Annotated in this window: 45 protein-coding genes and 1 other annotated feature (1 of these 46 cut by a window edge); of the genes, 12 read left to right on the top strand and 33 right to left on the bottom strand. The window is 44.3% G+C overall.

Annotated features, from left to right (window positions below; translation table 11 throughout):
* Positions 1-2,115 carry the 5' portion of a polyprenyl synthetase family protein gene (locus AC3WTP_RS13455; protein WP_492395129.1) on the bottom strand. The gene continues 270 nt to the left of window position 1, outside the view, so 2,115 of the gene's 2,385 nt are visible here — the first part of the coding sequence; its start codon is at positions 2,113-2,115; its stop codon lies beyond the left edge, outside the window.
* A gap of 162 nt (positions 2,116-2,277) precedes the next feature.
* On the opposite strand from AC3WTP_RS13455, the gene AC3WTP_RS13450 reads away from it, so the two are divergent.
* The 3 genes from AC3WTP_RS13450 to AC3WTP_RS13440 all read left to right on the top strand — a co-directional run bounded on the left by AC3WTP_RS13450 (position 2,278) and on the right by AC3WTP_RS13440 (position 5,958).
* Positions 2,278-3,897 (top strand): GMC family oxidoreductase, encoded by a 1,620-nt coding sequence (locus AC3WTP_RS13450; RefSeq protein WP_492395128.1) that lies wholly within the window; start codon positions 2,278-2,280, stop codon positions 3,895-3,897.
* A 231-nt stretch (positions 3,898-4,128) separates the two neighbouring features.
* Positions 4,129-4,980 (top strand): alpha/beta fold hydrolase, encoded by an 852-nt coding sequence (locus AC3WTP_RS13445; protein WP_492395127.1) that lies wholly within the window; start codon positions 4,129-4,131, stop codon positions 4,978-4,980.
* Between the two features lie 234 nt (positions 4,981-5,214).
* Entirely contained in the window at positions 5,215-5,958 is a 744-nt protein-coding gene (locus AC3WTP_RS13440; protein WP_492395126.1) for a YheC/YheD family protein, read from the top strand.
* A 95-nt stretch (positions 5,959-6,053) separates the two neighbouring features.
* On the opposite strand, the gene brnQ is transcribed toward AC3WTP_RS13440, so the two are convergent.
* Positions 6,054-7,388 (bottom strand): branched-chain amino acid transport system II carrier protein, encoded by a 1,335-nt coding sequence (gene brnQ / locus AC3WTP_RS13435; protein ID WP_492395125.1) that lies wholly within the window; start codon positions 7,386-7,388, stop codon positions 6,054-6,056.
* Positions 7,389-7,457: 69 nt separating this feature from the next.
* Positions 7,458-7,713 (bottom strand) — a binding site (T-box leader).
* Positions 7,714-7,890: 177 nt separating this feature from the next.
* On the opposite strand from brnQ, the gene AC3WTP_RS13430 reads away from it, so the two are divergent.
* Positions 7,891-8,466, top strand: a complete 576-nt coding sequence (locus tag AC3WTP_RS13430; protein ID WP_492395124.1) for an LOG family protein — start codon at positions 7,891-7,893, stop codon at positions 8,464-8,466.
* A gap of 112 nt (positions 8,467-8,578) precedes the next feature.
* Here AC3WTP_RS13430 and AC3WTP_RS13425 read toward each other — a convergent pair whose 3' ends face one another.
* The 11 genes from AC3WTP_RS13425 to ric all read right to left on the bottom strand — a co-directional run bounded on the left by AC3WTP_RS13425 (position 8,579) and on the right by ric (position 23,951).
* Positions 8,579-9,694, bottom strand: a complete 1,116-nt coding sequence (locus tag AC3WTP_RS13425) for a Ger(x)C family spore germination protein (RefSeq protein WP_492395123.1) — start codon at positions 9,692-9,694, stop codon at positions 8,579-8,581.
* Positions 9,691-10,794: a GerAB/ArcD/ProY family transporter gene (locus AC3WTP_RS13420; protein WP_492395122.1), complete on the bottom strand. Its 1,104-nt coding sequence runs from the start codon at positions 10,792-10,794 to the stop codon at positions 9,691-9,693. The genes AC3WTP_RS13425 and AC3WTP_RS13420 overlap by 4 nt, the downstream gene beginning before the upstream one ends.
* Positions 10,787-12,319, bottom strand: coding sequence for a spore germination protein (locus AC3WTP_RS13415; protein ID WP_492395121.1), 1,533 nt, complete (start codon positions 12,317-12,319; stop codon positions 10,787-10,789). Before AC3WTP_RS13415 ends, AC3WTP_RS13420 begins: the two co-directional genes overlap by 8 nt.
* A gap of 127 nt (positions 12,320-12,446) precedes the next feature.
* Positions 12,447-12,608 (bottom strand): Spo0E family sporulation regulatory protein-aspartic acid phosphatase, encoded by a 162-nt coding sequence (locus AC3WTP_RS13410; RefSeq protein WP_492395120.1) that lies wholly within the window; start codon positions 12,606-12,608, stop codon positions 12,447-12,449.
* Positions 12,609-12,647: 39 nt separating this feature from the next.
* A complete protein-coding gene (locus AC3WTP_RS13405) occupies positions 12,648-14,348 on the bottom strand; it encodes a methyl-accepting chemotaxis protein (protein WP_492395119.1) in 1,701 nt (566 codons plus the stop codon).
* Between the two features lie 182 nt (positions 14,349-14,530).
* Positions 14,531-15,232, bottom strand: a complete 702-nt coding sequence (locus tag AC3WTP_RS13400; protein ID WP_492395118.1) for a response regulator transcription factor — start codon at positions 15,230-15,232, stop codon at positions 14,531-14,533.
* Positions 15,233-15,234: 2 nt separating this feature from the next.
* On the bottom strand, positions 15,235-18,423 hold the full coding sequence (locus AC3WTP_RS13395; protein WP_492395117.1) for a hybrid sensor histidine kinase/response regulator: 3,189 nt from the start codon (positions 18,421-18,423) through the stop codon (positions 15,235-15,237).
* 364 nt (positions 18,424-18,787) lie between these two features.
* Complete coding sequence (locus tag AC3WTP_RS13390) at positions 18,788-20,455, bottom strand: ribonuclease J (protein ID WP_492395116.1); 1,668 nt, start codon at positions 20,453-20,455, stop codon at positions 18,788-18,790.
* A gap of 194 nt (positions 20,456-20,649) precedes the next feature.
* On the bottom strand, positions 20,650-22,041 hold the full coding sequence (locus tag AC3WTP_RS13385) for a protoporphyrinogen oxidase (protein WP_492395115.1): 1,392 nt from the start codon (positions 22,039-22,041) through the stop codon (positions 20,650-20,652).
* Positions 22,042-22,162: 121 nt separating this feature from the next.
* On the bottom strand, positions 22,163-23,179 hold the full coding sequence (gene moaA, locus AC3WTP_RS13380; protein ID WP_492395114.1) for a GTP 3',8-cyclase MoaA: 1,017 nt from the start codon (positions 23,177-23,179) through the stop codon (positions 22,163-22,165).
* Positions 23,180-23,234: 55 nt separating this feature from the next.
* A complete protein-coding gene (ric, locus tag AC3WTP_RS13375) occupies positions 23,235-23,951 on the bottom strand; it encodes an iron-sulfur cluster repair di-iron protein (protein WP_492395113.1) in 717 nt (238 codons plus the stop codon).
* Positions 23,952-24,155: 204 nt separating this feature from the next.
* Here ric and modA point away from each other — a divergent pair, with 204 nt between their 5' ends.
* Positions 24,156-24,998, top strand: a complete 843-nt coding sequence (modA, locus tag AC3WTP_RS13370) for a molybdate ABC transporter substrate-binding protein (RefSeq protein ID WP_492395112.1) — start codon at positions 24,156-24,158, stop codon at positions 24,996-24,998.
* The gene (gene modB / locus AC3WTP_RS13365; protein ID WP_492395111.1) at positions 24,995-25,669 is read left to right on the top strand and encodes a molybdate ABC transporter permease subunit; all 675 of its coding nucleotides are present in this window, start codon (positions 24,995-24,997) and stop codon (positions 25,667-25,669) included. The genes modA and modB overlap by 4 nt, the downstream gene beginning before the upstream one ends.
* A 121-nt stretch (positions 25,670-25,790) precedes the next feature.
* Here the strand turns inward: modB and AC3WTP_RS13360 are convergent, their stop codons facing one another.
* From AC3WTP_RS13360 to AC3WTP_RS13320, 9 genes are all read right to left on the bottom strand, one after another.
* A complete protein-coding gene (locus AC3WTP_RS13360) occupies positions 25,791-26,972 on the bottom strand; it encodes an alanyl-tRNA editing protein (RefSeq protein WP_492395110.1) in 1,182 nt (393 codons plus the stop codon).
* A gap of 379 nt (positions 26,973-27,351) precedes the next feature.
* Entirely contained in the window at positions 27,352-27,909 is a 558-nt protein-coding gene (locus tag AC3WTP_RS13355) for a DUF1697 domain-containing protein (RefSeq protein WP_492395109.1), read from the bottom strand.
* 158 nt (positions 27,910-28,067) lie between these two features.
* Positions 28,068-29,624: an ABC-F family ATP-binding cassette domain-containing protein gene (locus AC3WTP_RS13350; RefSeq protein ID WP_492395108.1), complete on the bottom strand. Its 1,557-nt coding sequence runs from the start codon at positions 29,622-29,624 to the stop codon at positions 28,068-28,070.
* Between the two features lie 410 nt (positions 29,625-30,034).
* The gene (locus AC3WTP_RS13345) at positions 30,035-30,910 is read right to left on the bottom strand and encodes a hypothetical protein (RefSeq protein ID WP_492395107.1); all 876 of its coding nucleotides are present in this window, start codon (positions 30,908-30,910) and stop codon (positions 30,035-30,037) included.
* Positions 30,911-31,109: 199 nt separating this feature from the next.
* Complete coding sequence (locus tag AC3WTP_RS13340; RefSeq protein ID WP_492395106.1) at positions 31,110-31,310, bottom strand: hypothetical protein; 201 nt, start codon at positions 31,308-31,310, stop codon at positions 31,110-31,112.
* 215 nt (positions 31,311-31,525) lie between these two features.
* Positions 31,526-31,819: a substrate-binding domain-containing protein gene (locus tag AC3WTP_RS13335; RefSeq protein WP_492395105.1), complete on the bottom strand. Its 294-nt coding sequence runs from the start codon at positions 31,817-31,819 to the stop codon at positions 31,526-31,528.
* A 78-nt stretch (positions 31,820-31,897) separates the two neighbouring features.
* On the bottom strand, positions 31,898-32,410 hold the full coding sequence (locus AC3WTP_RS13330) for a cell division protein ZapB (RefSeq protein WP_492395104.1): 513 nt from the start codon (positions 32,408-32,410) through the stop codon (positions 31,898-31,900).
* Positions 32,411-32,643: 233 nt separating this feature from the next.
* Positions 32,644-33,579, bottom strand: coding sequence for a hypothetical protein (locus AC3WTP_RS13325; protein WP_492395103.1), 936 nt, complete (start codon positions 33,577-33,579; stop codon positions 32,644-32,646).
* A 723-nt stretch (positions 33,580-34,302) separates the two neighbouring features.
* A complete protein-coding gene (locus tag AC3WTP_RS13320) occupies positions 34,303-34,941 on the bottom strand; it encodes a stalk domain-containing protein (RefSeq protein ID WP_492395102.1) in 639 nt (212 codons plus the stop codon).
* Between the two features lie 261 nt (positions 34,942-35,202).
* Between AC3WTP_RS13320 and AC3WTP_RS13315 the strand changes: the two genes are divergently transcribed.
* Positions 35,203-35,865 carry an MOSC domain-containing protein gene (locus tag AC3WTP_RS13315; protein WP_492395101.1) on the top strand — a complete coding sequence of 221 codons (663 nt, stop codon included), beginning with the start codon at positions 35,203-35,205 and terminating at the stop codon, positions 35,863-35,865.
* A 123-nt stretch (positions 35,866-35,988) separates the two neighbouring features.
* Here the strand turns inward: AC3WTP_RS13315 and AC3WTP_RS13310 are convergent, their stop codons facing one another.
* The 7 genes from AC3WTP_RS13310 to AC3WTP_RS13280 all read right to left on the bottom strand — a co-directional run bounded on the left by AC3WTP_RS13310 (position 35,989) and on the right by AC3WTP_RS13280 (position 46,280).
* A complete protein-coding gene (locus AC3WTP_RS13310) occupies positions 35,989-37,536 on the bottom strand; it encodes a cellulase family glycosylhydrolase (protein WP_492395100.1) in 1,548 nt (515 codons plus the stop codon).
* A gap of 24 nt (positions 37,537-37,560) precedes the next feature.
* On the bottom strand, positions 37,561-38,781 hold the full coding sequence (locus AC3WTP_RS13305) for a VWA domain-containing protein (protein ID WP_492395099.1): 1,221 nt from the start codon (positions 38,779-38,781) through the stop codon (positions 37,561-37,563).
* Positions 38,778-41,108, bottom strand: a complete 2,331-nt coding sequence (locus AC3WTP_RS13300; protein WP_492395098.1) for a DUF5682 family protein — start codon at positions 41,106-41,108, stop codon at positions 38,778-38,780. Before AC3WTP_RS13300 ends, AC3WTP_RS13305 begins: the two co-directional genes overlap by 4 nt.
* Complete coding sequence (locus tag AC3WTP_RS13295) at positions 41,108-42,205, bottom strand: AAA family ATPase (RefSeq protein WP_492395097.1); 1,098 nt, start codon at positions 42,203-42,205, stop codon at positions 41,108-41,110. Before AC3WTP_RS13295 ends, AC3WTP_RS13300 begins: the two co-directional genes overlap by 1 nt.
* A gap of 30 nt (positions 42,206-42,235) precedes the next feature.
* Positions 42,236-44,089, bottom strand: a complete 1,854-nt coding sequence (locus AC3WTP_RS13290) for a HEAT repeat domain-containing protein (RefSeq protein ID WP_492395096.1) — start codon at positions 44,087-44,089, stop codon at positions 42,236-42,238.
* 42 nt (positions 44,090-44,131) lie between these two features.
* Positions 44,132-45,571 carry an SWIM zinc finger family protein gene (locus AC3WTP_RS13285; protein ID WP_492395095.1) on the bottom strand — a complete coding sequence of 480 codons (1,440 nt, stop codon included), beginning with the start codon at positions 45,569-45,571 and terminating at the stop codon, positions 44,132-44,134.
* A gap of 421 nt (positions 45,572-45,992) precedes the next feature.
* Positions 45,993-46,280, bottom strand: coding sequence for a hypothetical protein (locus AC3WTP_RS13280; RefSeq protein WP_492395094.1), 288 nt, complete (start codon positions 46,278-46,280; stop codon positions 45,993-45,995).
* Between the two features lie 178 nt (positions 46,281-46,458).
* Here AC3WTP_RS13280 and AC3WTP_RS13275 point away from each other — a divergent pair, with 178 nt between their 5' ends.
* Positions 46,459-46,617 (top strand): hypothetical protein, encoded by a 159-nt coding sequence (locus tag AC3WTP_RS13275; protein WP_492395093.1) that lies wholly within the window; start codon positions 46,459-46,461, stop codon positions 46,615-46,617.
* 448 nt (positions 46,618-47,065) lie between these two features.
* On the opposite strand, the gene AC3WTP_RS13270 is transcribed toward AC3WTP_RS13275, so the two are convergent.
* Positions 47,066-48,211 (bottom strand): metallophosphoesterase, encoded by a 1,146-nt coding sequence (locus AC3WTP_RS13270; RefSeq protein WP_492395092.1) that lies wholly within the window; start codon positions 48,209-48,211, stop codon positions 47,066-47,068.
* 371 nt (positions 48,212-48,582) lie between these two features.
* Between AC3WTP_RS13270 and AC3WTP_RS13265 the strand changes: the two genes are divergently transcribed.
* Positions 48,583-49,191, top strand: coding sequence for a DUF2238 domain-containing protein (locus tag AC3WTP_RS13265; protein WP_492395091.1), 609 nt, complete (start codon positions 48,583-48,585; stop codon positions 49,189-49,191).
* 222 nt (positions 49,192-49,413) lie between these two features.
* Positions 49,414-50,169: an acetylglutamate kinase gene (locus tag AC3WTP_RS13260; RefSeq protein ID WP_492395090.1), complete on the top strand. Its 756-nt coding sequence runs from the start codon at positions 49,414-49,416 to the stop codon at positions 50,167-50,169.
* Between the two features lie 89 nt (positions 50,170-50,258).
* Here the strand turns inward: AC3WTP_RS13260 and AC3WTP_RS13255 are convergent, their stop codons facing one another.
* From AC3WTP_RS13255 to AC3WTP_RS13245, 3 genes are all read right to left on the bottom strand, one after another.
* Positions 50,259-51,947 carry a type 2 periplasmic-binding domain-containing protein gene (locus AC3WTP_RS13255; RefSeq protein WP_492395089.1) on the bottom strand — a complete coding sequence of 563 codons (1,689 nt, stop codon included), beginning with the start codon at positions 51,945-51,947 and terminating at the stop codon, positions 50,259-50,261.
* A gap of 85 nt (positions 51,948-52,032) precedes the next feature.
* A complete protein-coding gene (locus tag AC3WTP_RS13250) occupies positions 52,033-53,661 on the bottom strand; it encodes a response regulator transcription factor (protein WP_492395088.1) in 1,629 nt (542 codons plus the stop codon).
* Positions 53,642-55,477, bottom strand: coding sequence for a sensor histidine kinase (locus tag AC3WTP_RS13245; protein WP_492395087.1), 1,836 nt, complete (start codon positions 55,475-55,477; stop codon positions 53,642-53,644). The genes AC3WTP_RS13250 and AC3WTP_RS13245 overlap by 20 nt, the downstream gene beginning before the upstream one ends.
* 143 nt (positions 55,478-55,620) lie before the next feature.
* Here AC3WTP_RS13245 and AC3WTP_RS13240 point away from each other — a divergent pair, with 143 nt between their 5' ends.
* Both AC3WTP_RS13240 and AC3WTP_RS13235 read left to right on the top strand, forming a co-directional pair.
* Positions 55,621-56,571, top strand: a complete 951-nt coding sequence (locus AC3WTP_RS13240; protein WP_492395086.1) for an ABC transporter permease — start codon at positions 55,621-55,623, stop codon at positions 56,569-56,571.
* A gap of 15 nt (positions 56,572-56,586) precedes the next feature.
* Positions 56,587-57,459 carry a carbohydrate ABC transporter permease gene (locus AC3WTP_RS13235; protein ID WP_492395085.1) on the top strand — a complete coding sequence of 291 codons (873 nt, stop codon included), beginning with the start codon at positions 56,587-56,589 and terminating at the stop codon, positions 57,457-57,459.
* Positions 57,460-57,671: the final 212 nt, after the last annotated feature.

Below are 57,671 nucleotides of genomic sequence, written 5' to 3'. Positions count from 1 at the left end.
AGTCGCAATTTCCGTTTCTTTAGCTTGAGCAAGTATGGCGGGCATAACCAGAGCAGCCTCGAATGCAATTCCAGTTTTGTAGAAGCATATCCGATTCAACTGCTCCAGTGTCAACGCTTTGCCTTTGGAATGCAAATCCATTTCCTGTCCCATACACATTTCTCCAGCCTTTTGGGACGAATATTGTATCATGGCTAGCACACTTTTAGGATCGAACTCATGAAGGGATGACTGTTCTTCAGTCGCTTTCTGGATCAGATATAGACCCGTTAATTCCGCAGTCGCACTATTATGAACCTGATGCAGTGTTTGACGCCCTCTGCGGGTAGACGCATTATCCTGTGTTGGCAGATCATCGAAGATCAAGGATGCGGTATGCATATATTCCAATGATTTCAGGAGCGGCACGACTGTCGAAGCTTGGAGACCATAATGCTGTACACCCATGAACCAAGCTAATATAGGTCGTAATCGCTTGCCGTCTCCTTCGAGACTGTAATTAGCAGCATCGATAAGCGACTCCTTCATCGGTGGGATCCCTTTTAGATCAGGAATCTGCAAATGCTCATTGATCTGACAGCGGACTGATCTAATCGTTTCGTGAAATTGTTCCTTTTCACTTTGGTTGTTTCGGAGTGCGGTTATCACCTGATCCCGAAGCAGTTTATCGAAGAAATCCACATCATCGGCTTTCCGAACCATCTGTTGAATGATGTGATTGAATTCTGGATTACCGGATGCGAATATATCCATGATCTCGTTATATTTCTCAATACCGACGCGTGCCTTGCAGCGCTTGAGTCCGTTAATCGCACGATCCAGTATCACCTCTCGCGTCTTGGCATCGGAATGATACACGGTATGAATCAGATTGGAGATGACCGCCCAATAAAGTTCATAGGGATTGATCAGATCCGGACGCTGGTCGCGATATTTTAAATAATACGTATAAGGTGTTACCGCCCCGTCCCTCATATCATCAAACATATCCGCAAAGTCATCAGCCAGCTGATTATAGATGCCATAATAGAAGGTTCGATGATCAAAGCCTTCATCCTCTGGAGCACTAATGACGGAACGTACGATCAATCGAGAAGAAGATGATTTTAAGATGACCGGTAGATAAAGCTCTTCATTGGTGTATTTCGCATTCGCAAGATCTTTCACACGGTCCATATCCTGAGATTGAAAGAACACATAGGACTGCTCGAAAAATGTACTTAAAGCTTCCGGCCGCTGATATGTCTTAATATACTCAAAAGCTTCCCGCAGTTCCGAGTGAACATAATGAATCATCTCCAACTTATCATCAGTCCACTCCCCTATTTCCGGCACAGTTCCTGTGAGAAGAGCTTCACGTATCATACGAGAATATTGTTCTTTCTCTTGCGCATTAAAGACTTGGGAATCAAGAAGATCGTCAATGAAAGGATAGGTCAGACCGTAAGAATAACCCAACCTGATCGCTTCATCGAGTCTTCGAGCGCGTTCATCAGGCAGTATGTCATCGGACATTTCATCCTTCACATGAAGAATAACCCCGATTATGATCTTGATCAGCTTGCGAATCGCGTGCTCCGCATTCATTTCCTTAGGAATATTGGCGGATACACCCTTAATCTTATCTATCACCCAGATCGTGGCGTTCTCGACACCTTCCTTCTGAGCCCAACGGTAAAATCCAGCCAAACTCATACTATCTAGTTGGTTTTCCCCGTTTGTTGTGATGGAATCAAGCAGCTTTTTTTTCATATTGACAACTACATTTTGAATCCTGGTCAGTGTGTGAGGAGAATTCAGATCTTTGCCTAAATCTCTCATATACATATAGGAAACGCTTCGATCCAAGTAGTCATCTAACTTACCTGTATAATTCAACCATCGGATATATCCACGATAATCCTGATAATCAGGTTTTCTCTTCCCTCGTGAAAATAAGGACAGCCATGAATGATGATGAATATGGTTCCTTTTCCATAATTGAAAATCTTCTATCAGAGTAGGCACATAAGTCTTATCCATTACCTGCTCATAAAGTGATGCAAAATACTGAGACGCCTTCTGCTCAGCATGTCGATACCAAATGTCTGCATGCTCTTTTATGTCCACATTCATACGATGGATTACCTCAATTTCTATTTATGATAAACCTAATTCCCCTCCCCATTTTAATACGTGAAAGAGTCTATTGGGTTACGAAATCGTTGTGTGGCAATGGAACATCGGACATAAGTAAGCAATATTCTAATATAGGCATATCACACGAGGAGCGTACAAATGGAAAAAAAATTAACCTTTGACTACATTGTTATTGGAACAGGTCCAGCAGGTGCTGTCATTGCAAAGACACTTTCAGACAATAAAAAGAGTTCAGTGCTTTTAGTTGAGGCAGGCGAAAATCAAGATAAAGACAAACGTATTCGCGATTCTACATTTGCTTTTGAACTGGAGGAAAACTTTTCACCACAGTATTTTTGGCAAGGAGTCGGTATTCCACAGGAAGAAGTAGATGATCGAACGTTTGAGTGGACAACAGGTCGACTGTCAGGCGGTGGTTCCTCCATCAATGGAGAGCAGTATGTACGACCTACTTCAGAAGTTATGAAACAATGGGAAAGGCTGCTCGGACCTCTATGGTCCCCTGAAAAAGCGATCCGTCGGTTTAAGCGGCTTGAAAAGTTTAGTGGAGAGACGAATAATGCGAACGTACATGGATATCGAGGTAGAATAAGCATTAGACAGGCACCCGAAGTACCCACTTCGATGGCGAATAAACTGACTACTGCCATGGAACGGGCTACTGGATTACCTAAAATACTTGACTATAATGATCCAAGAACCCCTTTAGGTCCCTTTACCCGCTGGCAATTGTATCAAAAGCTTAATGGACATCGTGAAAGCTCCTCAACTGCTTTCCTCTCACCAGATATCGTATCTTCGAGCGGTCAAGGTGTTCACGGAAGGAAGCTAACTGTACTCTATAACACAACCGTTCCCCGAATACTTTTCTCGGGTAAACGCGCCATTGGTGTAGAGCTTCTGAGAGAGGGAACTTGTTTTCGTGCGTATGCACGCAAAAAAGTCATCATTTCAGCTGGCATTAATAGTGCTCAACTCTTACTCTTATCAGGAATCGGACCTGCTGATTCTCTAAGAAAAGCGAAGATCCCCGTTATTTTTAATAATCCAAATGTAGGGAAAGCGTTGAGAAATCACACCTTAAATACAGCCACCTTCTCAACCAATCGCAATGACCGTGCATTGCCAGCCAATGATCCGAGCGCTCTCTATACCGGTGGAGCCTTCTTGCCAGACCCAGTGGGAACAGATCCACATCGACGTGCTGTTCAGCTTATTGGCATTGGTTCCGAAGGTTTGTTAAGTCTGGCTATCATATACTTACGACCTAAGAGTCGCGGCTCGATAAAAATTCAAAATAATGATCCATTGAAGATCGTGCTGGCAGATGAAGGCTTCCTCATGGATCCTGATGATATGGAAGCGATAAAAAATATATATAAAATATACATTAAAGAAATCGCTACTGAATTGTCTCATATTGATCCAGCTTATCGACTCCTATCGCCGGATCTTGCAACCATTAATGATGATGCGCGACTTGAAGCATTTATTAAAGACAATTTTGGGCATAACCATCACCAACAAGGCTCTCTTCGCATGGCGCCGCTGCGTAAAGGTGGAGTCGTAGATCGACTTGGAAGAGTGCATGGCGTCAAAGATCTAATCGTTGCCGATGCTTCGATTATTCCGTTTACGGTAGACGGCAATACATCTGCTGCCGCTTATCTGATTGGCTATACTATTGCTAGGCAGTTGCGGAGCAGGTCCTTACGCAGGAAGATACACCTCCCTCGATATGAGGATTGGGAAGAATAGGATTAAACATTGTATTATCGTTCAAATTAGGGTGTATATGTGAATGCCTAGTTTAGTATTGAAAAAATATATGCTAAAATGTCCTTCAAGTCATAAATGTTAGAGGTGATCGGAATGTTAGAACGTTCCATGGAAAATGTAATGGAATCAGATCATGAAAGGAAGTGGTGTCAAGGAGAGCTTATCCTTCGGTAGCAGCTCTTCTCATTAAATAGAAATGAGGATTATGCGATGAATGAATATCAATGTATAAATAGTGACGGATTTAAACTGAATTATTGTATAAAGGGAACTGGAAAGCCTATATTAGTCATAGGCAGTAGTGTGTACTACCCTCAATTATTCTCTGATGATTTATATCATACATTTCAGTTTATTTTCCTTGATCATAGAGGATTTGTGCAGCCGCCCCGCGCTCTGGAAGCAGAGGATTATACCTTGGATAAAGTATTAGATGATATTGAGCTGGCTAGACAGTGTCTAGGCTTATCCGACTTTATCATACTCGGGCATTCAGGTCATGCTTTTATGGCGTTGGAATATGCGAAGAAATATCCTGTTCATGTTCGAAAAGTGGTCTTGTTGAATTCAGCTCCTACAAATAGCGTGGAAAGGCAGCAACACAGCTTTGAATTCTTTAACGAGACTGCAAGTCCGGCAAGAAAGGAACAATTTGAGAAGGATATTGCTCTGTTAGAAAGTGACATCACGAAAGATCCTGAACGGCGCTTCGTTCACATGTGTATTCGGATGGGAGCGCACAGCTTTTATGACTACACATTTGATGCGGCATACATGTGGGAAGATGTATATACGAATATGCCGATTATTGATCACCTATGGGGAGAGGCATTCGGAGAGCTAAATCTTATACAATCACTGGCTGGATTTCATAAACCCGTATTTATTGGATTAGGCAGATATGATTATTTGGTAGCGCCTGTCTCCCTATGGGATTCTGTTGATAATACGTATGCAAATGTAAAGAAAGTAATCTTCGAGTATAGCGGTCATAACCCTATGTTCGAAGAACCTGAAACCTTTTACAGAGAGCTAATGAAATGGATAGATGAGAGCAATTAATAATATTGCTTGTAACGCGTATGGGGCTATTCCTAAGTCATCTTGGCATGACTTTTGGGGTAGCCCCTTTCAACATACCTTACTTGTTGTTGACAGAGTTGTCGCTTTAAATAGGTGTTTGTACTTTTCCTAAACGTCCATAGCGTCATACACTACTATCAATAATCATTTCCCAGTACTTACAGCCAATAACGATCCGAAATAATCAACTTTCTAGAAAAGGGTGATGCGTTTTTGCCTGTCAGACATGTATTTAGTAAATGGAAAAAGACGTGCATTCTGCAAAAAACACCGTTGAAGCGTTATATTCCCGAGACTGCTGTCTACAATTCCAATCGTTTGGATAAGATGCTGAATCGGTACAAGATGGTATACGTGAAACCTGACACTGGTACTCACGGTAAAGGAGTCATGCGAGCAAAAAGACGCTCTCAAGCTTCCTTCGAACTAAGAGAAGGTGTCTCTACGCGCTCATTCAGTTCCATGGTTCAACTGCACACCAGAATAAAGTCAAGGATCGGGAAACGAAGGTATTTAGTACAGCAGGGCATTCACATGATGTCTCACCAAGGGCGACAATTCGATCTTCGGGTGTTAGTCCAAAAAAATTTGAGAAATAATTGGGAAGCTATGTCCATCTTAGGCCGTAAGGCAGCAGTCAAGAAGATCGTAACTAATGTCAGTAATGGCGGCAAGATGGAATCGCTGGATGTCTTAATGCGTCCTCATATGAAACAGTCTTCCATTCGACAACTGCGACAAGAACTGAATCAAATGGGATTATCGGTGGGGAAGCAATTAAGCAAGAAATATAAAGGTCTGAAAGAGCTGGGACTCGATATCGCGCTCGATAAGAGCATGCGGCCATGGATCCTTGAAGTGAACACTAGACCAGCCATTTATGTCTATAGAACCTTCAATCCTTCCGCCTATCGCCGTATTTTACGCTATGCCAAGGCTTATGGTCGATCCAAGTAAGAAATACTGCAATTCTCCTTCCCTTAAAAAAAAGGACCGACAAATTGTCGGTCCTCCCCTCTCGAAAGCCCTCACTCACGATATAGAAGCCATCGTTACTTGGACGAATGTAAATTTCTTTTCCGTGTGAACATACCGACTATGAATCCTAGGCAGCCGCCCACTATCGCAGGAACAACCCAACCAATCCCCTTTTCATACAGCGGAAGAACATTCATCCACGCAGTAACAGCATCTACAGAAACTCCCGCCGCCTTCAAGCCGTCAAACACACTGATCAGTACCGTCCCTATAAGCGCTCCTACATATATAGAAGAATGACCGCCTAATAGCTTATGGAACAAAGATAGCACAATCAGTACGATCGCTACCGGATAAATGACGAGTAATATCGGAATTGATATCGATATAATTCGATTCAAACCTAAGTTGGCAATAAGCAGACCGACTACACAGATAATGAATGCTATCCAGTTATAGCTCACCCGTCGCAATAAGGTAGAAAAGTATTGACTGCATGCAGAGACGAGTCCGATGCATGTCGTAAGACAAGCTAGAGTCACGATTACGGCCAGCAGAATTAATCCAGAAGGTCCGAATAGCTCCTGTACAGCAAGCGTGAGCAGTTGGCCGCCATTGTCCGCGTAGCCGAGTGTCTCCACGCTCGTTACTCCAATATAGCCGAGTGCTGCATATACTAGCATTAATCCGATACCTGCAATGACAGCAGCTTGAATCACAGCCTTCGCTAAGACTCGTCTATCTTGAACCCCTCTGGCTTGTACCGCATTGATAACGATAAGGCCAAATGCGAGCGCTGCTATTGTATCCATCGTCATATAGCCTTCCATAAAGCCTTTGAAGCCGGGTGATGTTGCATACTGTTGTACTGCCGGCTGTGGATCGCCTAGTGGATTCAGCAGTGCGGCAATGAACAGTCCTGCAATGGACAGTAGCAACAGCGGCGTTAAGATGTTGCCGATCCATACCACAAGCTTCGATGGATTCAAGCTCAACACGAACACGACAATGAAGAATACGATCGAGAATACAAACAACACCCAACTGCTAGATTGAAGCGATTCCGGAACAAAGGGTTGCGCCCCCATCTCGAATGCTACGTTCGCAACACGTGGAATAGCCATCGATGGTCCGATTAAGATATATACGGCTACAGCAAATACAATACCGAACTTCGGATGCACTTGTCCCGCCAACTGCTGCATGTCTTTGCCTGTCAGCCCCATGGTTATGATCGTAAGCAATGGCAGCCCTACGCCTGTCAGTATAAAACCGAACATAGCAAGCGCGAATTGATCCCCTGACTGCTGACCTAATATCGGAGGAAAGATTAAGTTGCCTGCCCCGAAAAACAGCGAAAATAGCATTAGTCCAATAAAGAAAGTATGACCTTTGGATATTGATTGCAAGTTAGTCCCCCCAAGATGTATGTTTTAGCTCTATACCGTCAATCCAAAAACAAAAAAATCCGGCCCTCTAAAAGGGACGGATTATATTCCGCGTTACCACCCATCTTCATCTATCAGCAACTAATTCCGTTGATGCTAGATGCACTTTGCCACGTACCTGCTACGCATTCCGGATAACGGTGGAAAGCCGGCACAGCTTACTGTAAGTTCGACAGCGCTTCTCGAAGATGATATTCACCCATGTACCGAACATTGGCTTGCAGCAGTATGCCAACTCTCTGTAGATCGGATTACATGACTTACTTATTCTCGTCCATGAATTTATGCATTAAGAAGTTTGTACTTTATTGTATCTTGTATGCTTGGGAAGTCAATACACTTTTTTTGACAACTCATCTGATCGATCCCATCGACTCTCCAAATAGATCACTTTCAATCCATTTATCAAATTTACATAGTAAGATATAATAAATATCATTAAATGTTTAGGAGGTACATAAATTTGAAGCATATTGCAGTATACTGCGGATCTAGTAATGGAGCATCTGAAGTGTATAGAGAAGGAGCAATCGCACTGGGCAAAGAACTCGCGCAGCGCGGCATCGCACTCGTATATGGCGGAGCTAGTGTAGGTGTGATGGGTGCCGTTGCCGACGCAGTCTTGGCTGAGGGCGGACATGTAATCGGCGTCATGCCGAGTTTTCTAGAGAAACGAGAGATCTCCCATAAAAATCTATCCGAACTGATCGTGGTGGATTCCATGCATGAACGCAAATCGAAGATCGCCGAACTTGCTGACGGCTTTATCGCTATGCCTGGCGGACCAGGCACATTAGAGGAATTCTTCGAGATCTTCACATGGGCGCAGTTAGGTCTTCACGCGAAGCCATGCGGACTGTTAAACATCAATCACTACTACGACCCGCTCATAGCCCTATTCCAACATATGACGGATGAGCAGTTCTTGCAAGAGAAGTATCGATCGATGGCCATCGTAGACAGTGATCCTAAGGCGCTATTGAACCAATTTGCCACATATGAGCCGCCATCTGTGAAAACATATGTAACGAAGAATTAGACTTAGCTATTATGCGAACATAAAAGGCAGTTAGGCGTTGTAAACTAAAAAGCACATCTGAAGCGCCAATAGAAGGAAATCGTTCCTCATAGCGCTTCAGATGTGCTTATTACTAATACATAATTCCGTGACTCACGATCTCTACCGTCACTTTTGGATCAAACTCAACCTTCTTGTAATCCTCTTCCCAATTCAGTTTGCTCCATGTATTCGGATAGTACGCCATTACTCTTCGCCCAATCCCAAACCCGTCATGATTAACCTGCAGCATTTTCTGCGTAATGGCTTGCGCTTTTCTCGTCAGTTCTTCCGAAAGTATCTTATCTAACTGTTGAACGTTCTGCTTATCATCTAAATGATCCTTCGCGTATTCAATTGCTGTTACTTTTAAATGCAAATTCAACGGTACTGTAATATCCTGGTTCCCTTGGACATTTACTTTCATCTTCCGTTTTATCTTTTGAATTTCCATCGCTAAATATTGTTCAGGGTTCTGTTTCCCCTCCTCATTAACTTTAAGCGTCAAGCTAGCGCTCTTGTTTAATTTATCCGCCATCAGAAGGTACAATAATGCATCCTCTGATTGTAATGAACCTACCATATTATCACCGTTAAATAAAGCTATTCCGTTGATCGATGGATGTGTCACATCACTTGAAATATACGGGACTGCAAAATCATCGCCTGGATCCATTAATTTTGGACGGATAAGCTGCAAGTCAACGACAGGAACAATGGTTCTACCCTCTGCACTTTGGATCAGCCTGTTATAATGCTCGCCGATTAGTTTTGAACCCGATATTTTCTTGCTGATGTAATCACTGGTTTTCCCCCCTATGATAGCAATCTTAGCATTCAAGGCACTTCTAGGATCACGGTAGAGTACATCGAGAAACGGATAAATACCTTGTTTCGCCAAAGCCTCTCCAATGAGAATGACACGGAGCTTGGCAGCTGTGAATCTTCCGGATACCTCACGGTCAATAATATCTCGGGTATGTCTGCTTGTATTACCCATCACAGAATGGATTTCGCTATACTTTCGATTCCCCGCTTGCTCGCCGCTTACGTCAAGTACCGAAGAAGTCGTTTGAAGCTTACCATCCGAACCCATATCAAAGCCCACAATGTATGCTATTCTGGCGTCCTTCAGCAGTTGCTGATCCCAGCAACCCGATACCAGTGTTGCTACCAAGCAAACAAGAATGAAGATTAAGCTCGTTCTCATCCCACACTCCCCCTAGCTTCCTTTACATTGAATAGTACGGAAATCATGAGTAGAGCGAAGGGGATCCCAAATACAAATACATAATTTGCGATAGACAATATTTTTTTGATTGCATCGATCAAGAGCGGATCTTGACAGAACAAGACAATGACAAACACAAGGGCCACCGTATAAGGAACTGCCTTCCGATGATTGCTCTGTGCCTTAAAGAGATTCGCAAGCCCTCTGGAAGCCATAAACATATAACCCATCATTGAAGTAGTTGCAATGAACATCCATATGGATAGAAAATAGAGGTCTGGACGTTCGAACACACTGAAGGTTAACGCCTTAACCATGTAAAGCAAGGGTTCAGGAAGCAGACCGATCTCCGATGGACTGAATACGATAAGACTGGTAAAGACCGCAAAAGTATATAACAATGCGGTGAAGGTATTTGCAAGGCTAGCTGCCTTTAATTTACCAGTTCTCCCCCCTTCTACAAAAGGATAGCAGATCAACAGAATCTCATACCCCGAAAATGAGTTCATTGCTTCGTGAACGCCCTCCGTAATCTTCCACATGCCAGCCTGTCCCATAGGCAATACATATAGAAAATTAACACGGGTGTATGCATACGATACAATAAGGATCACCGCAATATGGCAGAAGAAGACAAGAACAAAAAAACGGGCAATTGTACGCAGGCTCTCCCGAACCAGATATAGACTTACCCCTATCATCATGCCCATGACGACCCATCTCGGCGTATCGATTAGCACCCAATCATGTATTGTCGTGCTAAATTGCAGCGTGATAAAGCTGGACACCAAAATAAAATAACCTACATAAACAAATTGAATGCATTTACCCAAATATGTCCCCAATAGAGTAGGCAAATAATCAAACAGCGTTAGTGATGGAAACCTTTTGCTTAAATACCACATCACGACAATAAACAATTGAGCCAGCATACCTGCCAGCAGCACAGATATCCACGCATCCCCTTTTGCTGCGCTATGCACATTGTTCGCAAGTCCTAACAGTCCTACACCAATTTGAGTCTGAATGATCAAAAATACGAGCTGACCCGGTGTAATGCTATCCTTGGAATTATCCATCGTTCTGCTGCTCCTCACCTGAAGATTGCTGCTGATCTAGTTGTTGTGGTGCTGGATCATTCGAACGCTGGTTCAATTGCCATTGAGGTAATCGGATGATTGTATCCTTCCAATCCTTTAATCGTAACGGAGCTACAGGGGCGAAATAAGGAGTTCCAAACGATTCTAATTTACATAAATGGATCAATATGATCATTAAGCTGAATACAATTCCAAAAAAGCCGAATAACGATGCGGCTAACATGACAGGAAAGCGGAGCATTCGGACTGAAGCACTCATCTCATGAGAAGGTACAACGAAAGAAGCTATCGCCGTTAAGGCAACAACAATGATCATGGCATTCGATACCAACCCTGCTTTAACAACCGCATCTCCGATGACGAGACCGCCGACGATCCCAATCGTTTGTCCCACCGGTCCGGGGAGGCGAATGCCCGCTTCTCGAAGCAATTCAATCGTTAGCTCCATAAACAATGCTTCAAGGATCGGTGGGTACGGAATGAATTCAACACTGCTCTTAATGGGCAGCAGCAGATCCTGTGGGATCACTTCGTAATGAAAAGACACCACCGCAATATAATAAGCTGGAAGACCGATGGCGATGGCAAAGCTGAATAGCCGGATTAGTCGGATAAACGACCCTTGCAGTGAACGAAAATTATAATCGTCCGGCGATTGATAAAAGGCAAAAAAGGTCACTGGCATGATTAACGCAGTAGGACTGCCTTCGGCTAACAGCGCAACTCTGCCCTCCAGTAAATTGCCGATGACTCGATCTGGTCTCTCCGTATGCAGCATCTGTGGAAAGGGAGAAAAGGAAGTGTCTTCAATATATTCTTCGATAAATTCGGCAGATGTGATATTATCTGCATCAATATTTTGTATTCTTCGATCAACTTCTTCAAGGAGTTTGGGATTGGCTAGATTCTGCATATAGACAATTACCGCTTCAGATTTCGTTTCATGACCAAGCTTATATCGTCTCACAACCAAATTGCGATTCTCGATATGCTTGCGTATGAGTTGAAGATTAATGCTTAGGCTTTCCACAAAACCTTCGTGAGAGCCTACGACAATTTTCTCATTGCTCGGTTCTGTGATGTTTCGAACATGGCTCGATTTCACCTCAACAACAAAGCATTCTTCCATACCTTCAATTAATAGCACGACATATCCTTTAACTAATTGATCAATCACTTTCTCAAGTTCGCCATGCTTGTTCGCACGTATCGCGATCAGAATTTCTTCTAAACCATCGTCTTTGCTTTCCAGGATTGGATTCAATATTTCCTCACTAATCTTACTCTGTTCGCACATGGTATACATATAGAGAATCTCGCTTGTATGCCCTGGGATCGATACAGCTTGATGAACCAGATCATCTGTATGAAATAGCGCTTCTTTCAAATATTGAATATTATCCTGCATATTTGGAGATACCAGTTGAGGTTTCAACGTGGACTGTTTCGACTTGGATATGCTCTTTCGCTTGTTATTATTAAACGCATTGTTAAATAACCCCATATCCTTACCTCCGTTTCCTAATCCGATTGCTACATTGTAGATTTTCCCTAGAACAAGTAAAATATCCCTCTTTCTAGGCGGAGGTGAGGTGCATATATGACACGAAAAAAGGCTGCCAATGGCAGCCTCACAATTTTTCTTTTAATTTCTCGTATGTATTCAGTAGTTCATCTAATTCTTGAGAAATAATTAATACCAGCTTGGATGATAAACCAAGAATATTGCTCAGCAACAACAACTGACTTCTCTTTTGTTCAATCTCTTGTTTCAATTGAGCTGATCCTTCCACTGATATCCCCCCAAAATAATGAATAGGATGTACTTATTATTAAATCTTAAATTGGTTCATTTTATCTTGCAGCTCGTCCGCCATACGGGATAACGAAGAAGAAGATGCTGATATCTCTTCCATTGATGCAAGCTGCTCTTCCGCTGCGACCGAGATGCTCTGCGCACCGGCTGCTGAGTTCAGGGCGGCCTCATTGATATGTTCTACGGAACGAAGCATCTGCTCCGTCCCTGAAGCCATATCTTGAACTTCGGACGAGACTTCTTGTATTTGACCGGCAACCATATTCACGGACTGTTGGATTAGTTCAAAGAATTGACCTGCGGTACTGACGATTTCAATACCGCAAAATACTTCATTCGAAGCCCTCTCCATCGAATCAACTGCTTTTCCAGTTTCCAATTGGATAGTAGAAATAAGTTCTGCTACTTTCTTAGCGGAACCAGCCGATTGCTCTGCCAGCTTGCGAACCTCACTAGCGACAACGGCAAACCCCTTGCCATGTTCTGCAGCCCTCGATGCTTCAATGGCTGCATTTAAAGCGAGCAGATTAGTCTGCGTTGCAATCCCTGTAATGGCTTCAATAATAGCACCAATCTCATCGGATCGACGATTCAATCCCTGAATGATATGACTCAATTCGTTTATGGCTCCATGAATCGAATTCATCTGCTGTACAACCATTTCAATGGCTTGATTACCTTCTAGTGACTTATTCGATGCCTGAATGGCTGTTTCAGACACAATTTGCGCATTCTGGGCAATATGCCGTGCACCTTTTTCCATATATTTCAGCGTTTCCACAGTTTCCTCAACTGCTTGCACCTGCAATTCCGCTCCACTTGCCAATTCTTGAACGTTGGAAGCAATATGCTCACTAGCGAGGCTCGTCTGCTCAGAACTTGCTGTGAGTTCAAGCGAGAACGCCGCTACTTGCTGTGATGTATCTGCAAACTGACCGAACAAACCTTTTAATATAGTCATCATACTATTCAACGAGTTAGTTAATTGCCCGAGTTCATCTTTGGAGTGATAGTTCACTTGACCGGTGAAATCTCCACGCTCCGCATCCTTTATCACTTTCTGTACGGATTGTATTGGCTTTACGATCATTCGAGTAATCCAGATCCCTACTCCGATACACATCACAATCAATACAACAGAAATGATGATCGTGAGCAGAATGCTTTGTTGAGCATGTTCGGTATTGAGTTGGTTAATTGCATCTGCACTATCCATGAGCTGCTTCTCCAACTGAACACCTAATGGTTGTATAACACTGTACGCCTTCATAACTTCCGATTTGAAATATGCGAAAGCTTCCTCTTTGTCCTGCTCTCCCAATACGATGGTGTGTTTCAAAGATTCAAGATAGGATGGATAGCCTGCTTTAATGTCATTTACGAGCTTCTTCTCCTCTTCCGACATCCCTGACACCAGAAACGAATCTAGATAATTCATATTCTCAGCGGATAGTTCTTCAAATCTCTCCTTGTACTTCTCCGCTTGTTGACTCAAGTTGTCCTGCATGAATTGGAACACAAGGGTCTCCATCTCCCGATTGTTTGCACGATACTTGAGGAAGTTCGCTTGAGGCACCATTCGATCTTTATATATTACGTCCGCATCGTTGGACATAGATGTCATCGAAAGATATACAATACCCGTAAGCGTTACCATTCCAATGATAAAAATTCCGATTAACAGAAACAGCTTGTTTGCTACTTTTAAATTGCGCACTTGCCTTGACCCCTTTTCTACTAAAAAGTCAATTAACTAATCAAATCATAGAACAGGGTTATTAAAACAAGTCTAAAATAAGTGTTTGTTATTTATGTTTTTTCGTTATACTTCATTCATTCTTTCAACTGCATTCCTTAGACAGAAAAAAACCTTCTCAAAGAAGGTTTCGAATGATCGAATTAATAAAAAGTAAATTTATATCCTATTCCCCAGACCGTTTTAATATATTTCGGGTTTTTAGGATCTTCCTCAATTTTAGTCCTTAACTTCATCACATGTACATCGATTGAACGCTCATTGACCAACGTATTTATTCCACGCAAATGAATAATCAATTCCTCACGGCTAAATACACGCCCTGGATGATTGTAGAACAATTTCATAATCTCAAATTCGGTACAGGTCGTCTCCACACGTTGATCACGGACTTTAATCGTTCGATATTCTTGTTCAATGATGATGTTCTTTCTTTCTGTTCTAGATTCAAGATCATTGTTGCTCGATTCTCGCTGAATAGGCCCGTGATAAGCTCTTCGAATATTAGCAATCATTCTCGCCGAGAGCTCCTTCATACTGAACGGTTTACATAGATAATCATCAGCACCATCCATCAACGCGTCTATTCGATTCATTACTTCCGTATTCATCGAGATCATAATTATAGGCACTAAAGAATCTTTGCGTATTTCCCTGCAGACTTCCGTACCATTAAGATCCGGGAGAACATAATCAATTATTACGACATCCGGATTAAAGTCTCTTAAGATGCTAAGGCCCTGAGTTCCTGTATCTGCTCTTTTTACGAAGCAGCCCTCTTCGGCCAAATACATTTTGATCATTTCACCAACGATTGCGTCATCTTCAATTAGTAGTACTCTCATTGCTAAACCCTCTCGCCATCATTTCCATAGATGTTGTTGTTATCGTATCCGTCATTCACATAATGTTGCAGCGAAACAATTATGATTTGCAATTCCTTGTCCAATAGTTCCATGCCAGCATCCATATTTCCACCTTGCTCTAACACGATTTCGAGCTTACTTGCTGCATCAAGCAGTCCATCTGCAGAGATATTTGCAGCTACGCCTTTAAGGGTATGGAGCATTTTACCGAAGCATAAGAGATCGTTGCGTGACAACGAATCCTTCATTCGGTCTGAAAAATGACTATAATCGCGCAAGAATACATGAAACATATGGATCATAATATGATACTTTCCATTAATTCTTCGAAGAATGGCTTGTACATCTATTCCGGTTATCGGACCCTTTAAAGGTTCTCGATGTTCGCTCGCAGTGAACAAACTGTAGTCATTAGCAGCATCCTGTCGGTTAATCAACGATATCAGTTGATTGATATCTAGCGGCTTCGTTAATACACCATCGATACCAATGCTGTGATACATCTCATGATCTTCCCATACCATATTGGCCGTTACGGCGAGGATCAGCATATGATCAAAACGATGATCTTCACGAATGATCTTCGTTGTCTCTACTCCATCCAACTCTGGCATCTGAATGTCGATTAAGAGCAAATCCCATCTACCCTGATTCAGTAAATGAAGAACTTCAATACCATGATTCGCAACGGTTACTTGAAAACCATAAGCTCTCAACATTTCGGTTATTACAAGCTGACAAATTTCATTATCTTCAGCAAGCAGTATATTCATGTGGCGATCGTGCAGGGCATTGACTTGTGTTATCTGAAGCATCGCAGGCTGTTTGACTTCATTCCACACCAAGGACCTCATCGTACGCATCAGACCGATACGGCTAATGGGCATCAGAATAATGGCATCCGGCTGTAAATCATCTGGAAGTTTCCTGATTTCTTCATGAACCTTAGCAGTCAAAATCGCAACATGATGAACTAAAGCAGTAGTCCGTCGCTTTAACAGCAGCCAATCATCGAGACTATACTTGTCATCCATACTTATATCTGTCAATATCACTTCAACATTCATACTAGATAAATCGAGATTCTTGTCATGTTCACACGTAGTCACTCGAAAATTCATAGATTCCAACATGGAACATATTCCGCTTCTCACTGCCTCATTACTCTCGATTACGAGTATGTTCATTTGTGAATATTCGATTCGATCCTCCCAACTCATCTGGTCATGAAGTGATACTTGATCGAATGGAAGTATAAATGAAAACTTGCTTCCATGCCCCGGCCGACTGCTTACATGAATAGTTCCTCCCATCAACTCAACAAAGTATTTACAGATCGATAAGCCCAATCCAGTTCCACTGTATTTATTCTTTGAATCATATCCCACTTGAGTGAATGGTTCGAACAGTTGACTCATTTGTTCGCTTGTAATTCCGATTCCCGTATCTTCCACTGAAAATTCAATATGAAAGAGATGATCCTCAACACTTACCAATTCCACTTTGACATAGATATGTCCACAATCCGTAAATTTAATGGCATTATTAATCATATTGATGAGAATTTGCCCGATTCGCATGGAATCGCCATAGAGTGTCTCCGGAATATCTGCTGATGTGTCGATGATAAATTTGAGCTGTTTATCTCCTACGAGCACAGTTAGGATATCAGATAATTCCTGCATCAGATGATGAATGTTAAATTGAGCTTTCTGAAGTTCAATTTTACCCGCTTCAATCTTTGAGATATCAAGAACATCATTGATGATCCCAAGCAATACATGGGAAGAGGAGAGAATCTTGTCCAAATAATCTTTCTGCACAGGTGACATCTCCTGCCTCATCAACAACTCCGACAACCCAATAATTGCACTTAACGGTGTACGAATCTCATGACTCATGCGAGCGACGAACACACTCTTGGCTTTATTAGCCTCAACAGCTGCTCTACTCTTCTTTAGATTCTTAATATCATGTGCAGTGCACATAACTCCGACGACGATTTGATTCATGTCATAAAATGGTGACAGCGTGACGTAAAAGTCACATTCTTGGTTATCACACTTGATATTGTATTCAAAACTCTCCATTGTCCTGCCAGAAACGACTTGGTTAAAATGATACAACCACGTCTCAATATGTTTCCCAGGAGGAAATAGTGTAGTTATGTGCTCTCCTATTAGGAATTCCGACTGCTTAGAAGTGACCTCTAATACTTTCTTATTTACTGCCGTAATGCGCCCTACTACATCCGTTCGAATGATAAAATCTTGCGAGCTATCAACGAGAGTGCGATATAATTCTTCGCTTTCTACGAGCTGCCTTTCTGATCGCTTGCGTTCGGTAATGTCTGTCACTGTACCAATGACGGAACTAACCCTATTTTCGCTGAATATTGGCTTTAAGGTGGCCAACAGCGTATGCTCCGCAAAGTTTAATTCAAACGATACATACTCACCACGCCAAGCTCTCTCTTTTTGAGATTGCATGAAATCATTCAACTCACTCGAAAATACGGTTAATTCATCAATGGACTTTCCAACGATATCTTCATATGAAATCCCTATCTCGTTTAAAAGTGTGCCGCCAGCAATTTTATATACAATCTTTCCTTGTTCCTTCGTTAATTTGTATATAAATCCGGGTTGAAGATGAAGAATTTCTAATAAATCGCTCTGCAGGACATCAAATTTCTGCTTTAGCTTTTGAGTCTTACTCATGTAATACAGCTTCGCCGCTATAAATAGGCCTGATGCCTGATAAGCGATAATAAACTGCAGCACAACAGTTTCAAACGGATAATAATCTAGAATTAAATAAGATAATAAAAAAACGAGGTTAGAGCAAGTAACGGATACTACCCACTGCATCCAGTAGTGTTTAATAAAACGAACAGAGATAATACTTATAATAAGGTTGAGTGATATAACGACTGTTACCGATATCATTATCTCGGTTGATGACTCGAAGGCTAATCGAAATAAAAGATTCATTACCGTCGTTATCACTGCAGAGAACGGTCCCCCAACGTAAGAAGAGATCAGAATGGTGATCTCGCTCAAATCCGCTATTCCATGATAATTGTAAGGGTGACCACAGGAAAATAAAATGACGCCTACAAATCCTTGATAGAGCCCCACCTTCCATGTGTATCGTGTTCTATCTTCCAAATTCACATTGACTTCCATCAAATAATGCTCGAAGAAAAATGTAAAAAACGTCAACAAACCAAAGCTAAGAATTAAATCTCTAGGGATGATTGTTCCTCACCTGCAGTAAATAAATTGAGTTCTGTTTATCTAAATATACAACAAGTTCTATATTCAGTTTTACTGGTAATAACTATGGTATTATCTCATCATCGTTTATATCCTTAATATAATTCTAAGATGTTACAAAACATGTTTATGTCGTATTAATTATGTATTAGATAATTTAACACTTTATTAATATATTGATCACAAATGAAAAGGACAGCCGCTTTGGACTGTCCTATGCTAGGCATCCTATAACCCACTATCCTTCAATCATTTCTTACACTTCGATGATGATGGGAAGAATAATCGGCCGCCTTTGTGTTCGATTGTATAAAAATTGACCTAAAGTATCTTTTAGCGTCTTCTTCATCACGTTCCATTGATGAATTCGATCCTCCAGCAACTTCTCAACGGTCGCCGCCACGAGCTGGTTTATATCTTCGATAAGCTCTTCAGAGTCACGTACATATACGAACCCCCTGGATATGGTATCAGGATCAGACATAAGCTTACCTTCTGCTTTGCTGAGCGTAATCACAACAATGATGATACCGTCAGCGGACAATTGACGACGATCGCGAAGCACGATATTGCCAATATCCCCGATTCCCAGGCCATCTACAAGTATTTGTCCTGCCGTGATGCGCCCATCTTGACGAACAATCCCCTTGACTGACTCCACCACATCGCCGTTTGAGAGGATGAAGATATTATCACTGTTTACCCCTACTGCTTCCGCAAGTATACGATGTTGATGCAGCATACGGAATTCCCCATGAATCGGAACAAAGTACTCTGGTTTCATCAAGGTGAGCATTAATTTTAACTCCTCTTGACTGCCATGACCTGATACATGAAATTGATTGTGTGAACCATAAATTACCTGAGCCCCAAGAGTGTACAGATTATCAATGATACGAGCAACATTCCGTTCATTACCTGGAATAGGACTGGCTGCTATTATGACCAGATCTCCTGCTTCTATCTTCATATGTCTATGTGCTGAGTTGGATAATCGGGCTAACGCTGCCATCGGTTCACCTTGACTGCCTGTACAAAGGACTGCGATCTGATCCAGCGGAAGATTAGCTGCCGTCTCCGCATCGACAAGCATACCGGAAGGAATCGTTAAATACCCTAACTCTTGCGCAACTGACACAACGTTAACCATACTTCGACCCAGAAGGAACAGCTTGCGGTTCGTATGAAAAGCGGCGTCAATAACTTGCTGGAGTCGGTTGACATTGGATGCAAATGTCGATACGAATACTCTTCTTTCTGCTCGATTAAATGCCTCTTTAATATGATCTCCAACGAGACTTTCTGAAGGTGTAAAGCCAGGGCGTTCAGCGTTCGTGCTTTCTGACAGGAGAATAAGAACACCTTTCTTGCCGATATCCGCCATTCTGTGAAGATCAGGATATTGCTTATTAGCAGGTGATAAGTCAAATTTAAAATCACCCGTATGTACGACTGTTCCCTCAGGCGTATCAAATACGATGCCGAGGCAGTCTGGAATACTATGATTCGTATGAAAAAAGGAACACGTGATAGTCCCTAGCTCAATAGTTGAATCGGCATCGATGCGCTGCATATTCGTTTCATGAAGGATGCCATGTTCTCTTAACTTGATCTCAATCAGACCTAACGTTAAGCGTGAAGCATAGATCGGAATTTGAAGCTGCTTTAAGATGTAAGGGATGCCGCCGATATGATCTTCATGTCCATGTGTAACCACTAATCCTCGAACCTTATCTTTATTCGATATTAAATAGCTAATATCAGGAATAATAAGGTCTATCCCAAGCAGACTTTCATCTGGGAACTTCGAACCGCAATCGATTACGACAATATCATCACCATACCTTATAACGTACATATTTTTACCAATCTCATTTACTCCGCCTAATGCAGCTATCAATAGTCGTTCGTCAGTATGCTCCATGGTGAACCTCCATCAATATCCTTAACTACGAATAGGTAATTTCTTTTCTTTATACCGTCTCCAAAATGAAACAAGGATATTCAAGAGCTTTAAAAGTGTCCTTCATTCGAATTTTACAGGGTCTGGAAAATAAAAGAGCGCTCCACTATATAGCAGAGCGCCTGTTCATATACTTCATTTTTAGCTTTAAAGCCTTATGATAATAACCGTTTTGCAATACGCTCCGCGGTTTGCTCGCCGTTTGCGATACAGTCAGCGATCCCGACACCATAATACGAGCATCCTGCTAAAAAGACGCCTGGATAATACAGCTCCATCTTTCTTTCCAGTGATCGCACAATGCCCGGATGCTTCAGATGATAATTCGGCATGCTGTCATGCCACTTGGTTATCTCGCAAGTCACTGGATCTCCTGTAATACCGAGACTCAGCTTGGCATCCCGCAATGCGACTTCCTTCAACTGATCTTCCGATAGCTCAATTAATGTGGAGTAGTGCGGGTTGGAGCTCTTATAGAACAGTCTGATCAGCAGCCGCTGGTTCTTGGAGGTATGCGCCCATTTCCGGCTTGTCCAAGTGCAGGCATTGCACGTCAGCTCATTGTCCTTGCCTACGATGAATCCGGTTCCTTCCATCGGCAGCTCTTGATTAGGGATATCGAAGCCCACATACACACTGATCATCGATCGATTGTTCAACTCGTTGAAGTCCTTATCCAACTCCTCTGAATTAAGCATGGACTGTGCGGCCGAATGCAAAGTGCTTAACACGACCATATTTGCTTCAATCTCGCGATTATCACTCAGCTTCACGCAGTATTTATCCTGATCTTTCTCGATGGAAACGGCTTTGATTCCCTTCCATATCTCCACATCAGTTAAACGTTCCTCCAATGTATCGATCAGTGCATTTACTCCATGCTCAAAGGAGATGAATTTCTTGCTTCCGTTTCCTAAGAACTTCTCTTTGTTCTCCGATAATCCTCGAATGATGCTTCCATACTGGTTCTTATATTCCAATAGATAAGGGAATGTAGAAGCGATCGTCAGATCGTTCAGTTCCCCTGAATAAACTCCGGATATGACAGGTGCTATCTGTTTCTGAACAAGCTCATGACCTAGAAAATGCTCCAAGAATAAGCCGAGAGAGTCCTGCGATGTGAAGGATTCATTCGTCGTGCTGAGATCCTTTAATGCCTCTGCCTTTCCTGCATCCGAGACAATGTCGCTCGACAATAACGACTCTATGCTTGTCGGAATTCCAAACACCGCATCTTCCGGAATCTTCTTTAATTGTCCATCTGTATAAATGTAAGAGATGCCAGTCGCATTATATACGATCTTCTCTGTCAGCTTTAATTCTTCAAGGAATGGCGCCATATTCGCTTTGCGCGCAACGATGGAATCTGCACCTGTCTCGATGATGAAGTCCTTCTGTTGAACTGTTCGAATCTTACCGCCTAGTTCTTCACTCGCTTCAATCAGTACGAATCTTGCGTCTATCGATTTCCCCTTCAGGGCCTTCTGCAAATAATACATGGTCGACAGACCGGTTATCCCGCCGCCAATAACTACAATCGTGTTCACTGTGACTGCCCCCAACATGGTAATGTTATGACGCTCATTCTCAGGGCTATTATACCACATGTACTCATGCGAACTAGAATGTCCTGCCTGCTGAATGTGAACAACCATTTAACATTAATAATTACCCTCCAATGTACGACATATTTATTTTTTGGAGGTGGAGTGCTCTTTGCTCTGTTCGCTCATCTGAGTAACGATCGGAACGATGCTCCCATACGCTGCTTATCGTCTCTCGAAGCTCGTCGTCAGTCACGCCGCTGCGCAGCATGCGACGAAGGTCGAACCCTTTGGAGGCAAATAAGCACGTATATAGGCTGCCGTCTGAGGACAGGCGTGCACGAGTGCATGAGGAGCAGAACGATTCGGAAACAGAAGTGATGAAGCCTACCTCAGACTCACTCCCTGCATAGCGATAGCGCTTAGCTACTTCGCCGTAATAGTGCTGATCCATCGGTACTAATTCGTACTTAGAGCACAGAATATCATAGATCTCACGTTTAGTAACGACCTTATCATAGCTCCAGCCGTTATCATTGCCAACGTCCATGAATTCGATAAAGCGTACCATTATCCCATGTTCCTTAAAATAAGCTGCCAGCGGTACTATGTCTTTTTCATTTACACCCTTCTGAATAACGGTGTTTATCTTAATCTTGAATCCGATAGATTTCGCCAATTCAATATTAGCCAGTATGACATCAGGTGTTACGCCGCGACCATTCATCCTCGCGAACAGTTCGGGATCCAGCGCATCCAGACTTATATTCAATCTACGCAAGCCCGCGTCATAAAGCTCCTGTGCCTGCTGCTTCAACAGGAGGCCGTTGGTCGTTAATCCGATATCCTCGATTCCTTCTATGCCCACAAGCATACGAACTAACTGAGACAGATCGCGGCGCAATAACGGTTCTCCACCAGTTAAACGAAGCTTCTTTACTCCAAGAGATGCAAACAATTGGGCCATGCGACTTATTTCAGCAAATGTAAGCAGCTCCGCCTTCGGCAGAAAACGATAGTCATCTCCGAATATTTCCTTCGGCATGCAGTACGTACACCGAAAATTACATCTATCAGTTACCGATATGCGCAGATCGCGAATTGGGCGCTGCAATTGATCGAGCATAGGTTGAATTTCCATCTCTCCCCATCCTTCCTGCAACTGCATCATACCGTATCCGACCACGAGCGAGCAACTAATTCGTACAGCAGTTCGTTAGAATCGACCTTACCTGTTTGAACAGCACATGGTTCTCAAGATGAATATGTTCAAACGTGTCTTGCTCTAGAAGAGACAACCGTTGATATACGAGTCGGTACGTACCGCAGGCGTCAGCAGGCGGTTCATAATCATGGGTAATGTCGCGAAGCTCCTTCAGCAGATTGCCGGCACCGTCATGATCTTCTTCTAAGTTAAGTAGATACGGCATCAACTGATCTCTAGTTGCTTGCTCCGGATTGTTTACATATTGAAGCAGCAGCGGAAATACGACTTTATCTTCTTCCTCCGTATGCTCCAGCAATTCCTGCTTCAGAGCTGTAAACAGCTCCTGTACACGCAGCAGATGTGGATAATGATCTCCATGTACACGAGCTACTTTGGTGATATAAGGGGTTAATTGCGGCAGCTCATCGCGAAGAAATGCATGGTGCTTCTGCTGAATATATCGGATAAGCTCTGCTTCATCTTGAGATTGCGGACGGCTTGATTCATATTCCGCTTGCTGGCGTTCAATCTTCTCTACTTCCTCCAGCACCTGCTTAGGATCGAGCTTCCGTTCAATCGCAGCGAGCTCTAGACTCTCTTTCCCGCCGCAGCAATAATCTATTCTTAATTGACGAAACAAGTCCGCTGCTCGCGGGATGATCGTTACGATGTCTGCCACTGGTGTTTGCAATGTAATCTTGCTCATGAATATTCCTCCAATAGATTGAATTTTAAATATACTATAATCTTATGATTTGCATCACGCTTGATATGTGATTCCACTCACATGATAAGAGGTAGTTTTGTGAACTTATTCGTGAATTGAATGATTATATGTTCTATTGGCAGCATGAAAAATGCTAAGATAAGGAATGTCCGTGCTGACGAGGTACGAGAAAGGAGAAACAATATGAAGATACATGCCAAACGTCATTCTGTGGTGCTTTTGTTAGTTCTAATGCTTGCACTACTAGTTGCAGGATGCGGTTCTAAGCAAAGTCTAGGTAATGAGATACCAGCGGTCAACTCTTCTACGGCAGCTGATCAAGAGCAAGTAGAACTGCTAGTTTCAGCCGCTGCTAGCTTGAAGGACGCCTTGCAGGAAATAAAGGAAGTCTATGAAACGAACAACCAAGATATCATACTTAACTTTAATTATGGCGGTTCAGGTGCGCTGCAGCAGCAGATTGAACAGGGAGCACCTGTAGATCTCTTTATCTCCGCAGCCCCAAGTCATATGCAGGCGCTCGTAGATAAAGGTCTTGTGGAAGCAGCACAGCAGAGTAACTTACTCTCTAATGAGTTAGTTGTGGTTAAGCCGGCTGGCTCCCCTGTAGGCATTCGTGATCTGTCAGATCTAGCTTTAGACCCCGTACATAAGATCGCGATCGGCATACCGGAGAGCGTTCCTGCAGGCGCCTATGCGAAGGAGGCCTTGTCGACGGACAAGCTATGGGACAGCTTGCAGCCGAAGATGGTTCAAGCCAAGGACGTTCGACAAGTGCTCCAATACGTCGAAACGGGGAACGTCGAAGCGGGGTTCGTATATAAGACGGATGCATTAGCCTCTAACAAGGCGGAAATAGCGTTAACGGTAGATGCAGCAGCGTACTCCCCTATTGTTTACCCAGTTGGAATCGTAAAGGCCACGAAGCATTCTAAGGAAGTAGAGGAACTGTACAGCTTTCTGCGATCAGAAGAAGCGATGAACATTTTCATGAAGTACGGGTTCTCCGCTATGCCGAATACATGAATATAGGCGTTATAGACTGGCAGCAATTCTGGTCTCCAATCCGTCTTTCTGTGCAGGTCGCGCTATTATCCAGTGTGCTAGCTATGCTGCTCGGCGTTGCTGCCGCATGGTGGATGTCCAAGCGGCAATTCAAGGGGAAAGTATGGATCGAAACGCTGTTTATGCTGCCGATCGTACTGCCACCGACGGTCATCGGATTCCTGCTGCTCGTCTTATTGGGCCGAAACAGTGCTTTCGGACGATTTCTGGAATGGTTGTTTGCAGCGCCGCTCATCTTCACGTGGTGGAGTGCCGTTATTGCCGCGGTTGTCGTCGCCTTTCCATTAGTGTATCAAACGATGAAGGCTGGATTCGGAGCGATCGACCAAGACTTACTCGCAGCAGGCCGTGCTATTGGGGCTAATGAACGGCAGCTATTCTATTATGTAGTGCTGCCATTAACATGGCGATCGTTTATGACGGCGTATATACTCGGCTTCGCCCGCTCCCTTGGGGAATTCGGTGCGACCTTGATGGTTGCCGGCAACATCCCAGGCAAGACACAGACACTCCCAACAGCCATCTATGTCGCGGTCGATTCCGGCAATACCATTATGGCATGGGCGTGGACGTTGACGATTATCTTGATTTCTTTCCTCATGCTGCTGTTAACAGGACGCAGTGCCCGATGATCATGTACATACATTAAAGGCGAATTTCACATATCTCGTGAAATTCGCCTTTTTTCTTACTTCCTATTAAACAGCTGCTGTTATGACTATTTATTTAATTCTAATTAATCTCGTTAATTACTTACAAAAATTGCTCTTGCAACGTACGAACAGCAAATTCATAAAATGCGAAGGCATCCTCTTCATTGGCAAATGCAGCCTGAGCAAGTATATCGCTGCCGCCGCCCTTTCCATTGTAATGAACTTGGTGCGCTTTCATGAATGCACCACAAGAAAAACCGGAATTATTGCGCTGAGATAAGAGCACTTTATTCTCCAGAGTAGTCAATAGCAACACTGGAGCATCGCATTGAGAGTTTATTTTCCCAGCTAGATTCTGAAGATCTTTCAGTGACTTATCATGGAATACAGTTGCAATGATCGCCCCGTCTTTATTAGCTAACAGCTCACGTGCGGCATAATCATCATATTTGTCTTTCAGAGCTGCCATCTCTTCTTGGAGCTGCTTATGCTCTTTCTCCCACTTATCCATTCGATCAAGGATTTCTTCTTTGCTCGATTTGAACTTAACCGATAGCGCTCCTACGATTGTTTGATGTTCACAAAATTCCTCCAAGGCACGATATCCGCATTTGAAATAAATTCGCATGTTTCCCTTATGCTTCTCCGACTTGAGCAGCTTGATCATGCCGATCGCCCCCGTTGAAGAGACATGCGTTCCACCGCAAGCGTTATGTTCGATGTCCTTGATCTCTACAATTCGGATATTGTCTGTCAAGCTCGTCTGTTTGACCAGTTCTAACTGATTAGCCTCTTGTTCCGTCACCATATAACTTATGATGCAGTGGTTCTGATATATTTGCTGGTTGACTTCATGCTCTATCGCTTCCAGTTGACTAGAGGTAAGCTCAGACGCTTCCACATCTATCGTGCAGTAATCCATTCCGAGATGAAAGCTAAGTGTCTTCGCCTGATACATGTCAAGGCATACCGCTGATAGCAGATGCTGTCCGCTATGCTGCTGCATATGGTCGAATCTGCGCGCCCAGTCAATTCTACAGGTTACTCTTCTCTCTTCGGGCAGACTTTCAAGCTTATGTAAGATGAGATCAGATTCAGTGATGACATCGATTACTGGAATTTCTTGAATATATCCTTTATCACAAGGCTGTCCACCTCCATGAGGATAGAATGCTGTCTCTTTCAAGATGACATATATGCCGTCTTCTCTGACAACGGTTTCTATGATCTCCGTTTCCAATTCGGTCAAATATGCTGAATCATAATATAGTCTTTTCGTCATATTCGTTTCCCTCACTATTCTCTGCTCCAGATGCGATAATCTTGGAAGCAGTTCTTATTGCATCGTATCTGATTATGAAATGTTGAGGCTACTTTTTAGAAAAATCATCAAGAGTAGCCTGCAATTCAAACTCCATATCTTGGAGTCCATCTTGGACCGTGATCTTGTCAGCAAGCATATCCGCTACATACTTCTGAGTGATTGTCCGATTCGAGCTATCCATAATTGAAAGATGCATCATCAACGGTCATTGCTATACTGCCAGTGAGAAATGAGGTTCCTTCCCTTATCTCGAAATATTGGCTTGCACAGCTTTGGATTCATTCTACTTCTGAGTTAACATTTACTATTCAATTAATCACTCCGATGACCGGGTTTACTATTCCATATCATTTGCCAGAGCGATCAGCTTGTTAATCGTCTTAAAATTACGTGTTGTCGCCGGGACATCCAACTTGTTCAGATTGTTAGCCAGCTTTGAGTTGCGTATGCTGCTGCGAAATAAGAGATACACATCACGTCCCACAATACGATATTCATCGTTTTCATTATTGCTGTTCTTCAGCCGATCCATGCTTTCTAGCGAAGGTTGATCAAGCAAGAACGCCGCATACAAGCTCTCGCCTTCGGATGAGGCTGCGGCTTCTTCTATTTCCTTCTCTGAAAATGGACAGCTATCTGCCACCCTCTTTAATTCCTCCGCGGTTCTGATCACAACTGATATCGGGAATCCGAATACTCGTTCAATCTCATTTTCCATGAGCTTACGTACAGGTACTTCATCTAGGTCCGACTTAAAAAGTACGTTGCCGCTCTGAATATAGGTTCGCACTTGGCTCAATCCGATCGAATCACACATCTGCTTCAATTCCGACATCTTGATCATGTTTTTACCGCCTACATTAATGCCGCGCAGCAATGCGATATATGTTGTCATCACCTTTACCACCCTTATAATTGATCTACTTGTCATACCAAGCTCGCCTTTATCTATGTCACTAATATAAGGCATCTTGCTTCTCCTTGCAAAAAGAGACTAGCCCATTAAGCCGCGAATTGCGCCTAAGGGATAGTCTCTTTAACTTAAACTGAATATTATAGAACTTTAGTTGTCCAATCCTCACAGTTCCAAATGTCTGTAACGACGTCACGATAGAACTCTGGTTCGTGGGAGATGAGCAGAATGCTGCCTTTAAATGCTTTCAATGCGCGCTTAAGCTCATCCTTCGCGTCTACGTCCAAGTGGTTCGTCGGTTCGTCCAATACGAGCAGATTCGTTTCACGGTTGATTAGCTTGCACAGACGCACCTTAGCCTTCTCGCCCCCGCTCAATACCGCGATCTTGCTCTCAATATGCTTGGTCGTCAGACCACACTTCGCAAGCGCCGCGCGCACCTCGAATTGCGTGAAGTGAGGGAACGTCTCCCATATCTCTTCGATACACGTCTTATAGTTTCCGTCCTTCATTTCCTGCTCGAAGTAACCGATATCTAGGTTGTACCCGAGTTCTACTGAACCCGACAATGAAGGGATTTCGCCCAGAATGCTGCGCAGCAATGTCGTCTTACCAATCCCGTTCGCACCGACAAGCGCGATCTTCTGTCCGCGCTCCATCAGCAGATCGAGCGGACGAGACAACGGATGATCGTAGCCGATAACCAGCTGCTTCGCTTCAAAAACGAGCTTGCCGGACGCCTTCGCATCCTTGAAGTTAAACTGCGGCTTCGGCTTCTCCTTCGCGAGCTCGATCACATCCATTTTATCGAGCTTCTTCTGTCTCGACATCGCCATATTGCGAGTCGCTACACTCGCCTTGTTGCGCTGTACGAAGTCTTTCAGCTCAGCAATTTCTTGCTGCTGGCGCTTAAATGCGGATTCAAGCTGCTGCTTCTTCATTTCATATACTTGTTGGAATTGATCATAATCACCGACATAGCGGGACAGCAATTGATTTTCCATATGATAAATGAGGTTGATGACACTGTTCAAGAACGGAATATCGTGAGAGATCAAGATAAATGCATTCTCATATTCCAGGAGATAGCGCTTGAGCCACTCGATATGCTGTTCGTCCAAATAGTTCGTCGGCTCGTCAAGCAGCAGGATGTCCGGCTTCTCCAACAGAAGCTTAGCTAACAGAATCTTAGTACGCTGACCACCGCTCAGATCGTGAACATCACGATCTAGTCCGATATCGGTGATCCCGAGACCTCGCGCCGTTTCCTGCACCTTAGCGTCGATCATGTAGAAGTCTTGGTTCGTCAGCGTATCCTGAATCGTCCCGACTTCCTCCAGAAGCTTCTCCAACTCCTCTGGCGAGACATCCCCCATCTTCGCGTACATGTCGTTCATCTCTTGCTCTAAATCAAATAAATATTGAAATGCGCTTCTCAACACATCCTGAATCGTCATTCCTTTAGTGAGTACTGCATGCTGATCCAAGTAACCAACCCGTACCCGCTTCGACCATTCCACCTTGCCTTCATCGGGCTGCAGCTTACCTGTAATAATATTCATAAACGTGGACTTGCCTTCGCCGTTCGCGCCGATTAATCCAATGTGTTCGCCCTTTAAGAGGCGAAAGGATACATCCTTGAATATGGCACGATCTCCGAAGCCGTGGCTAAGATTTTCTACATTTAATATGCTCATTCATGACACCTTTTTCTATAGACTTGTAATCGCTCTATTATATACGGAAAATGACGAAGAATTCAATCCATAGTCGTCTTTTTGGATCTAGATACTGTTCTCCGCAGTGGAGGTTTGTCTCTTTTCGATATGCTTCATATTTAATGCAATTTGATAATTGATACTTGTCCCTATCAAGTGACAATGTTTCAGCTAACGATATAGAAACGTTTGTAAGAGTAAATGCAAGTAGTAATACAAAGAATTTAGCTGCACATATGAACTTACTGATTGCCTCCAGAACAGGTATGAGTGAACGGAATCCAGCAGTCAAGGAATCAGATTACCTAATGATAAAAAGTGGTAATATCGCTTGTCGTGTGATGGGATAGGTTATGGGCTAGTTCGAGCTTGTGTGACGCTTATGATGACTACATATATGGCCGAACGTCTTTTATTCGGACCGAGGAATACTTCCTTATAAAAATATCCAATGCAGGGGCTTCAAATTCAAGTAAAACATAAGGCTCGCGTCCATACATTTGTACATCAGGGAAACTGTCCGCATAATTTATAACAATCTTTTGATTGGAAGCCTGGATGTTCAATAGCTCAATAGATGCCTCCGGTTCAGCAACAAGTAAAATATAGGTTTTGTCTTCATTCATATTTGCATTGCCAGAAACAAAAACTTCTTCAGCTCCATGCTTGTTATCCAGATAGGTCTGCGCCCATTCTTTTACTTTTGGGTCTGCTTTATCTAAAGTAATGGTGCAATATTTGATGGGTTGGTCATCCGTCTCGATGTCGGAATCACTAACCGTTCCATAATGTGTAGCCGTCCAAATTCCGCCGTAGTTATATCTTTTGACAAAATCGACGCGGTATATTGTACCTTCTGTACTTCCGACGACTACGCTTCTTGGATTATACGTGCCAGGTAATGAGAACATAAAAGTAACGTCAATCAGGAGCTTTTCTTCTGCAAAATCTCGAACAGCCTTCTCCCAGTTTTTTCGCCAATCTTCCTTTTTCATGTTGTCAAGCTGATCCTCCGAATAATCGACACCCGTATAGTGACTAATTCGACGGGCCAGTTCGGACAACTCGTCGTAATTTACAAAGTCTGTTGATGCAACTTGCTTGTTTGAGTTTTCGCCTGATTGACCCTGGGCCGCTGGTTCTTCTTTTGCCGAAGACGATGGAGTAGGATTGTTGGTAATAGCAGGAGATGGAGTAGAACTGGAATTTAAAGTACAACCCACAAGTAAGCTAATCGCCAACAACATTATGATAAATAATCTCATTACAATAAATACCTCCTTACATTAGCCCCTCCTTATAGACGAAAATAATACCAATTGGTTGCGCCGGTCGGCTTGGCGATGTCTCCATTTGACAGACGTAGCATAACTGCAAAATATGACGGTCAAACCCAAAAGTTTTTTCAAGGGTGGTCGAAGTGAAGGAGATCAGCTAGAGGTTAACTTTAGAGTTGCGCAATACCTACAATTGTGAAAAGTGAAATACAAGTTCGGCGGCCGGCCCGATGCGATTTTGAATGCGGTCAACGGCTGAGGCGAGATGGGTTAGCTTCTCATCTTCTTCCATATCGAACAAAGAGGATTGGATGTAGTCGGCGCTCACAAAATTGGACACGCCGACATGGACGGTGCGGATCACCGCGCCACCGGTTTCTTCGGCCAAGAGTGATTGCAAACCCCGATATACATATTTCGTTAGGTTTGTCGCTTCCCAACTTCTCAGGTGCTCACACCATTCTGAGGATATGGGATAGTACTCAAAGGCTCACCAATACTGAGTCTACGAAATAATGATCAGCAACCAAGACACATACTCAGCAAAATAAAAAAACATCGCATGCCCTCATCTCAAGGACACGCGGCGTATCATCCATTCTGCTATAGTCTCGCTAATACTTGATACCAGATCCCGCGCTTACTGTACGGCAGTTCGCGGACATGCTTCCAGCCACCCATATCCTCGATCATAAACACACCTTCGTCTGCCGCTTCCGTCTCGATTCCAGGCAGCGGAATAACAGGGCGGAATCCTGACTCATGCCACAGCTTCTGCGCCGGCTCACTGCGCAAGAATTCTACGAAGGCGGCTGCTGCTTCACACGTTTCATACTTATCGACGTATCGATCTACGACGACTACTGGATTCTCTATCAGAATCGTGTGCTTAGGCACCACGATCTCATAGTGCACGCCTTACTTTTGGCGGGCTAACAATTCATTTCATACGTTATGATTGCTATTCTTCTGTTATTAATGACCTGATGCTATATATTCGAAATTCATGTCTTTATCATATTTAAAGTAAACGAGTAAGTCACCTTCATTAGGGTCATGGCTAATAAAATATCCGATATTTGTCCCTGCTTCGGTAGTAACAATATTGGCTATATACATAGGCGCATCAAATATTTTAGTAGGAAAAGACATATTATTATCTATCTTGGTAAATAATATTTCATCTTTGATTTCGTTTAACTCAAATTCAGCTTTAAATTCCCTTAGCTTATCAAAATCACCATTCGCTATGTACCTCATAATTTTTCTTGATGTGCGATCAAATATTTGTAGCTGAGTTCTTGCTACTTCTAATCGTTTATTCTCTTCTTCTAATTCAGTATTCATAAGGGTCAATTCGTTATTATGTTTTTTCAATTCTTGGTTTTCTTTCTCCAGTTTTTCAATTTTCTTGGTGTATTCAGTAGTGTTTTCGGCACAACCTGTTAAAAGAAATAAAAAAATAAGTAATCCAAGCGCTCGTTTCAAGTAAACACTCCCCCAGAAAAAATGCTATTTTAAACGGCTTAAATCTGCAACGTATAAGACTTGAGCAGTAGACATAAAATCGCAATCGAGAGCATTACAATCCATTTCTTCATGTGACAGTACCCCTAAGTAATCACTATATAGTAAGACAAAGTTCCATGAATACCGACGCTGAACCTGACCGAAGCCTTATCCGGAAGATTCATCAGGATCCGAAGATCTACAATGTCATTTTAATCAATTCTGAACAATAACCATTCATCATTCGAGTAGACGTATATTAGATTGAGATCTGTTGGGGTACCATCTAGTTGAAGCATATGTACCTTCACCATTTGTACCTTTTCTTTCTCCAATCCAAATTCCTCTTTGATCGCATCTACTCTAGAATTATCAAGCTCAAGCTTAGTAACAGATTTATTTTTTCTAGTCATATTAAAAAAACTCAATGCACCAGTTACAGCCTCAGGGTGTATTAGCTTCTCTAAATTTTTTTCATCTGATTCTGATATTTCTTTCATTACTGCTTCTAATAATTCCACTTCGACTCCAACAATTTCGATTTTTGAAGTGTCAAGTTGGTAGTTTCGTAATTCATCTACTGACTCAGTTTTTATTTCATCTACCTTATCAACATATTGTTTAAATTCCTTATAGGATTCGTTGATGGAATGGATACGGACATCTTGATTTGAAGAATCATCAATCATTGGAGTTGGGAAAGGACCAATTAACGCGAGCTCTGAAACAAATGGTTCTTGCATAGAATAGTATTCTAACGCGATTGCCCTAGAGTGCGTGAATGGTTCCTCACCTCGATACATGCCGGCCATACTAGCTAAAAGATCTGTAACCGTCTTTGGGGGATTCGGGAATTCCTTCTCAGCAAACCATTTGAATCCCTCCTCAGCAACAGGTCCTTTCGGATGTGAATTCCATTCATCATCAGCTTCAACGAGCCGATCATAAGTAAGTGTCGAAGGAAGTTCCCCAATCGTTTGATCCTTTGTATCAAACGAATCCTGAATTAAATCCACCTTACTATTTGAATCATCCGTAGTTTGTGGAACAACTTTCTCCAAATTAAATGCCTTATCTACTGCGAAAAAAGCCCCAATAATAACAACCGCAATAGTCGCTCCCAATATGCTGATATGTCGTTTATTCATAACGTTCTCCTCCTCATCCCTCGAATTCGCTTAGACAGTTGGAGCTGCTTTAGAGTACCTAATCTCTGCAAATACCAATTCTAACCGGTTCTCCAACTACAAAAACAAGGACGAGGCAACAGCTCTCGTCCTCTTTCCTCAATTAATCCATTAATTTTTGAGCATTACCAACATAGTACTCAGTACTGAATTTATGCCCAGCAAAACTATAAGAAACTAATTTCATCTAACTTTATGGGCTCACTTCAGGTTAGTTAGTTTTTCTTTGTTTAAAATAGTATATACATTTAACTAGACTACCTCCTATTAGAAAACAACAAGTTATTAACGCAGTTTGAGAGAAGAGATAACGTGTTTTTATATCATTAGAAAACAGATCGGGTCTCCAAAACGGCCACATTCCAATTGTTGTAGTAATAAAAACCAGCCCGGTCGATAAAGCCATTTTAGTAATTGATAGTTTGTGTTTAAATTGAAAATACAAACCGTAAAGAAAAGATACTAAATAGAATCCAAAAAGGAACATGAGGAGTCCTCCAAATCGAATGAGGACAATAAACGTTTCATCAGACTCCGGTCGATCATAAATAACCAATGTCCCCATAATGAGTCCAAGATATGCAAGGTGAAAAACAAGAAGTTCCACATAATAAGGAAATTTTCTTTTTTTCATCAGATTCCTCCGATTATCAATCCGAGCTGTGCTTGTCCATGTTAGGTGGCCTAAATTCCCCATGTTGCGCTAGGATACAAGGAGTAACGATCATAGTACTTTGTAGTATTAGGAATAACTTTTATAGATTTGATCTTGTAGTCTTTATCAAAAGTCACACCCCATTTCTCTACTTTAACTTTGTAGTTATCTTCTGAAGATACTCGCTGTACAATTTGCACTGTATATTTGCCATCGACTGGCTCAACCATTTTAATGTCGACAATGGTACCCAGATTATAAGTACCAGCCGGAAATTCAAGATAAATATCTGTTTCAAAATCATCGGCGACAAATTCCATAGCATCTTCTCTTTTTCTATCATCATAAGCCATAATAAACCCATAAATTGCATTCCTGTAAGTTGTATACCTTAAACTCTCACCCTCTTGTGTAAAGTTGGGATTGGAATTCACATACACTGTTTTTGTTTTGTTATCCCAGCTTATAGGGATTCCTAATTCTTCAGAAATAGTCCGAATTGGAACGTATACACTTCCATCAATAAGTTTGGGTTGCGCACCGGTTTTTACTAGATTACTGTTTACAAAGAGTTTAGGAGCAGTAGCAGCATAAGCTCCAGCACCAAATGTCAAAACAAATCCTAAAGATACTAATCCTATCTTAGTTAATTGCTTCATTGCCATCATCCATATTTCCCCTTTATTATTTAGACTCAAAAATATAATTAATGTTTCTCAACCCTATTAGAAGTCAGGTAGTTAGTTGGTTTTATGACTGCACCATTCAAAACATGAATTAATTGATTTTTGATGATAAACGACAATAATTCGGTAATCCGCCGTTTCTAGTAGAGGCTATGTTGTTGCTGACATTGTACAAAAGTATGATAATAGAATTTATATATAATCAGATGAAATGCCATCCCACTTAGAAAGCGAGAATATCGTATGAGAGAACACCAAGCTGCAATCATCCATTTTTCAATTGGCTTGCCTAAATCGATGGAGTACGGCAATGACAAACAACTCTTGACTGGAATATGCAAAGAAGCAGTTGATGAGGCGTACTTAACGAAGGATGGCTTCCGCGGAGACGGAGTTGCTGATTTGCGATATCACGGCGGCCCGGATCGCGCAGTATGCATCTATCCCTATGAGCACTATGCCCTATGGGACCAGGAATTCGGGCAGCCATTGCCCGCTTCAGCGTTCGGAGAGAATATGACCTTGTCGAATATGCTGGAGAAGGATGTGCATATAGGCGACATATATAGGTTCGGTGAGGCTGTTGTACAGATAACACAAGGCCGTGTTCCGTGCAGTACGATCACGAAGCGATTGGGTAAACCTACACTTCTAAAGAGAATGACGGAAACAGGGTACACAGGGTATCTATGCCGAGTGTTGGAGGAAGGTATCGTTCGAAAGGATTCCAAGATTGAGCTTATACAGCCTCACCCCCAACAAATATCTATCTTATACTGCAATCAGCTCTATTATCAGAGGCACAACGATATTGAAGGGCTGCGCAATGTGCTGACGGTTTCTGAACTGGCAGATGAATGGCAAATCATGCTGAATAAACGTTTAGAACAGGCTTTGGAAAAGTAAGACTTAGGTGATGCTAGCATCAAAATGATAGAAGGACGGCTTTTCCCTGTTATCGCAAGTCATCAGTCAATTCTATTCACTGTAACAGGGAAAAACCACGAAAACTCCTCCATTATACTTCGCTCACTCAGCCGTATGAAGTTCACTGCTGTTGCGACTAATACGAATCCACCTATCAGCCGCTTCAGCAGCCGATCCGGCAGGCGGCACGATCACATAGCCTGCTGCGCAGCCATTAATCCGTTCCATTGTGTACAAGGCTCCTTCTGGCGTTAATGTGATATCGCCACTTTCTATCAACTCGATGTTCGGCACGTAAATAACCGTTGGAGCATCTGTCTCTAAGCGGGAATCTTCGTCCCAACTCATCGTGAAGGAGCCGGTATCCGAACAGTGGCGATACTGCTTCAATTGGCCTGTAACCGCCATCGGGTAGGCCCGACAGATAGCAGGAAAGTATGAATAATGATCCATATGCCGATTCTCGTAGCTCCAATACGTATCGCCGCACAGCAGCTGCTCGAATATATCCTTAACGTCACATGCGGTGTCCTTCGCTCCTGCTGAGCCATAATATGCTCCCCACTCTCCAATCATCATCGGCATATTCAGCCTTTTGCGCGTCAACTCGTGCCGCTCGAATATCAGCTTCAACCGAGCGGGATTCGCTTCATCCGAGTATGGCGTATCGGTGACAAGATCGTAACCGTGCGGAGCATATACTTGGTACATATCCAGCTCCCCGTCCTCGCCGACCGCGGGTTCAATGCCGCTTAGCACGCCGAGATTGCTGAAATAGTTCGTTTCTAGTAACACCGCTGTGTCTGGATCAACTTGGCGGATCGCTTGCGTCACTTTGCTGAAAAATGCCGACAGCGTCTCGCGTTCAAAGCGGCTGTAGTCCTCCGTTACGACATCGATAATGGATGCGTAGCGGTCGGGATCACTCATGAACTGCAGCACATCCATTCGTTTGACCGGATCGAAGAAATCCGCAATCATGCGCTCGATGTCGGGATAGGGAATACCTCTAACTGCCGCAGCCATTTCCGCATACTTCATATACATGAGCGGTTGAATTCTCGTCACTTCAGAACCAATGAACGGCTCGTTCATCAGATCGTAGCCAATGACCGCTGGGTGCCCTGCAAATCGCTTCGCAACATGCCGCCAAGCGGCAGCATAATGATCTTGCAGTCCAATGCCATCCGCAGCTGGGGCATTGCTCCAGAAATGATCGAATGCTCGATGAACCGCAGGACTGATCAAGTAGGAATCACTCCACACCTCGCCTGTTAAATGCGGTTCGTCATCGGTTATCGTCGCCCATCGCGGCGCTCCGTCGCTGTAGCCCCCCCCATACAGATCCTGATGCATATCGAGGAACACCCATATGCCGTGCTTCTCCGCAGCATGAACGAGCTTCTCTACTCCATCCAGATAGGCTTCGTCATACATACCTGGTTCAGGCTCGATACCGTCCCAGATGATGCCTAACCGAACAACGTTGAAGCCCCATTGTCTTAGAAGTTCGAAATCGTCATCGTCCCAAGCGCCTAGGTAGTTGCAGGTTTTTTCTTTGTTCACCATATTGATGCCATGCAGAATGACTTGGCGCCCCTCTTGATCTACCCATTGATCATCCCGCACTCTTATTGGATATAAAGACATGCCGCTTCCCCTTCCTGCTATCAATTACTTGGTCCCCACCTTCTTCGCCAATTCGGCAAGATCATGCCCCTTTAATGCGCCTTCCACCAGCTGCGGAAGCAGTGCAGGTGTACAAGCAAAGCATGGAGTACCGTCTCGGGACAAGGTCTTTGCCATCTGCTCATCATAGAAGGGCTTGCCTTCATCCGAGAGCGCAAGCAAACACATCGTCCTCACGCCAGCTTCCCTCAGCTCGCGCATTCTGCGTATTAATCCTGCTCGATTGCCGCCTTCGTATAAGTCAGAGACGATGATGAACAGCGTCTTCTTCGGATTATCGATAAACTGCTCACAATAGGCCACAGACTTATGAATATCCGTACCGCCGCCAAGCTGGATGCCGAACAGCATATCGACAGGATCATTAGAGCATTGCTCTGTCAGATCAACAACCTCTGTGTCAAAGACAACCACCCGTGTTGATAAAGAAGGCATACTCGCGAAGATCGAGCCCACGATTGAGGCCCATATGATCGAATCTGCCATCGATCCGCTCTGATCGATATCTACGATAACTGTCCATTCTTTGCTTCGTCTAGCTCGATCAAAATAATAGAACTTCTCCGGAATAAGCTGGCGTCGGTCTGAATCATAATGCTTCAGATTCCGTTGAATCGTTCGTTTCCAGTCGATTCCGCTTAACGATGGCAGCGGAGTATGCTGTTTGCGGTTTAGAGCGCCAGTTACGGAACGGCGCAGATCATCTTCAATCCGCTTCGTCAAATCATCCACAACCGCCTGAACTAGCTGCCGTGCCGTATCTTTCGTCTTCTCAGGAATCTTGCCTTTCAAAGACAGCAAGGTACCAACAAGCTGTATATCAGGCTTCACCGTTGCCAGAACTTCGGGCTCGAACAGCAGCTGCTTCCAGCCCTTCCGTTCCATGGCGTCATGCTGAATGACCGACACAACATCCTCTGGAAAGAAACGGCGGACATCGCCCAGCCATTTGACCAGTCGATGAGAGGAGCCCCCACGTCCTGCTCCTCTTTGCCCGGATGAACCATTGCCACTATTGCTGCTATCAGACACTTCTCCCGTTTCATCATAGATAGCTGCAAGCGCTTGATCCATAATGAGCTCTTCTTCCGTCAACTGAAGCTGCTTCTCCCCGCTATATCCCGCTAATTGCTCATCAGCAGACTGTCCGAGTATAAGTCGCCAGCGAGTTACTACATGAGAATCAACAGCTGCCCCCTGTGTCATATATCGTCAAAGTCAAAATCGTTCAAGTCCTCAATCATCTTGACTTCGTCCTCCTTCAGCTCGCTCGTTAATATTTCCGCTGCTTGCTCTATATTCACACCCCATAATTCGCCAAGTATTTCAGCGACCATCACCTTCTCCTTCGAACTAAAGGTGCTGAATGCGCGCCGTAGAAATACGAGCGCACGCACAAACTGATCATCCTCCAGTGAAGTGATATATTCATTCAGCTGCTCCCATAGGCTCATTCTAGACAGGAGCGCGTATCTGTTGCGAGTTGATACACCCTCGAACCAGCCTGCTCCAAGATCCGCTGAAATACCTGGCGACAAGCGGCGGGAGACCTCTTCCGCGCATTGCTGTGCTGTTATCGCATTGCGTTCCAACAATATGGCGCAAGCGACGCCAGATAAACGTGGATTGCGGTCATCACGTTCCGAGAGTCGCAGCAGCTCCTGAATCCATAGCGCTTCGTCCACTTGCTCATGGTGCTCATTGGCTGCCTGATTCAACATATTCATAGCGGTGATCATGTCCGTAGCAGCTTCATCGTTGCATTGACTTGCCTCCAGCAAGAATAGACATGCTCGCAGAAACAGTTGTTCCAACAATGGCAGGAGCGGCGATGTATCCATTCGCCGTATGTCGCCGAAACGGATTAGGTTCGACAGTTCCTTAACCGCTGAGGCGATCTGCACCACATCGCGGCTGTCTGCAGCAAGCCGCTGCAGTGTACTGCGTCCAGCTTCCATCTGATGCATCATTCCGCATTCATAGGCGGTGCGTACTAACTGCGACGCTTCCGCAATCGTGCCGCAGCGTTCGAGCTTCTGCTGCAGCACATAAGCGGCTGCAATCTCAATTGTCTCTCCGAGAAGATTCGATTCTACGACCTGAATCTCCACTTCAGGCGACCATTTCACGATCCAGTGTTCTGCCCAAGTCGCATGATCCTGCTGAGACGGACGCAGGCTAGCATAAGCAACCCCCAACAGCCTTAACCGATGAAATAAGAAAGATCGATTAAGATCCAAGAAAGCCGCTTCCTCTGACGATACTCTTCGATTCTCGCGCAGATCTAGCGCAAGATCATTCGCTACTACAGTCTTGTATTTCTCCAGCTTCAGCTGCTTAAATTGTCTGTTCAGATCGTCCTGTATCGGCGTTTGGCTGACTCCTTCGGCTAGTTCCCCGATCGCAGTGCCGATATCAGCACGAGCAAGGGCTTCAGCGACAACGGTCAATTCTCCTCGACCGAGCAGCGTTTGGGCCGCATCGCGCAGATCCCGCAGCGTCGGCGCGCTTCCGCCGTGCAGCGATGCTAACGATTCAGCCAGTCGAACGGCTTCGATCACTTCTGCTGTTGAACGATAAGTGCCGCTCTCTCGTAAAGTGCTGGCGACGACGGCCATATAATGATGCGGCAAATCCGCCAGCGCATCACGAAGCATTTGTTGCCACATCATCTCATAATAATGGGGAGCGTTATTGCCCGCTCCATATCCTGAGAGCGAAGACAGCTTATAGTTCGAGTATGGCATGAGAGTCAACTTCGTGCCCAAAGATGGCAGAGATTCCATTTCTCGATCGGTCATGACATTCTCGAGATCAGCGAGTGCGGCAGCATGATAAGCGCCGCATACAACGACGATCTGATGAGGCTGATGGCCTGCGGCAATCGCATCTGCGATCTGTCTTCTCATATAAGCCTCACGCACCGCATTATGAGCATATTCAGTGACCTGTTCATGCCGCTCTTTCTCTTCGGTCAACTCCCGCATTTGAGCAGAATAAGCTAAGATCGATTCACGGTAAGCGCCCGCGCTCATGTTATGCTCGAAGCTTCGCTCCCAGTACATGTCATAATCGTATTCGCCCGCAATGTCTGCGATCGTATCATAGATTGATGGCGCGAGTTGAACATCTTCACCATCACGACTCTCTTCAATAGTCTTCTTAGCCTCTTCGGCACTGCCGCTTATTCTGAGATTCTGCAGCGCAATCGTTACAGAAGACGGCAGATCGATGAATGAGACCTTCGCTCCATGCTGCTTCGCCCATTGCATCGCTTGATATTCAGGCGAATATACGGCTAGCGGCCATAAAGCAGTGCGAACCGGCAGCTCCTCAGTGAAAGCGAGTATGGCGAGCGGCGGCTTAGAAGTTCTATTCGCAATGTCAGGTATGACAGATGTCGCATCCGAAGGACCTTCGATCAGCACTGCTGTCGGTTTAACTTCTTGAAGAAAGCTTAATAAGTGCATAGCTCCGCCTGGTGATAGATGCCTAACCCCAAATATTTGCACACCAGCTCCAGCAGCAGCCATTACTGGTTCAACTCCTTACAAGCGCTGTACAAGCCTCGCCACTCTGCACCGCGCTTCTTCATTACATTGTCAAGATATTCTCGCCATACGAGTTGATCCTTATCATCGTCCTTCACGATTGCACCTTGCAATCCTGCGGCCAGATCCTCATCCGTCAATGTGCCATTGCCGAAGCTGGCGGCAAGCGCCATGCTGTTCGTCAGAAGAGAGATCGCCTCTGCTGTTGAGATGACGCCTGCTGGTGTCTTTACCTTCTCCTTCTTATCCAGCGTCATACCGCTACGCAGCTCGCGGAAGATCGTGACGACCTTGAGCAGCGCTTCATCGGCAGGCGCTGCTGCTTGAAGATTGTATGAGGAAGCGATCTCGCTGACACGCTTCTTCACAATCTTCACTTCCGTATCCAGATCCGCTGGAGATGGAAGCACGATAATATTGAACCGCCGCTTTAAGGCTGTCGACATCTCGTTGACCCCGCGGTCTCTCGTATTTGCCGTAGCAATAATGGAGAAGCCTTTGCGGGCGTTCCATTCCTTCCCGAGTTCAGGAACGCTGATCGTCTTTTCTGATAAGATCGAGATCAATGCATCCTGTACTTCGGAAGCGCAGCGGGAGATCTCCTCGAAGCGCGCGATGCCTCCCTCCTCCATAGCCCGCATAATCGGGCTCTTCACGAGTGCTTCAGGTGAGGGCCCTTGCGCCAATAACATGGCGTAATTCCATGAATAGCGAACATGCTCTTCACTAGTTCCCGCGGTGCCTTGGACGACTAGACCTGAATGACCATATATGGCAGCAGTCAGATTCTCCGACAGCCATGACTTCGCTGTTCCTGGCTCACCGATCAAGAGCAGCGCGCGATCTGTTACTAGAGTAGCAATCGCCATTTCGATTAGACGCTTGTTACCAATATATTTGGGAGTAATGTCCGTTTTGCCTGCTCTTCCCCCAGTAATATAAGTCAGCACGGCTTGAGGAGACATCTGCCATCCTGCGGGTACATGGCCTGTATCCGTTTGGCGGAGCGCTTCTATCTCATGCTGATACAATAATTCAGCTGACTGACGCATAATATCTTGCATTTGCTCATTTCCCATCGTCCACTACACCTCTCCTTATCTACTTCATTACTTCTGCATCATGCGAATCACATAGTGAAGCTGATCTTCAGCTTCATCTGAGAATTTCGGCAGTACCGCGCGAATCCGATCAGCATAAGAAGCTGAAAGACCGCACAGCTCTTGCATTGTATACGGTTCGATCAGTGTGCATTTAGAGTTGCGCTCATCTTCTAGCGCGTTCATCAACAGCTCTTGACGATCATTAGTGGATACGCCTGCTCGCTCCAAGCCCATCAATAGAACGTTGAAGAAGCGATTGCGGAACTCCGGATTGTTTTGGATCTTACGCAGCAGGTATCGTTCCGTTTCTTGATGCCCAGGTCTTGCAAATACGCTAACCAAATCATATTGATCATGCTGGATAAAAAGATCAAGCCAACGCGGATCCCACTGCAACTCAATTATATGAGGATGGATCATCTCAACCATGTAAGTATAGAAAGTCTGATCTGCAGATGAGCCCCATGGTTTAGGGCATTGATTATATCTTCGGAAATTTACAATATCTAAGATCGTACTAAGCAGCTGCTCAGATTCTCTGGCCGATTTTCGGTTCACTGTATGTGCTTGACCTTGCAGTATTTCCCCATACTGTTCATATACTCGCGCAGGAGACAAATGAGTATAGGCATCCTTGAACACGTCGTTCAAGTACTGATTGCTGTTTCTGTAATAGATGATGTTGCGTTCCACCGTGCTTCGAACCAGTTCCCTCGCTTCCTTAGAGCCTTCGTTCACCAGATAGTTCATCGCAGTATCGATCATATGGCTCCACCCAAGCTTATTCATATAGAACGAATATTGCTGAAGCACCGAAATAAACAGCTTTTTGAGCTCTGGAGTGGTCTTGTCATACAAGGTTCGCAGGCACAGTCTAACCTGATCCCATATCTCATCCAACTTCGCTTTATTATCCTGCATATCCTCTGCTGACTGCAGCTCAGCAGCCAATTCTTCAACCAGCTGCTTCGTAAGCTCACCAGACTGACATCTTCGCAGTGCAGGAACGACAAGCTCTTTATCTTTACTTAAAAAAGCTTCATACAATCGATGAACCGCATTGGTCCACCCACTCTCGGCAAGAGCTTGATAAGCCGCTTCGCGGATCGACTTCCGCTTATCCTTGCTCCATCTAAGCAGTTCAGCCTCGTACTGTTTATGACCAGCAAGCTGTTGAATAGCTGTCACGCGAACTTCATCAGAACCCGATTCTGCCGCTTGATAGATCAGCTCTAGTACCTCACTGCCGCCTATAGCAGCAATGACACTCATCTTCCTTGCTTCCTTCCTGCCGCCGGAAGGATCGAGATCCTTCGTGATTAACGGAAGTATCTGCGGTCCGTATGAAGGAAGGATATCCCTCATAACCATATCCGCAATTTCTGAATAAGGATCATTCAGCGCTTCAATCGCGAGCTGTACCAGACGCAGATCCTGAAACATCCCTGCCTCGAAGGCCTCCTTGATAATCTCATAGCGTCCGCTGCCACTAGTCGTCAACGCTTCTTGTACCGCATTCAGCTTGCGATAGGATAGATTTGTTGATAGAGAAAGGGGGTGGCTGCCCACTTCATGCAACTCACCTTCTGGCTTCGTCACCCCTTGTGTATGCAGTACAGAGCTCAGCAGCATATTGAGATCCTGCAACTGCTGGACGGTCGATAATGCTTGTGTCGGATTCGGCTCTATAACAGCCGCAATTCCTTCCCCTAATCGTTTAAATATCGAAGCGCGCTCCCCAAGCTGCTGAAATTGCGGCAATAATCGCTTTAATCGATAATCTTCAGCAGCCAGGTCGCTGCCCGCTATATAGAGACGCTTGACTTCTTGATGAAGCTCTAGCAATAATGCTGTACTCATAACGCCAGGTACCTCCTTAAAGTATGTGATTCGTCAAACGAACTAATAAAGAAGTCGGATGATTTCTGAATCTTTTAGAATCGTCAGAGGCTGTGCTACCAGTCGTCCAGTATCAAGCTGATGCTCAAACATAACGAGCATCGCAGCATCAGTTAGTTGATCTGAAGAGATGGTGGACAGCAAGGACAACGCATCGTGATCGGTGATGACGGTGTATCCGAGCGCCAGCTGCTGACCCGATTCGTCAACCATTACATAATCGCCATGTTCGGTTTGCTTCACTTCTGCAGCATGCAGCAGAAGAACCGGATTTTTATCTGCAAGCAGGTTCTTCACTTGATTCTTAACCAGCTTAATTGCTTCTGTATAGGAACGATGCGCGCATGCGGCAATCTGGTTAAGATCCTCCTGCGCTATCGGTCGAGTTGTCATTTCATCGAATCGCACTCTTCGGTTAAGATCACCTGGATAACGATATAAAGAAGGGATAACCGCAGCTTCAAAGAAGCTGTCATCCTCACGAATAAACTTAGCCGCTTTATAGGGTCGATATTGAATCGTTCGGTGTATATCGCCATTGGTTTTCTCAATCCAATAGCCTACATCTACATACTCTTGTCTTGCTTCATCGTTATAGCTGAAGAATGACAGCTGTATCAATTCCGCGTTCTCTGTCATTAACCCAAGCTCCTTCAGCTCGGTTAATTGCCATGCATGTCCCAGCCATTCTTCGATCGTACTTTCATGATCTAGCGCCATTGCAGGAGTCTCCAGCTTCGCTGCTAGATGCGCACGGCCCTTCTTAATTAACGCGTGCATACGCGATAGCTGCTCCACAGCAAGGGTGTACATTTCCTCCTGACTGCTTGTTGAAGAAAGCAGAACCACCAATCGTCTTAATTCAATTTGTGCTCCAATTAAATAGTAATTCCCGAGCTGCTTGACTTGGGCCTCCATATCCTTAAGAGCTTTTTTATCGATCGTACCGAGTCCGGTTCGAATGACCGACTGCAGCAGCTTCTCCAGCACATCTAAGCCTTCTAATTGAGCTGTAATCTTCTTCTTGAGTGCAGCTGTATTCGTCTTCTTAGGTTTCGAATCTGTGCCTGCTTCTGCTTGCTGAGCTTTGCGCTCTTCACGCTTCTCTGCTTTCTCACGTTTCGCAGCAAGGTCCTCGGGAATATCTGCGGTATTGAATGCTTCCTTATTGACATAGGCGTAGAGCAACCCTAGAACATGCTTGCAAGGAAGCTGCCTACTTGGACATGTGCAGCGCATAACAGGCTTCTCCTGCACAACAAAATCAGCGGAAGGATAATAATTCGAGCTCCCGCTCCCGCTGCATTCTCCAAAAAGTACAACATCATCTTCAGACTTATGTAAATGTAGGAACTTTCTCTTTTTCACGAGGCCTTGGCCATTCTTAATGGCTGCACTGTTTGGCGCTAACGAGTCAACGAACATTTCTGTTATTTCAATCAAACCGATGTACCTCCTGCCTATATTAGTTGATATGAACCTATATTTGACTGCTTCCCCTCTATTCTTATCGGCATCATCAGCACATTATTACTATCACCTTCTACTGCTATTTAGCAATATTAAATAACTTGGAGCCTCTCTATTATTGAATATAACTGGTGGACCCTTCCATTCTATTAAAGCTATAGATCTACCCTATCTTTGCATTAATCCCAGTTTATCACATTTCATTCGTGAAATAAGCACCTGTTCACATAAGTGTAGAATTACATATCACTCCTTATGCTAACCAGTTCCACTTGAGTTCCTATTCTATTGAACAAATTAAAAATTGATCTGCATTAAATAAATCTACGGATATCCCAACACATAGACAAAGCCCGCGATAAAGGTGCGGGCTTTATTACATCTTCCATGTGCTTTAGCTATTCGAATTTAATCCTTTATACGCCTTGATAAATAGCGAGGGATCGGCCTTCAAAGAATAAGTAAATACACCCTGTTTGGTGTGCAGATACAGTATGCCTTCATCCGCCCCCATCTTGCGGTAAGATATATCGAATATGTAATGAATATCAAATTCCCGATGTTGTGTCACCAGTTTATCTTGATACAAATGCATGGTACGTTCATATACAACCGTCTTCTGTTCGACGCTGGACATTACCCTTTCGACTTTATAATAGGGCTGCTCAGCTATCCATTTCATGAGATCTCTCCTTTATCGCTAGACTTTTCAACATTATATCAGAAATCACTCCGTGACCCGAATGCCACCGAACGTACATCGTCGTGAACTCCGAGCTTGTTTTTATCCGCGAGATGGAGTATTATGGCGCTCTAATGTAAACAATAGCGGTGAGAAATAAACAATGGAGGCGCTTAGAATGGATATCCAGGACTTTCAACCCGCAGCATTGGACGATTCGACGATTATGAAGTTGAAGTCATTTGAAGAGTCGCTATCTGATGCAACAGGAAGCAATATTGTCGTCATTGTTTACCAATCCAAGGATGATTCTGCGGACAGAAAAACTAGCGAGTAAATGAAATCAAGGGGCTGTCCCAAAAGTCATTTTTCTAATCTCTTTTGGGACAGCCCCTCTTTGTTTCTACACCAACAAGAAACCGCTTACCTAGTTGATGAGACTGGATCAGCGGTTTTTTGTCCGATAGTACATGCGGTGACAGTAAGGCCGTATGACCCGCACTTGAACGGACACAGGGGCCGCTATTTCATGATTTCGGGCTATTTTTTGAGGGCTTGCGGACACAGATGACGCTATTTGCTTCAAAACTAGCACTAAACTGCATATTCGGGTCAAATAACGGCGCTACGGTCCGCTAGTATGGCGAATTAGTGGTGTTTTCTTCAAATAGCGGCTCGTGTGTCCGCTCCCGCCCCCTGTAGATGGCTATCGATTTTATAGAATAGCTATCTACAGTTCTTTATTGTCCTTACGTCTCAAGATTATGTTTAAGAATTCCTAACTATTATTTGAAACTAATATTCAACTCCACAATTTCCGAACGGCTGCCCAGTCGAATGGGCGGTCCCCATGTGCCATATCCAGAAGAAACAACAACGTGCATCTTCTCTTTCAGCATATAACCCCAATCCAATTCAAACATTCGTCTCGTCACAAAATGATTAGGCACAAACTGTCCTCTATGGGTATGTCCGCACAGCAATAGGTCTACTCCCGCCTCAGCAGCAAGACCGAAGCCGTTAGGCTGATGATCCATCGCTATAATAGGCCTAGACTGATGAAGTCCCTCCGTCAAGGCTGCGATGCTCTTCCGACCTTTCGCATCCATCCTCTCCGCAGCGCGATCCTTCCGTCCGATCACATAATAGGAATCTGCAACTTCTACCGTTTCATCCTGCAGTACTCGAATACCAATCTCATTCATAACTGCTGTATACTGCTCAATCGATCTCCCGTTGTATTCATGATTGCCGAGTACTGCATACACACCGTGCTTCGCCTTCAGCTCTTTCAGTGTATCCTGCATCCGATTGCGCAAGAACGGTTCAATGCTGTCATCAAGCACATCGCCAGGCAGAAGAACGAGATCCGGCTCCATTTCATTAATGCGGTTAATTAATCGTTTCAAATGACGGTTCCCTACGATATTGCCAAGATGGATATCGGATGCTACCGCGACACGGAGCTTCGATAACTTAGGCACTTCCTTCTCGATCACTATCGAATGTCGTCTAACCGTAGTGCTCCACGCATTGCGCGATCCCCACAATAGAGCTGCAATAAGAATAATGACTACAATGCCTCCTGCTATTGTGACATAGCCCGAAGTCGATTGACCTGTCAGTCTCAGAATATAATAGATCACATCAACGATTGGCAGCAGAATAAGAGCGAACTCCAATACCGCTAAGTAGTATGAACCTGTCACTTTAAGCAATCTTGCAGCAGGACGCACATATCTAGGCCAAGGTACTACACCAATTACATAGGCGAAGGCAATTAACATAAATAGGAACCAGTAGAATGCAGGGTCTGTATTCGGGAACCACTCCTTTATCAAATACCAGCCATGAATTCCAATATACAGTTGTACTGCGAGCAAAGCTGCGGCCATCAGCAGCCCAGAAATAATCGACCTAACACCCTTCATGCTCTCGAGCTCCCATCCGCTTTGTACTGTGTTCTTCAACTACCTGATAAACAGTCCCACTTCTCACACACTAGAATTTAACACGATTCTGGATGCACATCAAATCATAATAACACGAGGACTATTCTCGCCTGCTCAAGATCAGCATAGGCATAGTTCCTCTTTTTACATTTTAAGTTGCAGGCATGCTCTTTCCTTCCCCTTAGCAGCATCGATAACCATATAATCATTCCACAGTGATTCCTTAATAGGAATAGACCTTGTCCAGCTTGCTAACAATATTTAGGAGGCTTAATCATTAAGTTTGACCGAGTACAATGGCTTAGGATAAGATTTAAGGACACAAGTTCAGTCAGGAGAAAGGAACTGCTATGCAACAAGATATCTCGAGCAATCGTAGGTTTAATAATGTTTTTGAAATGGTTTTATATGTGATATGCGGATTATCGATTATTTATTTTGGTGTGACTGGAGCTTACGGCAAATGTCTTCAAGCGGGTCTCATCATTATCGTGCTGCTGCTCTTCAGAGGCATAATCGCCTGGACCAAGAGTGATCTGCCTCCCGCTCTGCGATTCTCGGTCCAGATTTTTATTACGATCACGATGATGCTCGCCAACTTATTCGGTCTGTATGCGGTCATCCCTCATTTAGATAAGATTGAACATCTGCTGTCAGGCGTTATTCTATTCTTCACGGGACAATTCATCATGAACAAGATGGCTAAGCGTAATGGGTTGATCAGCCTGCCTTCCAACATCATCATCTGGTTCTCCTTCTTCTTCTCTGTTGCCATGGCTGGAGTGTGGGAAATATATGAGTTCACAGTCGACCATTTATTCGGACTCGTTTCGCAAAATGGCAGTTTGACGGACACAATGCTTGATATCATCTGCGGAACAACTGGCGCTGTTGGCGCAGTCTTGTACCTGTTCTCTAAAGCGAGCAGTGATCCTCATTCTGTAGAAGATATAACTTAAGACGAAATAAAGCCGAAGGGCTCCCCCTTCGGCTTTTTGCATGAATCTACACTATGGGCGGTACTTCCCAGTTAGATATTCATTTCACTATTTAAAGACGAATTTATCTCCGATATGGATCGAACGCTTTAAACACCTGAGTACAAGCGTGTAAACATTCATAATCACAATAGGCAATTACACCATATAATGCTGTACATCGATATAAAGGAGAGAAGCATTATGTATACTCAACCGTTCACCGGCACATTTTATGCTCCTTATCAGGTCGAACAGTACCAGCCGTACTCACAGCATTTCAATCCGTATGTAAACGCCCCGCACCCAGGATGGGATACCGTCTACAATCGTGAGGATGTGCACTGCTGTGTGCATTCTGCTTACCCGGTTGTGTTTCAAGAGGAACCTTTCACCTTGCCCCGCAGCCCTGCGGAAATGACAAAGTCGGAGTGCGACTTTAGAGCTTATATGCGTTTATTGTGGCAACAGCATGTGGAATGGACGCGAATGGTCGTTATGAGCATCGTATTTGGATTGCCTGATGCGGAAGCTAATACAGCTCGACTTCTGCAGAACGCAACGGATATGGGCAATTCGTTAAAGCCTTTCTACGGGGAACAAGCAGCGGCCCAATATGCTAAGTTAATTAGAGATCACTTAGTCATTGCAGCCGATCTTGTTAAAGCGGCGAAAGCTGGGGATATGCATAAAGTGGCTGAATTAGAGAAGAAATGGTATGCGAACGCTGACGATATCGTCCAGTTCTTAAGCAGTATCATGCCGTACTTAGATAAAGAGCAATACAAGAAGATGTTCTACAATCATCTTGCCTTGACGAAGTCAGAAGCTGTTTCGATGCTGAAAAAAGATTATAAAACAAGTATAAAGCTGTACGATCAGATTGAAATGGAAGCACTCATGATGGCGGAAATGCTGTCTGATGCGATCGTTAAGCAATTCCCGAATATGTTTCAATAGCTTGCTTATACGCCAAATGGGGCTGCCGCATTCGTCATCACCGTGACTAGCGGAAGCCCCATTTGCATGCTCATTTCATGAATTACGGATTATTGAGATACGGATTTGAACCAATCGTTTACTTCCTTCGTGACTTCATCTCCACCATTCGATTTCCAGCTTTCTACGAATTGGTCGTACGCGTCAATTGGAAGTTTGCCATAAATGATCTTATTGAAGGTCTCCATTTCAGACTGACGAAGAAGGTTCCACTTCGCGATCATAGTCGGCGTTGCTGCCCCAGTAAAGTAGTTCTGCTTGCGGATATCCATTTGCGACATAACCACTTTAGCGGCGTACCAGTTTTCAGGCTTGCGGAATTCAGACAATTGCTTCTCATATGGAGTTTCAGGTTTATTGCCGTCAGCAAGCTTAACCAATGACTTCATATAAAGATCCGGAATACGCGCAGGACCAGTCAGGTAATTGAATTTGTCAAAGAAATCCGGAATCTTGTCTTTATCACTCGTAGGCTGGCCATCGACGATGTCCCAGTCATAGCCTTTTGCAAATCCGTGTTCAAATGGGCTTCCCACTTGCGGGTTCGCTAAGTTTTCCAACATATAGTTATAATAGAGAATGAGCGCTTCTGGATGCTTCGCATCCTTGTTGATCATATAGCTTCGGTTGACACCGGAATTCTGCCACTTCGTACCCATCAATCCGTCAGGACCAGCTGGTACAGGATAAGCTTTGAACTTGGAGCCTGGCACGTTCTTCAATAAGTCTGGAGCAGGCCAGTCTGGAACCCAGTTCGCTCCAGGAAGAATACCCGCTTGGCCTCTCGTCCAGATCTCAGCGGACTTGCCTTCATCCCATAGTGCGGAGTCAGTATGAATATAGCCTTTATCCATCCATTCTTTCAGCTTCGCAAGTGCTTGCTTTGATCCAGGATGAACGGAACCATATTCAAGATTGCCATTGGCATCCTTGTTCCATTGCTCTTGGATCGTGCCGTATGCGCCGAACAGCCAATCCAGCCCGCCCATCCAAGTGTTGGTATTGCCTTTCAAGGAGATGGCAAGAGGATACACTTGATCCGGAGCCAAGCCATCCGGATTCTGATTCTTGAACTTATCCATGATTACTTCTAAGTCTGCTATCGTTTTCGGAGCTTGCAGATTCAGCTTCTCCATCCAATCTTCACGAAGCCATAGGATGGTGTCGTCATTATCCGTATATTCCATGATAGGTAGATTGTATTTCTTGCCGTCCCGTGTAAATGGATACCATAGTTCCGGATTCTTCTCCGTATGGCCTTTCCATATATCATTGGCATACTTGTCAAACAGCTCGTCAATTGCGATAAACTGACCGGAATCGATCAATTGGTTGGTCAGCACGGCATCGGTGGGCACAAATACAAAGTCAGGCAATTTCTCGCCAGAAGTAATTGCAAGCTGAAGCTTCTGTCTGTACTGCTCGTCGCCTGCAGGATACCACGTATCTTTATGTTTCATACCCAGTGTTTCCAGCATCCAGCGATCATGAACGTTGTTCTCGTTCGTATCGCCTTTGACATGCTTGGTAGGCATTAACACAGAGCTGAACTCGATGGGCGGATCGTACTTGCCTCTCGAGAAGACCGTGTCAATCGCATTGGAGTCAACAACTTCTGGTGTGCTCGGCTTCGCGTTATCTTCAGGCTTAGCAGTATCTCCGGACTTACCGCTGCAAGCTGTGATAAAGACGAGTGTCATGACGAGAAGCAGGAGCAATGACTTTTTGAATTTTCCCATGAACACTTCCCCCTACAGAGTGTGATGTTTACACAGGTAACTTTATCAACTAATGGGAATGCCATCTATATGACATTATTAGTTTTCATATTACTCTGTTGTGGTGTTCATTTCCTTCACGATATTCTTGCGGCGTTATGCCATATTGTCGTTTAAACACCTTAATGAAGTAAGCTGGGTCGAGATATCCGATGTCTAAGCTGATCTCATACACTTTCTTCTCCGTCGTCTTCAACATATGGCAAGCACGCTCCATCCGAAGCCTATACACGTATTCGCTGATGCCCTCGCCAGTTTCGATCTTATAGATCTTCGACAAATGTGTAGGATGGAGGTTCACATGGTCTGCCAAAGTGCGCAGCGATACATCCCGATGTAGATTATCCTCCGTATAGGCTTGAATCTTCTTCACATACTGAGAGCGGATGTCCTTCACTTCATTCGAAGTTCCTTCTCTCAGCTTAGTTAGAGCGCTTATCGACCACTTGCGCAGCTTGCTGATGGAGGAGAATGCTTCTCCGCTCAGCATCTGTTCCATATCAGGTCCTAGCAATTTGGCTAGTGTATAGCCGTTTCGATGAGCAAGATTCGTATAAGAGGATGCGATGACGTATCCCGCTTCCATACAATGCTCCAGAGAGTCATGCCATTTCTTATCCAATTCAGCGCATACGGCAATGAGCTTCTCTTCCGCTGCCTCCCATCGTCCTGCTTCCAGCAGATTCATCAATAACGGCGGCATATAGAGCTCGTCCAACGATCCATTGGCATCAGGGTGCTTCTTATCGCCTACCTTCATGATGAATTCCGTTTCATCACCTACAATCTGCAGGAAATACGCAATGGCTTGACGATACTGATCCGATAATTGCTCGGACAACGGAAAGCTCTCTGTCGTTACGATCGATAGCGATCCCTTCAGAAACTTCTTCACTTTGTACTGTAGCTGCAATGCAAGCTTCTCCAACAGCGCCTCTTGTCCAATAGCAGCATGCTCCCGCTTCATCTGCAACGCGAATACAAGATAGCCATGTTCCTCTCTAACGCCCCATACCTCCATGAACTCCCCCATAATTTCTTGGGCCATGTTGATAATGGCATATTCCAACAGCTGCTGTCCGTTTTGTTTATACGGCGCGAATTCGCCCTCCATACGAACGAGCATTAATGCGCAGTCCCCTTCATGAAATGGCAGCCCGTACGTCATCAGCTTACGATTCCATTCTTCTTGAGATATCCAGTGACCATGCAGCGCGTCCAGCAGAAGCTGACCGCGGAGCAGCGGCAGATTTTCTCTTATCGTATATTGGGTACGTTCCAGCGAGCTGACGCTTTCCCATTCGACATTTAACTGCTCGATCGCTGTCCTAACCGCATCGAACAATTCGTTATCCATCGGCGGCTTTAATAGATAATCCACCGCTTGATGATGAAGCGCCTTCTTCGCGTATTCAAAGTCCGAATGACCGGACAGGATGATAAACTTGATTCTACGATCCCGCAGCCGAATTCGCTCGATCAGCTCAATTCCCGTCATCTCGGGCATCAGAATATCCGAGATAACAATATCAATCGGATAGGTTTCAATGATTCGCAGCGCTTCCTGCGCAGAATAGGCTTTATGTACGAGGTCAATACCTAGTGTGTGCCAAGGCTTATGCATGGCTAAGTTATCGACCCAATGTGGTTCATCATCAACGATAATTAACTGCAATTGTCTTACCTCCTGGTGTAGTTGTGTGCTGACTCTGCTGCTCCTCAGCAGCTATCTCCCAGACAATCTCTGTACGAAATCCTCCACAGGCTGATTTCTTGAATGTCAAATTGGAATTCTCTCCGAATTGGTGCATCAACCGTTGATTCGTATTCCATAATCCGCAGCCCATCTCTTCCTGCAGCGATTCATGCATCTTGCTATTCAACGCATCCAGCTTGTCCGGCTCTAAGCCAGGACCATCGTCATCCACATAGATTCGGCAGAAGCCGCTTAACATCTCGCCGGTAATCCGAATTTCTCCTGCTGTGTAGGATTTCCCTACGCCATGAATGACAGCATTCTCTACGATCGGCTGCAGCAGCAAGCGAGGTACACGCTGGACCAGCATTTCTTCCGGTATATCGATATGATAATGAATCCGCCCATTGCGAAGCTTCTGTATATCGAGATAGTTAACGAGCAGCTGAACCTCATCCTTCAGGACAGCCGACTGCTGTTCCATCCGAGTCGTGTATCGATAGTAAGCGCTCAGATTATAAGCCATCGAAACGACCGCTTCTTCATCCTTCATCTGAGCCATATTGATAATATAGCCGAGACAGTTATACAGAAAATGCGGATTAATCTGCGCCTGCAGCTGCTTTAAAGTCGCCTCGCGAGCTCTTAGCTTCTCGCTCAGCACGTTCTCTATTAAGTCCTGAATCTGACGAGACATATCATTAAAGCGCCTAAACAAAAACGTAAATTCGTTATTGTCGTTAGAACTGATCCGAACAGAATAATCTCCCCGCTGAACTCGCTTCAGTCCATGGATCAGCTTCTGGATCGGACGCTGGACGTTGCGGTACAACAGAAAAGACACGGATAGACCTACTGCAAATAATAGCCCCAGCGATACATAGAACAGATTGCGGCTAAATTCAATCGGACCTAATACTCGGTCTAACGGCACTACATCTACCAAATGCCAATTCAGATAAGGAGACTTGTTCGACATCACCAGATAATCCTTGCCATTCAATTGAGCGATCTGCTGTGTCGTATTCTCAAGAGTTTTGGTATCCAAGTATTGCTGAACTTCATTCATCAGCACATTGTCCGCGGTGCGGTTCGTAATTAAGCTTTCTCCTTTATGATAAAAGAAGGGATCCCCCTGTCCCCCAGCTTTATAAGTATCCAGCATGTTTTGAATGTTTTCGTGTCCGAAGCGGGCGGAGATGACGAGATTGCTCCCAGTCAGCGTGCCTTGTTGTCCAGTTGAGTCGCTATAGAACCAATAGAAATCTTTCTTCTGATCAGCAGCGATGCTGGTGCCGTCACCGTATGTCCATTTTCCGCTCATATTCTGTTTTAAATATTCCTCATCGTATGCCCTAGCATCGTTTGCGTTAGAGACGAACTCTTTATTCTGCTGAGAATATACCGTGAATTTTGCAGGCCATATGCTTGTGATCCCTGACTGCAGCCTCATCTTCTCTTGAATGACATATCTAGTCTGCATGCGGTCATAGCGATCTTCCCACAGCGCTAAACCATTGAATTTCTGTACGTTCGGATCTCGTGAAAATGTAATGGTAAAGTCCATCATTTGATTAATGCGAGAATCGATCTGATTCGATAGAAAAGCCAACTGTCTAGCATTCGACATCTGAAGCTCTTTACTGACTACGTTGAAAGCTACATCGTTGGAATAGGAGTACATAATTATTATCGGAACAAATAATAGTAAGATTAAACAGTTCATTTTCGCTGACAAACTAAACTTCGCACTTGCTTTTCTACGCACCAATACAATCCCATTACTTAACCCCATTAATTGTCCCCCCAGATGATGTTCTCTACAAAACCATATCAATCCTAACAATGTCATATAGTCCCGAGGCAAGTGTGCTTGATACTATATATAACAAAGATTCCAGCTATGCACAAACCATTTTTGAAGGACGGGAGAGCATTATGAGAGTAGAACCTGCACAGCAAGCAACTCGCACCAACAAGCCGAAGTCAAGAAAGTCAACCGGCATAAAGCAGCCTTGGACCTTGCATTTTATGGTGCTGCCAGCGGTTATCATGGTCTTTATCTTTTCGTATATTCCGATGACAGGCATCATCATCGCGTTTCAGGAATATAAGGCCAATCTAGGAGTAACGGGCTCTCCGTGGGTTGGACTGAAGCATTTTCGTTATATGTTTGAAAATGAATACTTCATGCAAATTACGATGAATACGCTGTTTTTTGCTTGTTCGAAGATTGTGTTGAACTTAATCATTCCGTTTGTATTCGCCTTATTATTGAATGAAGTCCGCCATATGGGATTTAAGCGATCCGTTCAGACTTTCGTCTATCTGCCGCACTTTCTATCATGGGTTATTCTCGCAGGAATATTGATCGATATGCTTTCTTCGACAGGATTAATTAATCAATTTGTCGTCACTCTGTTCGGCACTAAACCTATTCCGTTTCTAATGGATGGCGATTGGTTCCGATTTACGGTCATAATCAGTGATGTGTGGAAGGAGTTCGGCTTCAACGCGATCATTTTCTTAGCGGCGTTAACTAATATTAATCCAGCTCTGTACGAAGCAGCTGAGGTAGACGGCGCAACTCGATGGAAGCAAACGATTCACATTACGATTCCTACTGTCCTGCCAATCGTTATCGTGGTTGCTACATTAGCGCTCGGCAGCGTATTGAACGCGAACTTCGATCAGATCTTTAACTTGTACAACCCACTGATCTATCAGCAGGCTGATATTATCGACACGTTCGTCTATCGCCAAGGTTTACTAGGCGGTCAGTTCAGCTTCTCCACTGCTGTCAGCTTGTTTAAATCGATCATCAGTCTAGTCTTAATCATCGTATCCTATCGACTAGCCTACAAATTTGCAGGATACCGGATATTCTAGAAAGGGTGACAACTCGTGTATCATAAAACACTGTCCTATCGAATATTTAGCATATTTAATTATGTCTTCTTAACTATACTTTCGATATTGTGCGTATTGCCGCTGTATCACCTGCTGATGGTCTCGCTGAGCGACACTGCACCTGCTAATGCTGGGCTTGTCACCTTTTGGCCGATGGGATTAAATTTTGAGGCGTACGCCAAAACGTTTAGCAATGAGCATTTTCTTACGTCCTTGTGGGTATCTGTGCAGCGAACGGTATTGGGAACAGGGCTCGCCTTGGTCGTGAATACCGTCGCGGCCTATGCTCTTTCCAAAGAAACCCGCGTATTTCGGGCTCGCAATATCTACCTATGGTACTTTGTCGTGACGATGCTGTTCAGCGGCGGCTTGATTCCCGGCTATATTCTCATCTTGAAGCTAGGGCTGATGAATACGCTGTGGGCGTTGATCCTGCCGGGCCTAGTATCCGTCTATAACATCATCCTGCTACTCAACTTCTTCCGCGGTATTCCGAAAGAACTCGAAGAAGCATCGCTCATTGACGGGGCTGGACACTTCCGCACATTCATCAACATTTACTTGCCCGTGTCAATGCCAGCCATTGCGACGATTTCTCTGTTCGTTATGGTCACCCATTGGAACTCCTACTTTGACGGTATTATCTATATTCGCGATACTGACAAGATGCCGCTTGCAAGCTTTATGCAAACGATCATCGTGAAGCAGGATATGACGACGATGGATCCTGAATTGGTCGCTAACTTGTCGCAGCGTACGATTCGCGCCTCACAGATCTTTATCGGCGCGCTTCCGATTCTGCTCGTCTACCCTTTCCTGCAGCGCTTCTTTGTGAAAGGGATTGTAATCGGCGCTGTAAAAGAGTAATACATCAAAAAGTCCTCTCCCAACGATCTAGGTCGTCAGGAGAGGACTTTTTTGATTCGCGAGCTAACGCGTTACAGCTAATCGTGCTCCTGCGAGGCTTGTTTCTGTTGTGCTCGGCTAATTTCGCGACCGGACGCGGACCGTACAGCCCTTATTTCGGCGAAAACGGGGTGTTTCGCGTGTCTCGCGGACACAGGAGACCTTATTCGCTT

It is taken from the genome of Paenibacillus sp. EB106-04-04-XG159 (assembly GCF_058791835.1).
The sequence above is the reverse complement of the archived record's forward strand: the minus strand, read 5'-3'. Positions and strand labels throughout refer to the sequence as shown.

Bases quoted from the DNA above. Each gene is read 5' to 3' on its own strand.
- AC3WTP_RS13450 (WP_492395128.1), top strand. From the start codon at position 2,278: ATGGAAAAAAAATTAACCTTTGACTACATTGTTATTGGAACAGGTCCA.
- AC3WTP_RS13445 (WP_492395127.1), top strand. From the start codon at position 4,129: ATGAATGAATATCAATGTATAAATAGTGACGGATTTAAACTGAATTAT.
- AC3WTP_RS13425 (WP_492395123.1), bottom strand. From the start codon at position 9,694: ATGAGAACGAGCTTAATCTTCATTCTTGTTTGCTTGGTAGCAACACTG.
- AC3WTP_RS13420 (WP_492395122.1), bottom strand. From the start codon at position 10,794: ATGGATAATTCCAAGGATAGCATTACACCGGGTCAGCTCGTATTTTTG.
- AC3WTP_RS13415 (WP_492395121.1), bottom strand. From the start codon at position 12,319: ATGGGGTTATTTAACAATGCGTTTAATAATAACAAGCGAAAGAGCATA.
- AC3WTP_RS13400 (WP_492395118.1), bottom strand. From the start codon at position 15,232: ATGAGAGTACTACTAATTGAAGATGACGCAATCGTTGGTGAAATGATC.
- AC3WTP_RS13390 (WP_492395116.1), bottom strand. From the start codon at position 20,455: ATGGAGCATACTGACGAACGACTATTGATAGCTGCATTAGGCGGAGTA.
- moaA (WP_492395114.1), bottom strand. From the start codon at position 23,179: ATGGAAATTCAACCTATGCTCGATCAATTGCAGCGCCCAATTCGCGAT.
- ric (WP_492395113.1), bottom strand. From the start codon at position 23,951: ATGAGCAAGATTACATTGCAAACACCAGTGGCAGACATCGTAACGATC.
- modA (WP_492395112.1), top strand. From the start codon at position 24,156: ATGAAGATACATGCCAAACGTCATTCTGTGGTGCTTTTGTTAGTTCTA.
- modB (WP_492395111.1), top strand. From the start codon at position 24,995: ATGAATATAGGCGTTATAGACTGGCAGCAATTCTGGTCTCCAATCCGT.
- AC3WTP_RS13360 (WP_492395110.1), bottom strand. From the start codon at position 26,972: ATGACGAAAAGACTATATTATGATTCAGCATATTTGACCGAATTGGAA.
- AC3WTP_RS13355 (WP_492395109.1), bottom strand. From the start codon at position 27,909: ATGACAACATATATCGCATTGCTGCGCGGCATTAATGTAGGCGGTAAA.
- AC3WTP_RS13350 (WP_492395108.1), bottom strand. From the start codon at position 29,624: ATGAGCATATTAAATGTAGAAAATCTTAGCCACGGCTTCGGAGATCGT.
- AC3WTP_RS13345 (WP_492395107.1), bottom strand. From the start codon at position 30,910: ATGAGATTATTTATCATAATGTTGTTGGCGATTAGCTTACTTGTGGGT.
- AC3WTP_RS13325 (WP_492395103.1), bottom strand. From the start codon at position 33,579: ATGAATAAACGACATATCAGCATATTGGGAGCGACTATTGCGGTTGTT.
- AC3WTP_RS13320 (WP_492395102.1), bottom strand. From the start codon at position 34,941: ATGATGGCAATGAAGCAATTAACTAAGATAGGATTAGTATCTTTAGGA.
- AC3WTP_RS13315 (WP_492395101.1), top strand. From the start codon at position 35,203: ATGAGAGAACACCAAGCTGCAATCATCCATTTTTCAATTGGCTTGCCT.
- AC3WTP_RS13310 (WP_492395100.1), bottom strand. From the start codon at position 37,536: ATGTCTTTATATCCAATAAGAGTGCGGGATGATCAATGGGTAGATCAA.
- AC3WTP_RS13305 (WP_492395099.1), bottom strand. From the start codon at position 38,781: ATGACACAGGGGGCAGCTGTTGATTCTCATGTAGTAACTCGCTGGCGA.
- AC3WTP_RS13300 (WP_492395098.1), bottom strand. From the start codon at position 41,108: ATGGCTGCTGCTGGAGCTGGTGTGCAAATATTTGGGGTTAGGCATCTA.
- AC3WTP_RS13295 (WP_492395097.1), bottom strand. From the start codon at position 42,205: ATGGGAAATGAGCAAATGCAAGATATTATGCGTCAGTCAGCTGAATTA.
- AC3WTP_RS13290 (WP_492395096.1), bottom strand. From the start codon at position 44,089: ATGAGTACAGCATTATTGCTAGAGCTTCATCAAGAAGTCAAGCGTCTC.
- AC3WTP_RS13280 (WP_492395094.1), bottom strand. From the start codon at position 46,280: ATGAAATGGATAGCTGAGCAGCCCTATTATAAAGTCGAAAGGGTAATG.
- AC3WTP_RS13275 (WP_492395093.1), top strand. From the start codon at position 46,459: ATGGATATCCAGGACTTTCAACCCGCAGCATTGGACGATTCGACGATT.
- AC3WTP_RS13270 (WP_492395092.1), bottom strand. From the start codon at position 48,211: ATGAAGGGTGTTAGGTCGATTATTTCTGGGCTGCTGATGGCCGCAGCT.
- AC3WTP_RS13265 (WP_492395091.1), top strand. From the start codon at position 48,583: ATGCAACAAGATATCTCGAGCAATCGTAGGTTTAATAATGTTTTTGAA.
- AC3WTP_RS13260 (WP_492395090.1), top strand. From the start codon at position 49,414: ATGTATACTCAACCGTTCACCGGCACATTTTATGCTCCTTATCAGGTC.
- AC3WTP_RS13255 (WP_492395089.1), bottom strand. From the start codon at position 51,947: ATGGGAAAATTCAAAAAGTCATTGCTCCTGCTTCTCGTCATGACACTC.
- AC3WTP_RS13245 (WP_492395087.1), bottom strand. From the start codon at position 55,477: ATGGGGTTAAGTAATGGGATTGTATTGGTGCGTAGAAAAGCAAGTGCG.
- AC3WTP_RS13240 (WP_492395086.1), top strand. From the start codon at position 55,621: ATGAGAGTAGAACCTGCACAGCAAGCAACTCGCACCAACAAGCCGAAG.